At 33.2% G+C, this 57,671-nt stretch carries 43 protein-coding genes, 1 tRNA gene and 1 pseudogene (2 of these 45 cut by a window edge); 27 read left to right on the forward strand and 18 right to left on the reverse strand.

Annotated elements, in window-relative coordinates:
* From LXH21_RS13660 to LXH21_RS13775, 24 genes are all read left to right on the forward strand, one after another.
* Positions 1–619: the end of a glycosyltransferase family 4 protein gene (locus LXH21_RS13660; protein ID WP_239866887.1), read on the forward strand. The gene continues 644 nt to the left of window position 1, outside the view; 619 of the gene's 1,263 nt are visible here — the last part of the coding sequence; its start codon lies beyond the left edge, outside the window; the stop codon is at positions 617–619.
* Complete coding sequence (locus tag LXH21_RS13665; RefSeq protein ID WP_239866890.1) at positions 619–1,923, forward strand: hypothetical protein; 1,305 nt, start codon at positions 619–621, stop codon at positions 1,921–1,923. The genes LXH21_RS13660 and LXH21_RS13665 overlap by 1 nt, the downstream gene beginning before the upstream one ends.
* Before the next feature lie 79 nt (positions 1,924–2,002).
* A complete protein-coding gene (locus LXH21_RS13670; RefSeq protein ID WP_239866893.1) occupies positions 2,003–3,160 on the forward strand; it encodes a glycosyltransferase in 1,158 nt (385 codons plus the stop codon).
* A 69-nt stretch (positions 3,161–3,229) separates the two neighbouring features.
* A complete protein-coding gene (locus LXH21_RS13675) occupies positions 3,230–4,303 on the forward strand; it encodes a glycosyltransferase (RefSeq protein WP_239866896.1) in 1,074 nt (357 codons plus the stop codon).
* A gap of 4 nt (positions 4,304–4,307) precedes the next feature.
* Positions 4,308–5,420, forward strand: coding sequence for a glycosyltransferase family 4 protein (locus LXH21_RS13680; protein WP_239866899.1), 1,113 nt, complete (start codon positions 4,308–4,310; stop codon positions 5,418–5,420).
* Positions 5,421–5,425: 5 nt separating this feature from the next.
* Positions 5,426–5,977, forward strand: a complete 552-nt coding sequence (locus LXH21_RS13685; RefSeq protein ID WP_239866902.1) for a DapH/DapD/GlmU-related protein — start codon at positions 5,426–5,428, stop codon at positions 5,975–5,977.
* A complete protein-coding gene (locus LXH21_RS13690; protein WP_239866905.1) occupies positions 5,970–6,788 on the forward strand; it encodes a glycosyltransferase family 2 protein in 819 nt (272 codons plus the stop codon). Before LXH21_RS13685 ends, LXH21_RS13690 begins: the two co-directional genes overlap by 8 nt.
* Before the next feature lies 1 nt (position 6,789).
* Positions 6,790–7,752, forward strand: a complete 963-nt coding sequence (locus LXH21_RS13695) for a glycosyltransferase family 2 protein (protein ID WP_239866908.1) — start codon at positions 6,790–6,792, stop codon at positions 7,750–7,752.
* 25 nt (positions 7,753–7,777) lie between these two features.
* Entirely contained in the window at positions 7,778–8,719 is a 942-nt protein-coding gene (locus LXH21_RS13700; RefSeq protein ID WP_239866911.1) for a UDP-glucuronic acid decarboxylase family protein, read from the forward strand.
* Between the two features lie 79 nt (positions 8,720–8,798).
* Entirely contained in the window at positions 8,799–9,791 is a 993-nt protein-coding gene (locus tag LXH21_RS13705) for an acyltransferase family protein (protein ID WP_239866914.1), read from the forward strand.
* Positions 9,792–10,006: 215 nt separating this feature from the next.
* Complete coding sequence (locus tag LXH21_RS13710) at positions 10,007–10,753, forward strand: glycosyltransferase family 2 protein (RefSeq protein WP_239866917.1); 747 nt, start codon at positions 10,007–10,009, stop codon at positions 10,751–10,753.
* Between the two features lie 71 nt (positions 10,754–10,824).
* Complete coding sequence (locus LXH21_RS13715; protein WP_239866921.1) at positions 10,825–11,589, forward strand: polysaccharide biosynthesis/export family protein; 765 nt, start codon at positions 10,825–10,827, stop codon at positions 11,587–11,589.
* Positions 11,590–11,595: 6 nt separating this feature from the next.
* Positions 11,596–13,902 carry an exopolysaccharide transport family protein gene (locus tag LXH21_RS13720; RefSeq protein WP_239866923.1) on the forward strand — a complete coding sequence of 769 codons (2,307 nt, stop codon included), beginning with the start codon at positions 11,596–11,598 and terminating at the stop codon, positions 13,900–13,902.
* Positions 13,903–14,075: 173 nt separating this feature from the next.
* Positions 14,076–14,513: a VanZ family protein gene (locus LXH21_RS13725; RefSeq protein WP_239866926.1), complete on the forward strand. Its 438-nt coding sequence runs from the start codon at positions 14,076–14,078 to the stop codon at positions 14,511–14,513.
* Between the two features lie 3 nt (positions 14,514–14,516).
* Positions 14,517–15,917, forward strand: a complete 1,401-nt coding sequence (locus tag LXH21_RS13730; RefSeq protein ID WP_239866947.1) for an exopolysaccharide biosynthesis polyprenyl glycosylphosphotransferase — start codon at positions 14,517–14,519, stop codon at positions 15,915–15,917.
* Positions 15,918–15,933: 16 nt separating this feature from the next.
* Positions 15,934–16,128 (forward strand): hypothetical protein, encoded by a 195-nt coding sequence (locus tag LXH21_RS13735; RefSeq protein WP_239866979.1) that lies wholly within the window; start codon positions 15,934–15,936, stop codon positions 16,126–16,128.
* Between the two features lie 481 nt (positions 16,129–16,609).
* Positions 16,610–17,530: a FecR family protein gene (locus LXH21_RS13740; RefSeq protein ID WP_239866983.1), complete on the forward strand. Its 921-nt coding sequence runs from the start codon at positions 16,610–16,612 to the stop codon at positions 17,528–17,530.
* Entirely contained in the window at positions 17,523–18,131 is a 609-nt protein-coding gene (locus tag LXH21_RS13745; RefSeq protein WP_239866986.1) for an RNA polymerase sigma factor, read from the forward strand. Before LXH21_RS13740 ends, LXH21_RS13745 begins: the two co-directional genes overlap by 8 nt.
* Positions 18,132–18,204: 73 nt before the next feature.
* Entirely contained in the window at positions 18,205–21,594 is a 3,390-nt protein-coding gene (locus tag LXH21_RS13750) for a SusC/RagA family TonB-linked outer membrane protein (protein WP_239866989.1), read from the forward strand.
* A gap of 10 nt (positions 21,595–21,604) precedes the next feature.
* Positions 21,605–23,272: a RagB/SusD family nutrient uptake outer membrane protein gene (locus tag LXH21_RS13755; RefSeq protein ID WP_239866992.1), complete on the forward strand. Its 1,668-nt coding sequence runs from the start codon at positions 21,605–21,607 to the stop codon at positions 23,270–23,272.
* Positions 23,273–23,326: 54 nt separating this feature from the next.
* Complete coding sequence (locus tag LXH21_RS13760; RefSeq protein ID WP_239866995.1) at positions 23,327–24,589, forward strand: YdcF family protein; 1,263 nt, start codon at positions 23,327–23,329, stop codon at positions 24,587–24,589.
* Between the two features lie 3 nt (positions 24,590–24,592).
* Positions 24,593–26,671 carry a glycoside hydrolase domain-containing protein gene (locus LXH21_RS13765; RefSeq protein WP_239866998.1) on the forward strand — a complete coding sequence of 693 codons (2,079 nt, stop codon included), beginning with the start codon at positions 24,593–24,595 and terminating at the stop codon, positions 26,669–26,671.
* 492 nt (positions 26,672–27,163) lie between these two features.
* Positions 27,164–29,929 carry a TonB-dependent receptor gene (locus tag LXH21_RS13770; protein ID WP_239867001.1) on the forward strand — a complete coding sequence of 922 codons (2,766 nt, stop codon included), beginning with the start codon at positions 27,164–27,166 and terminating at the stop codon, positions 29,927–29,929.
* Between the two features lie 26 nt (positions 29,930–29,955).
* Positions 29,956–31,227: a right-handed parallel beta-helix repeat-containing protein gene (locus LXH21_RS13775; protein WP_239867004.1), complete on the forward strand. Its 1,272-nt coding sequence runs from the start codon at positions 29,956–29,958 to the stop codon at positions 31,225–31,227.
* Between the two features lie 320 nt (positions 31,228–31,547).
* Here the strand turns inward: LXH21_RS13775 and LXH21_RS13780 are convergent, their stop codons facing one another.
* Entirely contained in the window at positions 31,548–33,593 is a 2,046-nt protein-coding gene (locus LXH21_RS13780) for a YHYH protein (protein WP_239867007.1), read from the reverse strand.
* Between the two features lie 1,018 nt (positions 33,594–34,611).
* Between LXH21_RS13780 and LXH21_RS13785 the strand changes: the two genes are divergently transcribed.
* From LXH21_RS13785 to LXH21_RS13795, 3 genes are read left to right on the forward strand one after another with little or no spacing between them, the layout of a single operon-like run.
* Positions 34,612–34,812: a hypothetical protein gene (locus tag LXH21_RS13785; RefSeq protein WP_239867010.1), complete on the forward strand. Its 201-nt coding sequence runs from the start codon at positions 34,612–34,614 to the stop codon at positions 34,810–34,812.
* 25 nt (positions 34,813–34,837) lie between these two features.
* The gene (locus LXH21_RS13790; RefSeq protein WP_239867012.1) at positions 34,838–36,637 is read left to right on the forward strand and encodes a T9SS type A sorting domain-containing protein; all 1,800 of its coding nucleotides are present in this window, start codon (positions 34,838–34,840) and stop codon (positions 36,635–36,637) included.
* 36 nt (positions 36,638–36,673) lie between these two features.
* On the forward strand, positions 36,674–38,161 hold the full coding sequence (locus LXH21_RS13795) for a hypothetical protein (protein ID WP_239867015.1): 1,488 nt from the start codon (positions 36,674–36,676) through the stop codon (positions 38,159–38,161).
* A 351-nt stretch (positions 38,162–38,512) separates the two neighbouring features.
* Here the strand turns inward: LXH21_RS13795 and LXH21_RS13800 are convergent, their stop codons facing one another.
* The 17 genes and pseudogenes from LXH21_RS13800 to LXH21_RS13880 form a co-directional block, all read right to left on the reverse strand.
* Complete coding sequence (locus LXH21_RS13800; RefSeq protein ID WP_239867018.1) at positions 38,513–39,289, reverse strand: HNH endonuclease; 777 nt, start codon at positions 39,287–39,289, stop codon at positions 38,513–38,515.
* A gap of 3 nt (positions 39,290–39,292) precedes the next feature.
* Positions 39,293–41,014, reverse strand: a complete 1,722-nt coding sequence (locus LXH21_RS13805) for a response regulator receiver domain (protein WP_239867022.1) — start codon at positions 41,012–41,014, stop codon at positions 39,293–39,295.
* Complete coding sequence (locus LXH21_RS13810; RefSeq protein WP_239867025.1) at positions 41,004–41,498, reverse strand: ATP-binding protein; 495 nt, start codon at positions 41,496–41,498, stop codon at positions 41,004–41,006. The genes LXH21_RS13805 and LXH21_RS13810 overlap by 11 nt, the downstream gene beginning before the upstream one ends.
* Before the next feature lie 14 nt (positions 41,499–41,512).
* Entirely contained in the window at positions 41,513–43,903 is a 2,391-nt protein-coding gene (locus LXH21_RS13815) for an ATP-binding protein (RefSeq protein WP_239867028.1), read from the reverse strand.
* Positions 43,893–44,963: a DNA cytosine methyltransferase gene (locus tag LXH21_RS13820; protein WP_239867031.1), complete on the reverse strand. Its 1,071-nt coding sequence runs from the start codon at positions 44,961–44,963 to the stop codon at positions 43,893–43,895. The genes LXH21_RS13815 and LXH21_RS13820 overlap by 11 nt, the downstream gene beginning before the upstream one ends.
* A 293-nt stretch (positions 44,964–45,256) precedes the next feature.
* A tRNA-Ser gene (locus LXH21_RS13825) sits at positions 45,257–45,341 on the reverse strand.
* Positions 45,342–45,507: 166 nt separating this feature from the next.
* Positions 45,508–46,641 carry a 3,4-dihydroxy-2-butanone-4-phosphate synthase gene (gene ribB / locus LXH21_RS13830; RefSeq protein ID WP_239867035.1) on the reverse strand — a complete coding sequence of 378 codons (1,134 nt, stop codon included), beginning with the start codon at positions 46,639–46,641 and terminating at the stop codon, positions 45,508–45,510.
* Positions 46,642–47,213: 572 nt separating this feature from the next.
* Positions 47,214–48,647: pseudogene (locus LXH21_RS13835) on the reverse strand (LptF/LptG family permease); the annotation flags it as partial.
* Positions 48,648–48,656: 9 nt separating this feature from the next.
* A complete protein-coding gene (locus tag LXH21_RS13840; RefSeq protein ID WP_317208808.1) occupies positions 48,657–49,346 on the reverse strand; it encodes a LolA family protein in 690 nt (229 codons plus the stop codon).
* 3 nt (positions 49,347–49,349) lie between these two features.
* On the reverse strand, positions 49,350–51,782 hold the full coding sequence (locus LXH21_RS13845) for a DNA translocase FtsK (protein ID WP_239867038.1): 2,433 nt from the start codon (positions 51,780–51,782) through the stop codon (positions 49,350–49,352).
* Positions 51,783–51,800: 18 nt separating this feature from the next.
* Positions 51,801–52,175 (reverse strand): diacylglycerol kinase family protein, encoded by a 375-nt coding sequence (locus LXH21_RS13850; RefSeq protein WP_239867041.1) that lies wholly within the window; start codon positions 52,173–52,175, stop codon positions 51,801–51,803.
* An 11-nt stretch (positions 52,176–52,186) separates the two neighbouring features.
* On the reverse strand, positions 52,187–52,684 hold the full coding sequence (gene tpx, locus LXH21_RS13855; RefSeq protein WP_239867044.1) for a thiol peroxidase: 498 nt from the start codon (positions 52,682–52,684) through the stop codon (positions 52,187–52,189).
* Between the two features lie 276 nt (positions 52,685–52,960).
* A complete protein-coding gene (locus LXH21_RS13860) occupies positions 52,961–53,218 on the reverse strand; it encodes a DUF6952 family protein (RefSeq protein ID WP_239867047.1) in 258 nt (85 codons plus the stop codon).
* 246 nt (positions 53,219–53,464) lie between these two features.
* Positions 53,465–53,773 (reverse strand): thioredoxin family protein, encoded by a 309-nt coding sequence (locus tag LXH21_RS13865; RefSeq protein ID WP_239867050.1) that lies wholly within the window; start codon positions 53,771–53,773, stop codon positions 53,465–53,467.
* Positions 53,774–53,954: 181 nt separating this feature from the next.
* Positions 53,955–54,593 (reverse strand): peroxiredoxin, encoded by a 639-nt coding sequence (locus LXH21_RS13870; protein ID WP_239867053.1) that lies wholly within the window; start codon positions 54,591–54,593, stop codon positions 53,955–53,957.
* A 346-nt stretch (positions 54,594–54,939) separates the two neighbouring features.
* The gene (gene nhaC / locus LXH21_RS13875; RefSeq protein ID WP_239867057.1) at positions 54,940–56,403 is read right to left on the reverse strand and encodes a Na+/H+ antiporter NhaC; all 1,464 of its coding nucleotides are present in this window, start codon (positions 56,401–56,403) and stop codon (positions 54,940–54,942) included.
* Between the two features lie 34 nt (positions 56,404–56,437).
* Positions 56,438–57,671: the 3' portion of a glycoside hydrolase family 3 protein gene (locus LXH21_RS13880; RefSeq protein WP_239867060.1), read on the reverse strand. 365 nt of this gene lie beyond the right edge of the window; the window shows 1,234 of its 1,599 coding nt (coding positions 366–1,599); the start codon falls outside the window, past its right edge — the gene reads right to left on this strand; the stop codon is at positions 56,438–56,440.

Below are 57,671 nucleotides of genomic sequence, written 5' to 3' on the forward strand. Positions count from 1 at the left end.
TGGAACGCTTGCTGAAATCAAGGTTATTCCTTATGGATTTCCAGAAGTTACGGCTGGAAAAATATATGAACCATTAAACAACCGAAAATTAAAGGTTTTATTCGTGGGAGGTTTATCTCAAAGAAAAGGTTTGTCCTATTTGTTTGATGCTGTTTCACAATTAACTAATCAAGTTTCATTGACAGTAGTGGGTAATAAAGCAGTCGAAAATTGTATTGCACTTAATGATGCGCTTGAAATACACAATTGGATTCCTTCCCTACCTCATGATGAAGTATTATCTTGTATGAGAGATCATGACGTCTTTGTTTTTCCTTCACTTTTTGAAGGTTTTGGTTTGGTAATAACAGAAGCAATGTCACAAGGTGTTCCCGTGATCACAACGGATCGAACGGCGGGACCTGATATTATAACTCATGGAAAAGATGGATGGATAGTTGATGCAGCTTCTGCTACCTCAATCAAGAAAATTTTAGATGAAATTTTAAGAAAGCCAGAACAGTTAGAAATTATAGGAGCGGCAGCTCGAAAAAAAGCAGCTACAAGACCATGGTCTGTTTATGGTAAAGAAATGGTAGCCGCAATTTCTGCAGCTGAGCCTAAAACTAAGATAAAATAATGGCAGTATCAGTTACATCAGCAGAAGAAGTATCTTTTAAAGAGTTAAAAATTGCTATTTGGTTGTATTTTTTATTATGGATATTTGAAGGGGCTTTACGAAAGTGGATTTTGCCCAGTTTGGCTACACCACTTTTGATAGTTCGAGATCCAGTTGCCATCTATGCTATTATTAGAGCTATATACCTAGGAGTTAAATTTGTGAATGGTTATGTTATACTTGCACTTTTAAGTACGATATTAAGTGTGGCAATTACGCTTACTTTTGGACATGGAAATCTTTTTGTAGCCTTGTATGGAGCACGTATAATGTTATTGCATTTTACTTTAATATTTGTAATAGGAGCTGTCTTTACAAAGAATGATGTGATAAAATTGGGCCGACTACTTCTAGTTCTAAATATATTAATGACAATCGTTGTATACCTTCAATTTTCAAGTCCTCAAACGGCCTTAATAAATGTAGGTATAGGTGGAGAAGGTAGTGCAGGTTTTTCGGGTGCAATGGGATACAGCAGACCACCAGGAACTTTTTCCTTCACATCAGGCCTGACGGTATTTTATGCATTTGTATCCGTTTTCGTATTTTACTTTTGGTTATCAAAAGAATCGGTTTCAAGACCGTTGCTAATAAGTAGTACAATAGCTTTAGTTATTGCTTTGCCTTTAACAATTAGTCGGGGTGCAGTCGTGGCAGTAGCTATCGTTGGTCTTTTTGCTATTATTGCCTCAGTAACGAGTGCTAAGATGGTGCTGAAGTTAATTGGGATTAGTGTTATTCTTTGCATAACTATTATTGCCTTACAGCAATATTCGACTATATTTAGTATTGGAACAAGTGTTTTTATGGATCGTGTTGATACGGCTAATTCTCAATCAGCTGGTGGGGGGTTAACGGACTCAATATTTTTACGGATGGTAAATGATTTCATAGGTCCTATAGTGGAATTACTGGATCAACCACTTTTTGCGGGAAATTTAGGGATGGGTACAAATGCAGGTGCGCAAATGCTCACAGGTAAGACAACATACCTAATTTCAGAAAATGAATTTGGACGTTTAGGGGGTGAGCAAGGTATCATTTTAGGAGGTGTTTTGATTTTACTTCGCATTATTTTGGCATTTAGTATAGCGATACAAGCTTTTAAATTACCTAGAGAGCAAAAATTATTACCCTTTATTCTTTGCGGAACAGCCTGTGTTGCATTAGTTCAAGGCCAATGGGCGCAACCCACTGTATTAGGTTATGGTACATTAGTAACTGGTTTAGTGATGGTTTTTTTTAAGGATAAGAAATTTACATAGATTTAATAAAAAATCAGAAATTAATGTACAGTAAATTTATGTTTTTCAAAAGTTATTAAAATTTGTAGTTGAAAATAAAATGAATATAGTATTCTTTACACATCCTTCTTTTCTTTCACATCAAAGTATGCCAAGGTATGCAAGCATGCTTAAAACTGGTATGGAGGCTCGAGGACATCAAGTTATATTTTGGAGTCCTGCTGAACGATTTTATAAATTATCAAAAAGCAGTTCGATAAAAAAATGGCTGAGCTATGTTGATCAATACCTTATATTTCCCATTGAAGTAAGACTGAAACTACGAAAAGTAACTCCAAATACTTTATTTGTATTTGCCGATCAAGCGCTTGGCCCTTGGGTACCTTTAGTCTCAAATAGAAAGCATATTGTTCATTGTCATGATTTTTTAGCTTTGAAATCTGCCTTAGGACAAATTCCTGAGAATCCAACTTCGGCAACCGGTAAATTATATCAAGACTACATTCGAAAAGGATTTTCAAAAGGAAAAAATTTTATTTCCATCTCCCAAAAGACTGAGCAAGATTTAAAACAATTTCATCTTGGTAAAATTGAGTTTTCGCGTGTTTGTTACAACGGTTTAAGTAGAACTTTTAACTTACTTGATACTTTGGAATCTAGAGCATTACTTAGTGTTAAATTAAGTATAGATACGGCAAAGGGCTATATCATGCACATAGGAGGGAATCAGTATTACAAAAACCGAAAAGGAGTTATTGCTATCTATGATCAGTGGCGAATGAATAGTGTTCATACATTACCCTTATTGTTAATTGGAGAACGTCCTTCAACAGAACTAGAAATCAAGCAGCAACAGTCAGTTTTTCAAGAAGATATACATTTTATCAGTAATTTAGAAGACAACTATATTAATATTGCTTATTCTGGTGCAAGTTGCTTGTTATTTCCCTCATTGGATGAGGGATTTGGCTGGCCTATAATTGAAGCAATGGCTTCAGGAACACCAGTTATTACAGTAAATAAAGCTCCAATGAATGAGGTAGGAGGTGCCGTAGCAAATTATATTGAACCAATACCATCAAGTCTGGAGCGTATGCAAGCTTGGGCTACAGACTCCGCTACAGTTGTTGAAGCACTAATCAATCAATCTGAGGAGAATCGTATAAAAATGATTGAAAAAGGTGTTCAAAACATACAGCAGTTCACTATGGATTATGCTTTGGATCGTATTGAAGAAGTCTACATAGAACTGCAATAGAGAATGAGTAAAAATGCTTGCTTACAGGCAGCAATACAATAATCAAGCTAATTAGACTTAAATAAAAATATGAAAGTAATCCATTTTATTGCAGGTATTGATACAACAGGTGGCGGTACTACTGAATTCATGCGATTGTTATCGAATGCACTAAAAGGGGAGATTGAATTAATTATTGCTACAGGGGCATCACCGAATCCTATAAAATTGGACGATATAAAAGTATCTTTTTTTAAATTTGGTTTAAAACAATTGCCTTTTTTAAATAAACAGTTTACTGCTTTTATCCAACAGGAAAAGCCAGATCTTGTGCATATTAATGGCATATGGAGTCCTGAGAATTCAATTTTTCAGGCAGCTGCACAAAAGTTGGGTATTAAGGTGATTCTTTCGCCACATGGAATGTTAGAACCTTGGATTATGAACAATAATCCTTGGAAAAAGAAAGTAGCTATGGTTTTGTACCAAAGAAAAGCGATTCGAAATGCCGATTATTTGCATGCCACTGCTGCAATGGAGGAAAAGAGTATCAGAGGGCTAGGATTTATTAACCCTTTAGTAACTATTCCTAATTTTATAGATGCATCTGAAATAAAGGAAGTAAAAGTAAAGTATGGATCTAAAAAAATAATTTTTATATCCCGTATTCACCCTAAAAAAGGAATTGAATTACTGCTTGAAGCTTGGAGCACTTTAGATACTTTAGGTTGGAGTTTAGAAATTGCTGGTAATGGTGATCAATCCTATATAGACGATTTAAAAAAGTATTTAATTGATTTGGATAATGTCCATTTTGTCGGTCCACAGTACGGTGAAAAAAAATGGGAATTTATCAAGTCAGCTGATGTAATGGTACTGCCGACGCATAGCGAGAATTTTGGTATTGTGGTTGCAGAGTCTTTGGCTGTAGGAATACCTGTTCTTACTACAAAAGGAACACCGTGGGAAGATTTGGAAAAAAATAACTGCGGATGGTGGATTGAACTTTCAGTAGCAAACCTAAATAAAACATTGTTTGAAATAATAAATACTGAACCAAATATTTTGATGGAAAAAGGACGTAATGGAAGAAAACTTATAGCTGAAAAATATGATGTATCAGTTGTTGGTAGAGATTTGATTCAATTATACAATTCAATTTAAAGCGATGAAAATAACTATTGTACAAGGAGCTTTCTTTCCTATACCTCCCTTATTAGGAGGAGCTGTCGAAAAAATGTGGTTTAGTTTAGCACAAGAGTTTAATGCTGAAGGTCATGAGGTGTACTATATTTCAAAATCTTACAAAGGTTTGTCTAATGAAGATTATACTCAAGGAATTCATCATAAAAGAGTTAAGGGATACAAGGCACCAAAGTCTGGAATTTTACTTAAATTATTAGATCTATTTTATACTTTTCGGGCAGTTAGGCAAATCTCTAGTGATACAGATATAATTGTAAGCAATACATTTTGGCTTCCAATTTTATTATCTTCACAGCAAAAAAAGAAATGTTTGATTGATGTCGCTCGAATTCCAAAAGGACAAATGAAATATTATACTGGGAATGGTCGCCTGAGAGCAAACTCGACTCCTGTTGCTAAAGCTATAAAGGATGAAATCAAAAAGAAGTATTTTGATAAAGTAATTATAATTCCCAATACTTTACCTTTTAAAAATGATAAAGGTGTTGATTTTAATAGAAAGGAAAAAATTATTCTATACACTGGCAGAATACATCCAGAAAAGGGACTTGATATTTTAATTGATGCATTTAGCAAGTGCAAAGATCTGGGCTGGCAATTGCAGATTGTAGGTCCATATTCAACAGAAACAGGTGGAGGAGGTGTTTCCTATTTAAATATGCTTAAAGGCAAAGCAAATCGTAAAAATGTAATTTTTAAAGAGCCAATATTTGATATTGCTGAGCTAGGCGAAATATATGCTAGAGCTTCAATTTTTGTCTATCCGTCTGTAGCTGAGTTAGGCGAAACATTTGGAGTCTCACCGTTAGAGGCAATGAGCTGGGGTTGTGCCACTGTAGTTTCAAAATTAGAGTGTTTCAAGGATTTTTTAATAAATAATGAAAATGGTTTATGCTTTGATCACCGTTCTGAAAATAGAGTAGAGATTTTAACCGGTCTTCTAAATAGTTTGATGGAAAACGAATTACAATTAAAAACAATAGCAAATAGAGGATTAACTGTTAATGAAACCCATTCGAATGAAAAATTAGCAAAAGAATTTTTGAATGAATTTGATAAAATGAAAAATCAATAATTGTAATGGAAGAGAAATATGTACAAGTTACAGCCTATAGTTCTCCTTGGTCGATTTCCCAACGTATAAAAATGTTGATTTGGGAATATATATGGATGCTACTTTGTAGCTGGACGCCAAAACCTGCGAATGCTTGGCGTCTCTTTTGGCTCAAATTATTTGGTTGTATTATCTACGGAAAACCATTTGTACACCAGAGAGCCCGGATACAGATTCCATGGAATTTAATTCTGCACGATCGCGCCTGTCTAGGTGACCGTACAAATGCTTATACGCTAGGAGTCATAGAAATTTTTGAAGGAGCAACAATAGGCCAGGAAGTATATCTATGTACAGGAACACATGACTTTAGTAGTCCGGCATTAAATTTAATTACAAGTAAGGTTACCATTGAAAGAAATGTATTCATAGGAGCACGTGCCTTTATTATGCCAGGAGTTACTATTGCAGAAAATGCAATTGTTGGGGCGTGTAGTGTAGTTACCAAAAATGTTGAAAAAAATGCAGTTGTTGGAGGTAATCCAGCTAAATTTTTAAAAAATAGAACCATTGATTAAGATACCAGTAACTGTAATTGTGTCGGTAAAAAACGAAGAGTTAAATTTACCATCTTGTTTGGATAAATTAGTCCGTTTTGATCAAATAATTGTTGTAGATTCCGGCAGTACCGATAAAACTAAAGATATTGCTATCTCAAAAGGAGCAGAGGTCTTACAATTTGAGTGGAATGGAAGGTTTCCTAAAAAACGCAATTGGGCTTTGCAAAACGCAACAATCAAATACGACTGGGTGCTCTTTCTAGATGCAGACGAATTTGTGACCGATGCATTTGTAGATGAAATTGCTCTAAAAACTCTAGACCCAAGTTTTAATGGATATACTATCCAATTTGAAAATTTCTTCATGGGAAAACAATTGCGCTATGGTTACGGCTTTAAAAAATCAGCCTTATTCAAAAGGAGCAAAGGTGCGTATGAAAAGATTGATGAAGATTTGTGGAGTCATCTAGACATGGAGGTACACGAACATCCAATCATCGAAGGGAATGTGGGAGTAATTGAGGCAAAAGTAGCGCATAAAGATTTTAAAGATCTTGACCACTATATTGCTAAACATAATGCCTATTCGAGTTGGGAAGCACAACGTTTTTTACAATTAAAATCAGGCAGCAACCAGCAACTTTCTTTTAATCAAAAAATTAAATACGGCCTATTAACCACTGGATTGCTACCTGCTGTCTACTTTTTAGGCGCTTACTTCTTGAAATTGGGATTTTTAGATGGGAGGGAAGGCTTTTATTTGGCGCGATTTAAATCCCATTACTTTTTTCAAATTCAGACTAAAGTAGCATTATTAAAAAGGAAATAATATGGAAACAACAGTTATAATAGGGGTATATAATAATATAGATTATGTAGTTGAAACTATTGATTCTGTTAAATTGCAATCTTATGCTGATTGGCATTGTATAATAATTGACAATGATAGTCCTGACAATAGTTATGATTTAATTAAAGAAGTTGTAGATGGGGATAGTAGATTTAGTTATTTTAAGAAGAAAAATGAGGGCCCATCTGCATGTAGAAATTTTGGTATTTCAAAAATTGTAGACAGTCCTAAATATATACACTTTCTAGATGGAGACGATTTATTAGATGTTAATTTTTTGCAGATAATGTGTTCATATCTTGAAAATAATCTAGATGTCGGTTTAGTTGGGTGTCAATTTAACAGTATAGATGTAAAGTCTAATTTTTTACAAAAAGAATTTCGATCTCGCATTGCAAAAAATTGGTTAGGATTGCCGAAGTCGTTAAAATCAACTGAGTATAATACACCATTTATTTCTTTTTTTAGCGCAACAGGAATGGGGCCCTTCGCTGTATTTAGAGCTGATGTTTTTATGAAAACAACGGGGTATGAATTTGATTTTTGGTCTCATGAAGACGCTGATATTTTTTGCCAAATGGCATTGTTGGCAAAAATACATTACATTCCTTATCATTTATACAATAAGAGAATTCATTCACATAATCTAACATCTTCTTCGATGAAAAATTATGTTCAGTTTAGGGAGAAATGGGATGTATATTTTTCTTCTGAAATTGTGTTGAATAACAAAATCGAAGAAGCGGTAAAGTATTATTATTGCATTCATGCTCCCATTAGAGATTTAAAGGTGGCTTTAATTACATTTAAAATTTTATTGAAGAACGGACGAGACGATGGTCAAATCAAGTGGATGAGCGAATTGTTGAAATCTTGCGTAAATAATTTAATTTTTAGGCGCAATTACAAAGAAATAATAAAAAGAAGAAGACTAGCAGTATAAATAATTATAGTTTTAAAAAATAAACATGAAAAAAATATTAGTAACAGGAGGAGCGGGTTTCGTTGGATCACATTTGTGTAAACGTTTGTTAAAAGAAGGAAACGAAATCATTTGCTTGGACAATTATTTTACAGGAGCTAAATCAAATATTATTGAATTGTTGGACCATCCCTATTTTGAGATGGTACGTCATGATATCACAGAGCCTTTCTATGCAGAGGTAGACGAAATTTACAACTTAGCTTGTCCAGCTTCACCAGTGCACTACCAATACAACCCAATTAAAACGATCAAGACTTCGGTAATGGGAGCGATCAATGTATTGGGATTGGCAAAGAGAGTAAAAGCAAAGGTACTACAAGCGAGTACAAGTGAGGTATACGGGGATCCGTTGGTACACCCACAGCCGGAAAGCTATTGGGGGCATGTAAACCCAATTGGAATCCGTTCATGCTATGATGAAGGAAAGCGTTGCGCAGAGACTTTGTTCATGGACTACCACAATCAAAATGATGTAGCAATAAAAATTATTAGAATATTCAATACTTACGGGCCAAACATGAATCCTGCGGATGGTAGAGTAGTATCTAACTTTATCGTACAAGCCTTAAAAGGGAAAGACATTACTATTTTTGGTGATGGGCTACAAACCCGATCATTTCAATATGTAGATGACTTAGTAGAGGGAATGATTCGTATGATGGCATCAGAGCCTGCATTTTTAGGCCCAGTAAATCTGGGTAATCCTAATGAATTCACGATGTTGGAACTAGCACAAGCAATTATTGAATTGACTGGTTCTAAGTCGAAAATCATTCATATGGACTTACCACAAGATGATCCTAAACAAAGGCAACCAGATATTACCTTAGCAAAAGCCAAGTTGGAAGGTTGGGAACCAAAAATTCAATTGCGAGAAGGGTTAACAACAACAATTAACTATTTTGAAAAACTTTTAATTAAATAATTAAAGAGATCAGATAACCTTGTCATTTTGGTGATTACTCATAATAATTTTTCCCCAAACTTAAAAGCAGTTAAAAACCATGTCAAATACGATAAATAAAAACAGGAACTATTCAATTGATGTTTTCCGCGTAATTGCGATGTTCGGAGTTGTAGCTATTCATGTCCAAAATGGAAGTAAAGAAGCACAACTTATTGGAGATTTTTTCTCTCCATTAGCAGTTCCGTTTTTCTATATGATATCGCTATTCTATTTCATAATTGGTTTAAAAAGAAGCTCTAAAATTGAATTTAATGCAATAGTAAAAAAAACTTTTTACAGGCTTATTTTACCGTATTTGGTTTGGTCTTTGCTTTATATTGCATTACTTTCAGTTAAGGAAATTATATCTACTGGTCATTCGGAACTGATTTTTTGGCGATCTCTTTTGTTTGGGGAAAGTGCTGTTCAATTGTACTTTGTTCCCTATTTAGTTTGTATGCAATTTATTATTTTAGGGATTTATTTGTTGATAAAAGGAAAAGTGTATGATAAGGTAAAAAGTATTATTTTATTGTCTTTAATTGGTTTTTTTATATACAGTAGTTTAAGATTTAATTGTTTTGGAAACTCGATAGGCTTTTCAATTGTTGGTATTCCATTATTTGTTTTTTTTGCATATCTAAGTACTTTTATTGTACCATCTTCTCGAAATTTTAGTTTAGCTGTAAGTGGAGCAGTTATTTTGCTATTAGTTTTTTTATTCGATAAGAGTGGTTATATTTTAACAATTTTAAATTACTCATTGACAAGTCCATTAATTGCACTTGGTCTATTATTATTATCATTAGGTATGTTTGATTTGATAAAGTTCCCTTTATTCCTGACATCAAGTACGTATGGTATTTACTTATGCCATATTTTGTTTCTTGAAGGATTTGAATTCTTACTAAAATTAATTCATATAGAATTAAATTATTATTTTATAGATAAATTAGAATTTACATGTATTGTCTTCATATGTTCCTTAGTTTTTGTTTTGCTAGTGCGTAAAAATAAAATATTAAAGCTATTCGTTCTTGGTGAAAGGTAGATCGATCAATATAATAGTTCAATACTAATACACAAAATGTATGTTTATAGATACTTAATTTAACATTCAAGTTATTTAAAACATGCAAAACAAGCCGTTCATCGAGAATTGGCGTTCTATAAGGAAATAGTATGTTTTTATTAAAAGTTTTTGTTTCTTTTGCGGAGAATTCATCATGAAGTAAGTTGAAAAAATAATTCAAATAACAGGTATACATGCGAATAAGTGTCATTACAGTTTGTTACAATCGGAAAGCAACAATGGCAAAAGCCATTCAGAGTGTGCTTGACCAGGATTACGGAAACATTGAATACATTGTGATAGATGGCAATTCGACTGACGGCACCCAAGAAGTAATCCGTTCTTTTGTGAGTCAGATTACTACCTATGTGTCCGAACCAGACAAAGGGATGTACGATGCCATCAATAAAGGAATCGCTTTGGCGACTGGTGATGCAATTGGATTAATGCATTCTGATGATGAATTTTATGACTGCACTGCTATTAGTAAGATTGTAGCACAATTTGAAAAAGACATTACTATTGAAGGGGTATATGGTGATGGAGTTTATGTATCAAATGATGCAGAAGAACGTTTAATAAGAAATCGTATTGGTGGAGACTTCAGTATTGAGAGAGTGAAAGCAGGTTGGTTGCCTTTGCATCCAACTGTCTACTTAAAAAAAGCGATTATCGATAAGTATGGTTTGTACGATTTAAATTTCAAAATAGCCTCTGATACTGAATTTTTACTTCGTTACTTGTATAAGTATAAAATTAAAATGAGTTATGTAAATGCGTATATAGTGAAAATGCGCATGGGAGGGATGAGTACAAATGCTAAGCGTGCTGTTGAAGTATTAAAAGAAGATTATCAAATCTACAAATACCATGGATTATCAGCATTGCGTGTCGTGTTCCTTAAGAAAACTATCGCTTTAAAACAATACATAACACGCTAAAAGAGATAGACTGAAATAATTTCTTTAAAATATAAACCATATCAAATATTAAAATATAAATATCCCACATCATGAAAAAAATTTCGATTTCAATACTAATACTAATTATGGTTGTACTGCAATCATGCGGTAGTAAGAAGAAAATAATATATGTTCAAGATTTAGATGAGTATGACAATTCAGCTTTAGTATACACAAGTACTAAAATTCAGCCGAACGATATTTTAAAAGTGGAAGTTAGCGATTTAAATCCAGTGGTTGCGGCACCCTTTAATATGATGGTAAGCGGAGGTGGTCAAACTTCAGTAGATATGATGCGACTAAACGGATATTTAGTTACTCCTAAGGGAGCTATTATGCTACCAATTTTGAATGAAATGTCGGTAGGAGGTTTGACGCCGACTGAGGCAGAGATGAAAATCAAACAAACGTTAATAGATGAGGGTTACTTAGTAAATCCTACTGTACAAGTAAGAGTGTTAAATAATAAATTTACAGTTTTAGGTGAGGTGCGAGCTCCTGGCGTACTTAATTTTACTGAACAATCAATTAGTTTATTAAACGCGATCGGAATGGCCGGAGATTTAACTTATGCTGGTTTACGTAGAGATGTGCAGATCATACGTGAAATAGATGGAAAGCGTTTGGTTTATCACGTTGATTTGACAACTGCTAAATGGATGTCAAATCCAGATTATCGCATTAGACAAAATGATGTTATATATGTCAAACCAAACAAAGCAAAATCGAACAGCGAACGTGTAATCAAAGATCCTCTACAAATTTTAGGTATTTTAAGTACAATTGGAGCAATAATTTTATTAATAAGAAACTAGACTAAAATGGATTTCAAAAAAGAATTTTTCAGGTTTTTTAAATACTGGCCCGTTTTTATAATTTGCTTATTGGTAAGTATCGTCTCTGCCTATTATTATCTAGAGATAGTTCCTCCAACTTATGCAACTACAGCCTTGATCAATATTGATAAGAGCAAAGAAAAAGATTCGCAAATAGTTACTACGATTAATCTCCAGAATGACAAAGAAGTTGGTTTAGAAGAAGAAAAAATATTGATGACTTCGAATAATTTTTTGGCAAAAATTGTTAGAGATTTAAAGCTTAATATCAGTTATTTCGAAAAGGGTTACTTTCAGAACAGAGCGATAGATGATGCTCCTTTTATTGTAATGCCTTCTATAAGTAATGATTCATTACCTCAAAAATTGTATGATGTAAAAATCGTAAAAGAAGGATTTATGGTATATGATCAAGTAACAGAAAAACGTTACTTATTGCATGGGCACAGAAAAAGCCGTGTAATAAAGAACCTGCCTTTTACCATAGAATTAAAAGAGGAGGCTAAAAATCAGATAAGTTCTTTTGAAAATAAAGATTTTGTAGTAGGTATTGAATCAACTGAAATGGCCGTTAAAGAATTGAAGGCCACTATTGGAATTGAGGCTTTTGAAGCGCCTAATAATAATCTTTTTTTAAGTTATAAGGGTACAAATCCAGCACTTTCCACAAAAATATTGAAAACACTTATTAGTGAACTGGATAAAACTATCGTAATAAATAAACAAAAAACATTTAAAATGACGGTTGCCTTTTTAAACAAGCGTATTGGCGTGTTTGCTAAGGAGAAGGATTCCATTCAAAGTGTGAAAGAGAGTTATTTGAAAGATAACAACATCTACGTGATGGAAGATTATATCGCAAGCAAATCTAGCGAGAAAAGTTTAACTTCTGCAACTTCAGCACTTAATCAAAGACAAGTGGCCTTGACTAGGGCAGCGTTAAATGATGTAAAGAGAAGTGGAAATAATAAAGCACTAGGAACGGATTATAATATCGACGCTCCTTCTGTAAACCAACAGTTAGTTAATTATAATGCAAGCTTGGTGCAAAGTGAAATTTTATTGCAAAGAGCAGGTAAAAATAACCCCGCTTATGTTAGTTTGGCCGCTCAACTAAAAGTACAGAAAGAAGCAATTATAAATTCGCTGACAGATTATCTAAATTTTTTAAGTCAGAATAGCGCTGTTAGTAATGCAGAGCGAAATAGTGCGATTTCTGCCGCTAGAAGTATACCTACCAAAGACAAAGAATTGGGTAATATTAATAACAACCTTGACTTGAAAGAAGAGACTTACTTGTCTTTATTACAAAAGAAGGAAGAGACTTTGTTAAATGGCGCTGTATTAGAATCGAATCTAAGCATATTGGACTCTCCGCAAACCAACTATTCAGATACTTTTCCGAAAAGGAAAACGTTCTTGATGGGAGCAATACTTTTTGGACTTATACTTGCGTTTGGAATTGCTTACTTAAGTTTAATGATGGATTCAAAAATTCATACAGAAGAAGATATTACAGGTGACTCAAACGAAATTCCATTTTTGGGAACAATTCCAAAAATTGATGTTCAAGAGAAACTGGATAATTCTGCTACTTCTCGATCTGTTATTGCAGAAGCAACGCGAACGCTGTTTTCAAATATCAGCTATTTGTTGCCTAGCAAGGTAATGAATAACGGAAATGTAGTTTTGTTTTGTTCTTCTATTCAAGGAGAAGGTAAATCTTTTTGTGCTTTTCACAATGCCATTACAATTAGTAACCTTAATAAAAAAGTGTTATTAATCGGTGCCGATTTGAGAAATCCTCAGTTGCACGAATATTTTAATGTAGAGAAAGAAATTCCTGGATTAACTAATTTCTTGTCTAACAACAGTGCAAACTGGAAAAAATTTTTAATTAAAGAAGCGAAATTTTCAGAAAATTTAGATGTATTGTTTTCTGGTGAAATCCCACCTAATCCAACGCAGTTGTTAACCAATTCTAATTTTGAACTTCTATTGGAAGAGGCAAAACAGAACTATGATTTTATAATTATCGATTCTGCTCCTGTGCAGTTAGTTTCTGATACATTCAATTTTAGTGCTTTGGCTGACGTTACTGTATATGTTACAAGATCAAATTATTCAGATAAGAAAACGGTAGCTCAATTGGCTAATTTCATTAAGAAAGGTCAATTAAAGAATGTTGGAATTGTTATCAACGGAATGAAAAGAAATATGGGGTATGGATATGATTATGCATATACCTATAAAGATGATAGAGCTAAAAAGTCTTGGTTTAAAAGATCATAATTTAATTTATAAGTAGTGAATCTATTCATATTAAATAGTATAGTCATGATTGTCAAATAAATAAAAGGGAAGATTTGTTTTGTTATAACAGATGTTATTGCAGAACAAATCTTTTTAATTCGAAGTGATTACGACAGATATTATAATGATTACCAATTCATCTAATTGAATTTATGAATGCGAATAAAGAAGTAGACAGGTTAAAATTACAGCGAGTAGTACAAATTCTTTTACTACTTGTGGTTGTCTCCGTTTTTTATTATTCGTGGTTGCCCGATTCGAACATGAGGTCAGAACATTATTTGCCTCAGTGGTTATTGCGATGGAGTAACACCAACTTTAATATTAGAACAGCGGTCCCGTTTGTAGCTTTTGGTTTTTTACTCGGAGCTTATTCTTTTTACAAAAATGAGACAGTTTGGAAAGAAAATCTAATTTTGTTTCTTTTTCGAAATTTAGGAATCGCAACGATTGTAGTACTAATTGCAGAGGGTGGACAGTTTCTAATAGCCAACAGAAGTCCAGACATGATGGACGTTTTATATGGGATTTTAGGAAGTTTAATTGGCGGGCTGATGTATCAGTTATTTAATAAATTAATAAAAAGCTAAGAAATGCGTAATAGACATAAATTTACATTTATGATTTGCTGTCTTATTGTAGACATGCTCGCCATGATAGTTGGTACTTTGATCTTTTTGAATTTTGCCAGCAGTGTAGAAGTAGAGTGGGGTGGATTGGTAATTAATAGATTAATTCCAATAACGATCCTTACTTGGTTGTTTTCAATTACTTATTTCCGTTTGTACAAAGTAGAATCTCTTTTTAGTTTAGAGGAATTTTACGGTGATAGTTGGCGTGCATTTTTAACACAACGTATATTGTGGCATAGTTATATCTTCTTTTTTCATGATGATATACTTTATGTAATGTTGAGCAAAGCAAATTTATATCAGCTGTGCTTTTTAATGATTTACTTTTTATTATCTAGAGTCCTATTTACCTACGTTATCGTTCAAATTAAAAAGTGGGTGGACAGAAGGTACATGGTAGCCATCTGGGGGTTTAATAAAACCAGCATTGAATTGGCTGCGGAATTAGAAACGAATGCTTACTTTATTCACTTTAGAGGAATTTTAAATGAAGATTCTTCTATCGAATATAAAACTAAGAAAGAGTTTACTACTGCATTGACCGATGCCATTAACACTGCTGCAGAGCAGAAAATCGATGAACTGTATATTGTAACCAAATCTGATTTTATTGTCGACCTTAATCACTTTTTTGAGTTGGGAGACAAACATTGTATGAGACTGAAGTTTATTCCGGATTTCTCTGCAATATCTAAAGCGCATTTTAGTGCTAGCAATTTTAATAATTTTCACGTAATTAAACCTCGTTATGAACCATTGCAAGATGCGAATAATAGGTTGATAAAAAGAATATTTGATATCATTTTTAGTTTAGGAGTTATCATTTTCATTCTTTCCTGGTTGTATCCAATTATAGCCATTATAATTAAAAAACAAAGTAAAGGTCCTGTATTGTTCAAACAGTTGAGAACAGGTAAAAAGAACGAACCTTTCTACTGCTATAAATTTAGGAGTATGTATGTTAACTCTGGTGACGAAAGTCAGCAGGCTAAAAAAGGGGATGCAAGAACAACACCTATCGGGAAATTTATACGCAGAACCAGTCTCGATGAGATGCCACAATTCTTTAATGTATTGTTAGGAAGTATGAGTGTCGTAGGACCGCGTCCGCACATGATTAAGCATACAACAGATTACAACGATCATATCCACAACTTTATGGTACGTCACTTTGTAAAACCTGGAATTACAGGTTTAGCACAAGTTTCGGGATTAAGGGGGGAAACAAAGAAAGTTTCTGATATGAAAAGACGTGTTCGAACCGATATTGAATACGTTCAGCGTTGGAGTTTGGTTACCGACATTAAGATTTGTTTTTTGACAATTGTAGTAACATTAAAAGGGGATGAAAACGCCTTTTAAATAAAATATAAAACATATGAATATAACTTATTATTTAGTCGGCGTACTTACGGGAGCTTCTCTATCTACATTTTTTGTTGGTAAGGAACTGTATAAGTACTATATAAAATATAAAGTACAACGCAAGCAAATGGATCGTTTGATCAAATTGAATGACAAGATTGTAAAAGCAAACGAGGAAAAACGCATGAGCAGCAGAGATATTAATTAGGAATAATTATATAATTGCATTTAAGATTTAGGCCTAAACAGCTAGTCTGGTAATTAGATTTAAAATAAAAAGAGCAGCAATAAACATTTGTTTATTGCTGCTCTTTTTTGTTATAGTATTTTTCAAATTATGACAATTAGGTAATTATGTGGAGTCTATAAGTGGCAGCATCAATAATTACTTTGTGAATTTATTTGGTTGAACATTTAAGTTAATACTTATATAACGGTTTTTTTCTTAACTAATATTATCAAATCAAAGTAATCATTTTGATACTAATTTGATGTACTGAGTGAGAGTAATTTTTGGTTTGTTTGACGTTCCTATTTTTTTAATTATTTAATTGATATTTAATTCACTATTTGTTGACATACAAAACTAGTGGTATTTATTAAATTTTGACTCCTATAGATAAACCTTAACTATTGAGTTTATGATTAACCATAAGGAAAAAAAATGTATCAGATATTTAACTAATGAAATGTCAATAGCTGATAGATGTATGTTTGAGTTGGAATTGACATTAGATGATAGTTTGAAGGCGATCTATGATGACTATAGATATGTTTGGAATAGTTATCCTGTTGCAGGTACAGAGATTACAACACCTACTTTTAAAGAAGTTCAAGAAAAGCTTAACAATAATAAAATTCCGCTTAAATCTACCATTTTTTCGATCAGTCATACTCTCTTTGCTCTGACTGCTATCCTCATTTGCATGGTAGCTTTTTATACTAATATACCCACCTCTTCTCAATTTAATATTTTAAAAGTAGCTGATAAAGGACAGCGTTTGACTTTCACACTACCAGATAGTAGCATAGTTGTATTGAATTCTGAAAGTTCTGTCAAATACAGTAATAATTTTAAAGATCACAGAGATGTTTGGTTGGCGGGAGAAGCCTATTTTAACGTAATCAAAAATCCTAATGCTCCATTTACTGTGCACACTGAAGACTTAAATATTGAGGTTCTAGGAACTGAATTTACAGTAAATAGTGAAACTGTAAACAAAACAATTGCGCTAAAAAAAGGTAAAGTAAAAGTTTCTTTAAAAGAAAGTAATGATGAGATTTATTTACTGCCCAGTGAGGAATTAATATTTAATTCCAATACTAAAACGGTACTTAAAAGACGTTTTGACGTTGAAAAGGCAATGGCCTGGAAGGACAATATTTTACTGTTAGAGGATGAAGAGTTTCAAGAAGCGAAAGATAAGATGAATCGTTTTTATGGAGTGAATTTTATTATTAAAGATAAAGAAATCGCTTCTCAGCGAATAACGGGAATCTTTAAGGGGCAAGACTTAAATGAATTTATTAGCTCATTAGAGTTTATCACTAATTGTCAGATTATTAAGAATAATTCCAATAACTATTTAATATCTAAGTCTAATGAATAATAAATCAAAAAAAATATTTAGTGATGCTATTTCAGATGACTATTTATTGCAACAAATAAGAAATGATGACTATAAGTCCATGGAATTATTTTTTAAGAGATACTATGAGAAATTATGTCGTTTCGGTTTGAGTTATGAAACAAACTCCTGTTTAGTTGAAGAAAAGGTTGCCGATATTTTTATTGAATTATGGAAAAACCGAAAATCACTTGATAAAGTAAATAACCCTAAATCATATATATATGTAATAGCAAAAAACAGATTAAGGAAGGTCGATAAATTTGAATACTTCCATCAAACTTTAGATGAACATCAAATAGGTAGAACTGTTAGTTTTCCAAGTAGGGAAGATGAAATTATTGATGATGAGAAAAAGGAAAGTAGTAGTAAGTTAATCCGTGCTATATTAAATGATATTCCTAAAAAGTCTCGACAGGCTTTTGAGCTGAGTAGAATTGACGGATTGAAATACAAAGAAATAGCCGAAATTCTAAATATTAGTCCTAAGACTGTAGAAAATCACATTGCATTGACAATGAGACTGATCAGTGAAGCTTTGTCTCTATTAAAAATTAAAAAAATTTTAAATGAGCATAATTAAAGTTGCTAGTGCCTTGTCTTAAAAGGTTCTAGATTTATAAGAATTAAAACAATGAAACATAAGAAACTAAATAATGAGAAATAAAACATTACTCTTAGCCCTTTTTTTTATTCAGGTGGGTATTATACCACTTTATTCGAACGCAACAAATAAAAACGAACTTGTAGAACGGAAATTAAATTCGAAAGTTATCACCTTAGATTTAAAGGAAACTTCGATTAAGCAAATTTTTAGTGAAATTGAAAAACAGATAAAAAGTAAATTTATTTATAGGTCTGATCAATCTTTTTTACAAAGTAAAATTTCGATCTCTATTATTAACCAAGATTTAGACAAAGTTTTACATATTTTAGGAACCAAAGCAAATCTTGATTTCAAAATTACGAACAGCGGCATTTTAGTAAAAGAATTACAGACTCCTATTAAAAAGCAGCCTAGAAAAAACAAAAGAATTTCAGGTACTGTTACAGACGAAAAAAAGATTCCTATTCCAGGAGCTTCTGTAAACGTATTGAGCACTTCGCTACAGTCAATTACAGACACTGATGGTAAATTTATGTTGGATATACCATCTGATAGTAAATTATTAGCGATAAGCTATATGGGTTTTGAAACAAAAGAAGTTACTATAGAAAATGGAACTATTTTTAATATTGTCTTAAAAGAAACTACTTCACAACTAGAAGAAATTTTAGTGACTGGATATGGAAGTGAGAAAAGAAGAAATATTACAGGTTCTGTTGCCTCAGTAAAAATGAAAGAAATCAGTTCACAACCAAAATCGAATGTCGTAGAAATGCTCGAGGGCCGTTTGGCTGGTGTACAAATCATGAGTGATAATAGTCCTGGTGGAGGAACTTCGGTACGTATTCGTGGTTTTAGTACTATTAATAACAATGATCCTTTGGTGATCGTTGATGGAGTTCCTGCTTCCAATGGTTTGAATGGAATTAACCCATCGGATATAGAGTCACTGCAAGTTCTTAAAGACGCAGCTTCTTCCTCTATATATGGATCTCGTGCTGCAAATGGAGTTGTTTTGATCACCACAAAAAAGGGGTCTAAAAAGGAAAGTTTGCAAATGCAATTTGATGGATATTCTGGTGTACAGGTAGCATTTAATTTACCGGAAATGTTAAATGCGCAGCAATATGGAGATTTATTATGGCAAGCAACAAAAAATGACGGTAAAGTTCCTTCAAATGCTATTTACGGTAATGACCCGAACAATGCAGTGATCCCCGAGTATCTTAATGCAACAAATACAATTAAAAGTGGTAATGTAAATTGGTTAAAAGAAATACTGCATCCTGCGGTGATACATTCCTATAATTTATCGCTTTCTAAAGGTGATGATAAGGCACAACAGTTTTTTTCATTAGGATATTTCAATCAAGATGGAATAATACGACATACTAATTTTGACCGTTTTTCAGCTCGCTTTAATTCAAGCTATAAAATTAAAGATGTCTTCACTATCGGACAAAATTTATCAACTTCTTATACTACTCAAGTTGCTGCAGCTACCAATAGTTCATTGGGGAGTATTGTATATGATGCGCTACAATTTCCTTCTATTGTACCCGTTTATGATATTGATGGCAATTTTGCTGGTAATCCCATAAATGATATATCCAACCCTTTAGGTAAATTAACACGAGCAAAAGACAACCAGCAGAAGAGAATTCAAGCATTGGGAAATGTTTTTGCGACATTAGAGCTTGGCAACTTTACTTTTCATACGTCTCTAGGACTAGATTATCAAAGTTATAATTATAGAGGATTTTCACCAATCTACAACGAAATTCTCTCGCAAAGTGTAAAGAATGATTTGACAACTAGTAATAGTTTTAATTATCAGTTAACCGGTTCTAATACTATTAATTACAAAAAGCAATCTAACAATCATAACATTGATGCCTTAGTAGGACAAGAAGCTATTAAGTACTACTATGAAGATTTTTCAGCTTCAAGACAAAGCTTTTTATACGAGGATCTGAATTTTAGATACCTCTCGTATGGAACTGAAAATCAATTAAATTCAGGTACAGCAAACCAATGGGCTTTAAATTCTTATTTTGGGAGATTAAACTATAATTACAGTCAAAAATATTTATTTACAGCAACGGTAAGACGTGACGGAACTTCTAAACTTGCAAATAATAAATGGGGAACTTTTCCATCGTTTTCTGGTGGATGGAGAATTGATAAAGAAGATTTTTTTAGCAGCAACTCAAAATTTAGTTCCTTTTTACTAAGAGCGAGTTGGGGACAAACTGGAAATCAACAATTGCCTTCTTATTCTACGGTGGATAGTTATAGCAATAATAGTAATTATTCTAATTATGCTATTAGTGGACTTCAAAGTGAGGTCGCTGTTGGACTAACTCAAACTAGAGTTGCAAACGCAAACTTGGCTTGGGAAACAACTACTCAAAAAACTCTTGGTGTGGATATGGGGTTCTTTAAAGATAAATTAATGGTTACTGCTGAAGTTTATGATAAAGTTACCAATGATATTTTGGTCTATAATGTTGTTCCTATCACCTATGGAGGAACCAATGACGGACAATGGATAAATGATGGGCAAATGAGTAACCGTGGTTATGAGCTAAATATCAATTATAAAAATGCAGTAAAAGATTTTAGTTATGATCTGGCTTTAAATTTAACAGGAAATCAAAATAAACTGACTGCTTTATCTGTTCCATATCTCGGAATTCCCACTTCATCTCTGCATACTGTAAACTTTGATCAAGAAATCTCTAGAAGTGCGGTAGGACAACCGATCGGTTCTTTTTATGGATTTGTCGCAGATGGACTATTTAGAACAGAACAAGAAGTTGCAGATTATGGGTTGCAACCAAATGCTCAACCTGGTGATTTGAAGTTTAAGGATGTAAATGGCGATGGTGAATTAAATACTTTAGACAGAACTTTTATAGGTTCGCCTCACCCAAAATTAATGTTAGGTTTTAATGTTAATTTGAAATACAAGCAACTGGATTTGGGGATGTTTTTTAACGGCAACTTCGGTAATAAGCTTTATAATCTAACAAAATATAAAACACAATTTTTTAATCAATCGGCTTATAACAAAGATATAGCACTTTTAGATGCTTGGACTGTAGACAATCCTAATTCTAATATTCCAAGGTTATCGCTAGATGATAGTAATAATAATATTCGTCCTTCCTCATATTACGTCGAAGATGGTTCTTATTTCAAATTAAATAATTTGCAATTAGGATATACTTTTAAACCAGAAATAATCGGAGGGATAAAATTGAGATTATACGGACAAGCAAGTAATGTATTTACAATTACAAAATACAGTGGTATGACGCCGCAAATAGGGTTACAAAGTTACTCATCAAGTAATAGAAACCTTGATATTGGTGTGGATAGAGGTATTTATCCACCCTCTCGAACCTTTGTATTTGGATGTAATTTAAACTTTTAATTTTTTTAAAATGATACTAATAAAAAACATAATCAAATCATTATTTCTAATTGTTCTTTCTATACAGTTAAGTTCTTGTTCTAATGAGTTTTTAGAGGAGGAAACTTTTGGTGAAGTAAGTCCTTCAGAAATGACTAAACCCGAAAACGTTGAACGAGCTATTATTTCCGCTTACAGTGTTTTAAACGGACAAATTGATGGTGCCTCAAATGCGTATAATTCACCAGATTCCAATTGGAGTTTTGGTGATGTAACCTCAGACGACTGCTATAAGGGTGGGGGAGGAACGGGAGATCAAAATAATATTCATCAAATGGAGATTTTTAATACTAACTCAACTACTATTGATATTGTTCGAAAGTGGATGGCGCTATACGAAGGAGTTAAGCGTAGTAATGAAGCTATGCGTTTACTGAATGCCTCAACAGATTTTGATGCTGCTTTAAAGTTGCAACGTACTGCAGAGTTACGATTTTTGCGAGGACATTATTATTTTGAATTGAAAAAAATATACAAACAAATTCCTTACATAGATGAAACAGCAGTTACAGTTTCAGATTATGCCAAAGCAAATACCATTTTTACGTCAGATGAATTATGGACCAAAATTGAAGATGATTTTAAACTAGCCTATGCAGATTTACCGCTAACTCAGACTGAAAAAGGTAGACCGACAAAGATAGCTGCTCAATCTTATCTGGTAAAGTGTTACGTTTTCGAAAAAAAATGGCAATTAGCTTATGATGCTACTACAGAAGTAGTAACAAGTGAATATGGATTGTTAGATGATTTTCAAAATGTTTTCTTACCAGAAAATGATAACAGTAAAGAAATTATTTTTGCAGTGCAATATTCTATAAATGATGGTCAAGCAAGTAATTATAACGGAAGTATTGGTGATCGACTGACTGCCCCAGGCGGACCCTTTTATTCTCAATATGGTTTTCATAGGCCTTCTCAAAATCTGGTCAATGCTTTCAAAACAGATACTAATGGTTTACCTCTTGAAGATAATATTGATGTTAGCAGTAATGATAATGTTGATCCTAGATTAGACATAACAGTTGGGCGTCCGGGTATACCTTATAAAGATTTAGGAATTCTATATTCCGAAAGTTGGGCCAGGGATTTGGCAACTTATGGTGCTTTTTCACCTAAAAAACGAATCGTTTCTGCAAAATCGCCTTTTTACCTCACAGTTTGGCCATATGTAAATGCTTTAAATTATTACATCATTCGCTATGCCGAGGTAATTTTATGGAGGGCTGAAGCAGCAGTTGAATTGAGCAAATTAGAAGAAGCTAAGGGGTTGGTCAATCAAGTAAGACAACGTGCTGCTAATTCTGCATACGTAAAAACTTTAGATGGGTCTGCTGATGCTTCCAACTACAGAATTCAAACTTATAATTCACCGTGGACCAATCAAGAAGCAGCTAGAACTGCAGTACATTTAGAAACAAGATTAGAATTAGCTATGGAAGGCCACCGCTTTTTCAATTTGGTACGTTGGGGAGAAGCAGATGTCGTTATAAATAACTTTTTTGCTATTGAAAAAGCAAAAAGAAGTCACCTAACAAATGCTGTTTTTATAAAAAATAAAAATGAATACTACCCAATCCCTCAAAGTTATATTGACGGATTTACTCCGGGAACAATCTCTCAAAATAGTGGATATTAAATTTTAAACTTAAAAGGGCAATGTCAATTGCCCTTTTCCTATTTCAAATAATAAATGAAAAATATTATTCCAATACTAATATTCTTTATGACTTTGATCTTAAATGCTCAAGTCAAGAAACAGTTTGATGTTAATTATAAACTAGCTTCTTCGAAATCAATTGTTCAAGATAAAAATTTTTATCTGCTCACTGCTATTCAAAATAATGTTGAAGTAAAATCTTTATTAGAAAATGATTCTGAATTAAAAGGTTTTTATGACCGACAACATGAAAATATTGAACAAAATTTAAGGAGGAATAGCAATTCAGTAGAAAACTTAGTTACCTCTTATCAATTTGAAAAGGAAGATCTAACTTCTATTGCTAAGAGATTAGAGTTTTTGCTGCAAAAACATCAGTTTTTCAGAGATTTTGTAAACCATGATCTGCGAGTATCAGGCAAATATGAAAATTTCAATAAATATTCTGATGCAATATTTTTAAATAAAGCTTGGGATATTTGTGCCTCAAGTCTTAATAGAATTGTTAATATTTATGGTAATGGTGAAAAACCACAATATGCAGCAATAGATTCTGTATCCTACGATGTTCAATCCGATTACTACAAAGGAGCCGTTTTTATGTGGAGTGATTTTTTACTACATAAAAAAAGTAGAGAAAGTCATTTGTTTTTCGAAACAACATTAGATTTTAGTATGTCATTATTATACTTCAATCATAGAGATGAAGCAGCTCGTTATGAACCATTGGCTGAAAATGAGAATAAAAAGGCTATTACTTCTTTAAAAAATATTGACTTTAACCAATTTGACTATAGTGCGATTTTAGTTTTAGGTAATGGTCCCGAAAATTATAACGACCGGTTATCTGCTATTGGGAAACTGAATTTACAACTGGGAGTCTTAGAATATAAAACCCACAAAGCCCCTTTTATTATAGTTTCTGGTGGATATGCACATCCTTTTAGAGCTCCATTTTGTGAGGCGATTGAAATGAAAAAAGAATTGATGAATGTGTATCACATTCCGGAGGAAAATATTTTAATAGAACCTCATGCTAGGCATACTACTACCAATTTGAGAAATGCTAGTCGTTTATTAATTTTGAATCAAATTCCAATTACCAAACCAATTTTGGTAGTGACGAACAGTATACATAGTAGTTATTTAGGAAATGATTCGTTTGCAGCAAGATGCATGTCTGAGCTAGGGTATTTGCCAGCAGAAAAATTAAAAAGAATTTCCAATACAGCAGTTGAATTTTTGCCTAATATTTCCTCATTACATCAAAATCCTATTGATCCATTAGACCCTTAACCTATGAAAAAAGTAATTTTTTATGTGATTTTTATAATTACGATTGGAAATCAGACTGCTATCGCACAAAAGGAGAATAATAGTGCTACAGAATCTTATGATGATAAGGTAAATGTTTTTCTAGGAACCTCGGGGGATCATGGGCAAATGTCTCCATCTGCTTCTTCACCTTTTAATATGATGAGTATAGGACCGCAGACTTACCCTCACATACATGCTGGATATGAATATTTAGCAAAAGAGTTTCTGGGCTTTACGCACACTAGAATTGAGGGCGTAGGTTGCGTAGGAACAGGGGGGAATATTTTGGTCAAACCAATACTTAATGCTACTATCGGAACATTCCTGCTGAAGGAAACAGAAAAGGCGTCACCAGGGCAGTATAGTGTGACTTTTAAAAATGGCATAAAAGCTTCCTTGCAAGTAAAACATAATTTTGGCATACATCAATATTCATTTCCTACTGCAGCAGCTGGATTATATATTGATTTATCTTATGCTTTTGATAATCGATTTGTAGAGGAGCAGCATCAAATAGTTGGTAACATGATTTCTGGATGGGTAGATACAAAAACGACTTGTAGTAAAGGGGTTTACCGTATCTACTTTGCTATGGAAATAACAAATGTGCTTGCTATTAAAGAATTTTCGAATCATAAAGTAATGATAACAGGAGCTAAAAAAGCTAGTGATATGATCGTGAAAATAGGATTCTCATCTGTAAATGAAGAATATGCAAAAGCCAGAATAGAGCCTGTAACATCTGAAATTTTAGCGATGGAGGCTAGTTCGCAATGGAATAAATTGTTAGGAAGAATAAAAGTGGGAGGAGAAAAAGAACGTGAAGATTTATTTTATTCCCTACTATACCGAGGTTTACAAGCGCCTTTTTTAATTTCGGAACCAGACGGTAATTACGCTGCGATTGATGGAACCATACAAAAGTCAAAAGACTCTATCTATAATGGTTGGGCAATTTGGGATAATTATAGAGAACAATTGCCAATGTTATCATTAATTTATCCAGAGAAATATAGTTATATCTTAAAATCGATTGCCAATTTATATGTATACGGTAAAAAAAACTGGGCTACTGATCATGAGCCTTCACCAACGGTTAGAACAGAACATGCCATTGTCGTTTTATTGGATGGTTATAAAAAGGGTTATCCAGTAGATTTTAATGCTATAAAAGATTCTTTGATTGCAGAAGTCGACCGATTGGAATATAATACGCCCGATAAAGCATTAGAATCCTCCTATGATGCATGGGCTTTGTCTGAAATTTTAAAGAGTACCAATGATCAATTATTACATGAAAAGTATCTTAATAAAGCATTAGAGTATAGAAAGTACTGGAAAAAAGATTTTGCCGATTTGTCACAAAAAGATCTTGACATTATGCCCGCCAGAGGAATGTATCAAGGAACTGTTTGGCAATACCGCTGGTTCGTACCTTTTGATTTAAAAGGATTGATAGGATTGACAGGAGGTGATACAAGTTTTGTTTCACAACTGGATCAGTTTTTTGAAGGCGATTATTATAATCATGCCAATCAACCTGATTTACAAGTACCCGGAATGTACAATGCAAGTTCACAGCCATGGAAATCTCAAAAACTTTATCGTAATCTATTGTTAGATCCTGTTATTCAAAGTTACTTTAATGATAATAGTAAAGGTGTAGATAGTTATATCGGAAAAATCTATAAAAATGAACCCCAAGCTTATATTCGTACTATGGATGATGATGCTGGAACGATGTCATCCTGGTTCGTCATGCGCAGTATTGGATTGTCTCCAGCAAATATTGGTGATCCCATTTATTATTTGACAGCACCAATATTTGAAACCGTACAATTAAATTGGACCAATGGAAAATCATTTTTAATTGAAGTGGAGAACTACAATAAAGATAACTTCTATATTGAGTCAGTGAAGTTGAATGGAAAATCATTAGAAAGAAACTGGTTGACACAACAAGAAATTCAAGAAGGAGGGAAGCTTTTAATCAAAACTTCAACCGAACCTAATAAAAAATGGGGAATAAAAAATCAATGGATTTCGACTCTCAGAGAGTAAAAGAAAATAATTTATTGTATAAAATAGTATTTAAATTAATTGGATAAAAACTGTTTAAGAAGCACTTGTTTCATTAAGCAGTTTTTTTATATACAGATTTTTTGAATAGTTTCTATAACCAAAAATAAAGACCGAAATCTGTTCACAAATTTAGAGACGGAAGAATAAAAATTTCATTTTCTTTTGCGATACAAGTAAAAGTGAACTATGAAATAGTATTTCCAAGTGGCTATTAAAAACATATGAATGAGATCTAAGAATATTATAAAAAAGAATAGTAAGTGGTTCATAGTTAGAGGAGTATTTTTTAGACATTGCTAGGTTCAATCTTATAAAGTATGTTTCATCACGTGGGCCTTATCATATGGTTTCTCTTATTCAACTTATTTAATATTGTAGCTACAAATAAATTAATTTGTAGATCAATTTATTTAAACATTCAGTCATATTAGCTTAACATTCTGCTTATACATTTGCGCAAAAATTACATATATGAAAAAATTTATACTTCTTATTACACTCTCATTTATTATGACAGTGTCTGCGCAAACAGCAGCTATTAAAGGTAATGTTTATGATGCGGCGACAGGAGAGCCATTGGTTGGAGCTTTGGTTTCGTTATCGAATAGTAATCAAACCGCCCTTACTGGGTTGGATGGTTCTTTTAAACTAAATGAATTATCCTCTGGAAATTATTCTTTAAAAATTAGTTATGATACTTTTCTAAGCATTTCAAAAGAAGTTACAACTGATAAAAATTCTCAAGATTTAAAATTTTACTTGCAGTCTGAAAATAAATTATTAAATGAAGTAGTTGTAAACGGTAAAGGAAAATCCAGTGATGAATATACTGCTCGAAAATTAGAAAGGGAAAATATGCAAGTGGTCAATGTCGTTTCTGGCAAGGCAATAGAAATATCTCCAGATCTTACGGTAGCAAATGTGATTCAGCGCGTTTCGGGTGTGTCTATAGAAAGAAATAGCAATGGAGATGGCCAATACGCCATTATTAGAGGAATGGACAAACGATACAATTACACGCTTATAAATGGTGTTAAAATTCCTAGTCCTGATAATAAATATCGTTACGTTCCTTTGGATATTTTTCCTTCTGATTTACTAGACCGATTAGAAGTGTATAAAACATTAACTCCAAATATGGAGGGTGACGCTATAGGAGGTGTCGTAAATATGGTAATGAAAGATGCGCCAGCTTCTAAGCCACTATTCAGTGTTAATTTTTCTCAGGGTTATAACCAGATTTTTTTCGACAGGAAATTTATGGGTTATGGTTACAGTGATATTAACAAAAAATCTCCTTATGAGTTAAATGGTAAAAGCTATCAAGCTACTTCTCAAGATTTCCCAAAAGGAACATTAGCATATACTTATAAGAATCCAGCGCCCAATTTAATAGCAAACGTTTCATTGGGAAAACGATTTTTTGACAACAAATTTGGTGCGCTGCTTGCGGGAAGTTTTCAAAATTCTTATAGAGGAAGCAACTCTACACTTTACAACACCCAGCTCGTTGGTACAGATGAATACGCTAGTATTGTTAACAAAAGTTACCGCGAATATTCAGAGCAGCAAAAAAGATATGGTGTACAGGGAAAAGTCGATTACCAATTCAATCCCTCTAACAAAATCAGTTTGTACAGTGTATTCTTAAATCTTGATAATATTCAGACGAGAAATACTCTTACTACCGATTATAGTTCTGAATATCACCCAGAAACTGGCGATGCAAAACTGGTTTACGCCACACGTACACGTTTTACAAAGCAGCAAATTTATAACAACACTTTACAGGGAAATAATGCTTTACTGAATGATAAATTTAAAATTCATTGGTCGACAGCATATTCTTTTGCCAGCAATGAAGTGCCAGACAATACCAATATTAATGTGAATGGTGAGATGAACAATTATGTAAGCACCCGTACAAAACTAGCAATTAACCCAATTACTCATCGTTGGGAACGTAATACCGATGAGGATTTAGCGGGCTATTTGGATCTAACATATACCTTACCTTTATTAGGCAGTAAAATTGATATTTCGGCAGGAGGTTTGTACAGAGATAAGCAACGAAGCAGCTTTTACAATAATTATACATTGGCACCAACAAATCCGAATGCAGTTTATGGCGTCGATTTTACCGATTACTCTCAACTAGACTTAGTCGTAAGTAACCCAACAGGGGCAGTAAGTAATTCTTTGACTTACGACGCAACTGAAAAAACAGCTGCGGGTTATGGAATGTTTAATTTTAAAACAGAAAAATGGCAAGTTATAGGAGGTGTTCGCATAGAAAACACAAACCAAGGATATAATCTCCTTTTTCCAGCTGGTGAACTTCGTCCAACAGGAAACCAAATTTATACTTACACCTTACCTAGCTTAACTTTTAAATATTTTCTAAATAATAAACAGCAATTGCATGCTTCGTATTTCCGCTCGATAAATCGACCAGGTTTTTACGAAATTGTTCCAAGTAAAGTGGTTAATGAAGAATATCAAGAAAGAGGTAATCCAGATTTAAAACCTGCAGTTGCTGATAATTTCGACTTTAGATATGAGTTTTTTCCAAAAGCGGGTTCTCAACTATTTTTAGGTACTTTTTATAAAAACATAAAAGACCCTATTGAATATACTTTTCTGGCCGATGCCACTCGTGGACAAGATACCTACTATAGCCCCGGCAATTTTGGTACAGCAAAAAACTTTGGAATAGAACTGGATTACATCACTTTTTTTAACAAGATTGGTTTTAAAGTGAACTATACTTATACTGACTCTAAGATTACCACACCTAAGGACAAGAAAATTTTAGATACGGACGGAAATCTGCAAAAAATATCAGTAATGCAAACTAGAGCACTGTATGGTCAAAGTGCTCATATAGGAAATCTCTCTGTGTTGTTTAAAGATAGTAAAAAAGGCTGGGATGCTCAACTCTCTGGAGCTTATACCGGTCCTCGCATCAATACGGTTTCCCAATTTGTAAATAATGATTTATGGCAAAAAGGATTTATACAAATGGATGCTTCGATTGAAAAACAATTTAAAACGCACTTTAGCATTTATGTAAAAGCAAACAATCTCTTGAATACTCCAAACAGATTATTTATAAAAGGCACAAATGTAGCAAATTCTAATATTGCCGAGAATAATTTAGAAAACAACGGAAGAACATTGATAAGAGACGATTATTATGGTCAAAGTTATCTTATAGGTTTACGTTACAAATATTAGTTTATAAATATAAAAAAATTATACAGATGAAAACAATCTTTAAAAATCTTAGCGTTGCTCTTATATTAGGAATAGTTGTAATGAGTGCTGGAGGCTGCGAAAGCGCTAATAGTAATGTGGATACTAGTGTAGATGCTGGAGCATCTTCAGGTGAAATCTCAGGAGTTTGGGAAAAAGGAACTACACACAATATTACGGGTGATGTGATCATTCCAGAAGGAAAATCGCTAACCATTGAAGAAGGAGTTACCGTAATTATGGATCCTTTGGCAAAAACCGAATTTATTGTAAAAGGGAATCTATACTCGTTAGGAACAGTCGATAATCCTGTAAAATTTACAATACAAGAAATAGACAGAACAGAAGAGAATAAATTTGGTAAAAAATGGGGTGGAATTTTAGCCGCTAAAACTTGTGCCGAACTCATTTTGGATCACACTATTTTAGAATATGGAGGAAGTACAACTTCAGACGCCTCTTCGTCGGTAAAATTAGGATTATACAAGGCTGTAGCTGGCGAAAATTTACCTGCTTTATGGTTTTCTAACGTAAATGGAAAGCTGGTCGTAACCAACTCTATTATTAGAAATTTTCAGGAAGACTGTACATATATTGAAGGAGGAAATATTATTTTTTCAAATAATATGTTCTATACTACTGGAGTTTCGGGTGGTGAAGCGATGAATTTCAAATCAGGTTGTTTAGTTGACGCAGCTTATAATCTGGTCTATAGTGCTAATACAAATGCGTTTAAATTATCTAATGCAGGTGTTAGAACTCCACAAGCCGATATTGTGGCTTACAATAATACATTTGTTAACACAGGATGGCGTAGACCAACTGCTAAAGGGGGATCTGTTTGGGTCGAAAATGCTGTAATAGCACACATACATAATAATTTATTTGCCAATACCCGCTTTGGTATTAAGAGAGATACGAAACTCTTAGAAGATGCTCGCTCTTCTTATAGTCATAATTATTATTATGGATATGATCAGACAACAGTAAATCAATTTCAACCCTCTACCGATGTTATTGGCGGAACAAGCGAGATAAGAGGTACAACTGCTGGCCAAAATGACCCAAGTTTTGTTAATTACCCACTTAACAATCCTGTAAGTAGCTCTGATTTTAATACCTCTTGGGATTTTCATTTAAAATCAAATTCTACTGCACTTGGTAAAGGAACAACCACATTTACGAGACATTTCAATGATCCCATTACTTTTAGTAATGGGTTGGCATATTCGTCACCAGCTCCAAGTACTTTTATAGGTGCTTATGACGTAATCAAATAAAAACAATTTAATTCTCATTATAAAGTGATTAAAAAAATTATTTCTAACTATAGGCTTCTTTATATTTTCACTATATAAAATATAAAGTACAACGCAAGCAAATGGATCGTTTGATCAAACTGAATGACAAGATTGTAAAAGCAAACGAGGAAAAACGCATGAGCAGCAGAGATATTAATTAGAAATAATTATATAATTGCATTCAAGAGTTAGGTTTACACAGCTAGTCTGGTAGTTAGATTTATAATAAAAAGAGCAGCAGTAAACATTTGTTTATTGCTGCTCTTTTTATTTTATCTAGACTGTTTTGGAACAATTCCTTATCTTCTACCTTTGCTCATTTCATCCGCAGAGATGTAACCATCTTTGTTACTATCTCTTTTTTCAAAATTTTCCTTCAGATTGCCTTTAGCTTCCGATTTTGAGATTTTGCCATCCTTATCAGTATCCATTTTTTCAAGTATCGATGAATAATTTGGCGGTGTGGTAGTAGAATTTGCTGGTTCTGCTTTCTTTGCTTGTGGTTGCTGTGGTTGTTTTTTTCCTCCTCCGATTTTAAAATCATCGCTTGGTGTTCCCACAAAGCATCTGCTGGCCGAAGGAAATTCATCAGAAACAACATAGTAATAAGTTCCATTTGGGAATTCAGGAGTGACACCTGTTCTTCCGTTACAAGCATCTAAATCGCCGAAGTTGTTCTGATACTCGTAATCGCGCACGTACTTACCAGAATAGCTACCATTCGGCGCCGTAATTCCATCTCCTGGTCGCTCTCCCTTTTTCAATGTGTAGCTTGATTTTAATTGAACCACACCACTCTTTGGATTCATTGGGTCTTTGTAGCCCATTTTGTAGTACATTGGGAATCCGTCTGCAGCCCAACCTACCAAAGTCATTTTATTTTTATCGAAATCGGCGACTAATCCCGTTGGTGTTCCGTGATAATGATACTCACCGTTGGGTTGTACGTGTGCATTGTTGTAATCTTCTCCTAAGTTTACTTCGTCACTCAATGGTTCCAAGGTCCATTCATAATTGGGCTGATTGGTTTTGGTGTTTTTAAAAAATTCGTTAGCAGAAGGTTCGAACTTTACCCCATTTATAGCAACACCAAAGACATAATTTGGTTTTCCGCTATCAATTCCTTGATCGTACACAAAGGTTTTGTCTGCCGCCAATTCTGGAGTTAAATCAATGGCATATACTTTATCCTGCTCTGAAATTTTATTTGGGTTTCCTTTTGTTGGAAATTGTCCAACGGTGTGATTCGGTATTGCATTTGACTTAATAATACGTAAATCATTTTTTTTGTCTTCCGTTATAGAAACTTTGTTTTGAAGAGCTAGTTTTGCTTTACTAGAATTCGAAATTTCAGGAAGATTTTCATTATTGTGAGAATGCGTTACCCCATCATGGCTATGTTCTTGTTTAGTAGTTTGAAGTGGTAAAACCATTAAGTCTTTAGCATACAAAATAGTACCAATGTAGTTTTCTCTTAATCCAGCAGTTGTTGCTTCTTCGTCGATATTAGTAAAATTAAAATGAGTCAAGACTAAATTTTTTACATTTGCTTCTTTAGCCATTAATGAACTTTCGGACAAATTAACGTGTGCTTTTTCAGGAGTCTGATTTTTACCTTTTTGGGAGCCTGCGTTACCTTTATTTTTGGATGCATTTCTGTTTTTGCCCAACTCAATGGTTCCACCGGAGTCCATTATTAAATAATCTGCACCTTGAGCCAAAATAGGTAATGATTTAGAATAGGTCAAATCTCCAGAAACTACGATTGACTGTCCTTCAACTTCAAAGCGATATGCTAAGGTAGCGATGGCATGATTTACAGCTGCATAAGTAATTTTGATTTTTCCAATGTAAAAGGGAGTGTTTCCCGTTAAGTTGTTTACAGTATAGTTTGATTGGATAGTTTTTAAACTTCTTCCCGATTTTGATAGTCTGTAGTCAATATCTTCTTGATAGCTTTCTAGAATATTCTCTGTTATTAAGGTAGTTTGCTTTGGCCCTGCAATCGTAAATTTATTCCCGCCAAGGAGCGACTGAATAAAAATTGGAGCGAACTCTTCGTTGTGATCCAAATGATGGTGTGTAAATAGTAAACCATCAATATCTTTAATCTTAGTATGATTTTTATCTAAATTGGTTTGTGTGCCATTTCCCATATCGACCAGTATTTGAGTGTCTTGGTACGAAATCAATACAGAAGGCCCTGATCGATCCGCATTCAGTTTTGGCGATCCCGATCCGATTATGGTCGCAGTTAAATGATCATTATCCTCCTGGGCAAGTCCGTTTGTTGTGAATCCTGCAACTGTTATAAGTGCTAGGGTTAACTTTAATATATTTTTCATACTGTTCTGTTAGCTTATTGAAGTAGTTCTTTGACTGCTGAATCCTATCAAGGTTTAATCAACGAGTCGAGCAACTTTTTATAAATGTACAGTTATCTCTAGTACTTTCAAATTATAATGATTAGATTTTAATCTGATTTCAGGCTGGTGTCGTCTTGGGTTCACTATTCTTTGATAGATTTTTATCGAAATGTAATTCCATTATTAATTTTATAAATTCAACTTCTCTAGCCCTGACTGAAATGGAATTCCTTATGCAAGAGGCTGCTGGTTTTCTAGGTATAAAAGAGCGACTAAAAGAAGCTCCTTTTATACCATAGAAAAGCAAAGTCTATAAATAAGAATGTAATAAAAGGCAGGAATAGCTTCTAAAAAAGATCTGTCATTATATAAAAATTTAAGAAGTTCAATACTCCCGTGTATGCAAATCTTACTTTCGAAATAAACAAGAAAAGGGACGATTGTGTTCATCATAAGTTCGAGTTCTATAATTACTTCCAAAATAGTATCTGGTAAAATCTAATATATCGCTCTATAAATTGCATGTCTGTTTTGTGATTTGATATCTTGAAAATAAGAAAAAGTTGCATTTTCAAACAATAATATATATTTTGAAAGAATAGAGGTGCTAATTTTTAATTTAATAGCTTTTCAGCACTCTATTTTGTATTTAAACGTGTTTTTAAGAATAAATTAGGATTTTATTTTAAAGTATTTGTGATTAGGGCGTCTGAGTGAATATTTTTTCATAACTTAACATGTCTAAAATAATTATCGATTTAAAGTGCTGATTTTCAATATTAAAAAGAGTAATTATTGTAGCGAAGTTGTATAAACTAGGGATGCTTTTACTATTTTATACGTTTTTAATGTATTTATGATTTATAATAATTATAGAGTTTAAAAGTAGCTCGCTAAAGTATTTATAGCTACAATAGAATTAGGACTATCACAAATTTATGGTGGTGTCGCTCCAGCTAGGTTTCGAATAAATAAAGGAATGTGTAAACTGACTATTATGAAACTTCTTAAACTGTTTTCATTAATTCTCTTCATTAATTTAAATATTGATGCTGTTTACGCTGGGCCCACGCTTCCGCCTCCGGTGGGTAACCCGCCCAAAGCATTACCTATTGATGCAGAGCTGCCTTGGCTATTTGGATGTGGAATTCTACTGGGAGTATTTTTTATGTATAAAACAAAAGCTGAAAAAAATTAGTATAAAAGATGTAAAATATTTCGAAATGAAAAGAGCAATATTTATAATTATTCTGCTTGCAACAACGAAGTGCTTGTCGCAAATTTACTTTAGTCCCAACGCGTCTATGTATGTGAAAGACGAAGTCATCTTTGTCAATCAGTATGTAAATCTAGATAGTAATTCTAATTTTTATTTAAGAAATAATGCTCAGTTGGTACAAGGAAGTACGGGATCTTCTTCTAATACTGGTATAGGCAAATTGTCTGTTTATCAAGAGGGAAATTCTGATAACTTTGATTATAATTATTGGTGTTCACCTGTAGGTTTACCTGCCCTGAGTGTAGGGAACGGAAACTTTGGAATCACACTTTTAAATCAGCCTACTAGTGCAATAGCTTCTTCACCAGCAGTGGCATTGGCTTCAATTATTGATGATGGGTTCTCTAATCCTCTTTCTATCGCTACAAGATGGATTTATAAGTTGAGTAGCGACCAAGGTTACTCAGGATGGAATTTTGTTGGAGACGCTAACTCTATTATTACAGGCGAAGGTTTTACTATGAAGGGAACTAGCGGAACAGATCTCATCGATCCTGAAGGGAACGGAATACCGAACAATTCTGGAAGTGCACAACGTTACGATTTTAGAGGCAAGCCTAATGATGGTACTATTACATTAAATATAGATGCTAACAGTGTTTTATTGACAGGAAATCCTTATCCCTCAGCATTGCATCTTAATGCTTTTCTGCTAGATGCTGACAATAATTTAACTGGAGGTGTTGCTTATTTCTGGGAGCAAGATAGAACGGCAGATTCCCATTACTTAGAGGACTATCGTGGGGGATATGGAGCATATTCTCCGGTAAATTTAGCGTCGAATGGAGTATATGTTCCTGCAACTTTCGATTCCTATAATTCTGATGGTTCATTAAATATGGTTGGCTTGTCTTCTGGACTTATTATAGAAAGGAAATATACACCTATTGGTCAGGGATTTATTGTTACTTCTTTGACAACGGGAACGGTAAAATTTAAAAATTCACATCGTAGCTATTACAAAGAATATGGCTCATTATCACAGTTTCAAAAGCAGGTCAAAGCCATATCCAAAACCAGTAAGAGCAGCAGTTCGCTACAAGAATCAACTGAGGTATCGCATATTAAAATTAATGCAATCATTAATAATCAGGTTACAAGACAGCTTGCTCTCGTTTTTAGTCCAGAGGCTACCGACGGAATTGATTTTGGAATTGATGCTCCCAACTACAATTTAAAAGTACCAAATGATGTACATTTTTATATAGGAAACGAAAACTACGTTATTGAAGGAATCAATTTTGATGTTGCAAAGTCTGTACCTCTTATCATTACAGCGGACGCGCCAGCAAGCTTTAATTTTTATATACCCGAGGTGGTTAATTTTGATACAAACCAACAAATTTATTTATATGATGCAGTAGAAAAATCATATCATAATATAAAAAATGGCAATTACCAATTAAATCTGGATGCAGGAGTTTACCAAGATCGTTTTAAAATCACCTTTGACGACCAAGCAACTTTAGGAACTGAAAATTCCATTTCTCAAGGGTTAGTCATTATACAAGATAATAAGAATAATAATTTAGTTGTGCACAACCCGCAAGAAGCCGATTTGCAGTTATTAAAAATATATGATTTATCAGGCAAAGCAGTATTAGCCAAGAAAAGCTTGGGTACAGCTACACATTATTCTTTATCTACTTCGACGCTTAATAGTGGAATGTATATGGTAAAAATAACTTCTGTGGATAATAACACAAGTACGCAAAAAATTATCATATCAAGATTTAACAATTAGCACCAAAAATATAAACGCAAACTAACAGTAGAAATCATGAACATTAAAACTACTCACTTAAAATCCAAAATCTATTTCACACTATTGTTAACTTTTACCTTTTTCGCGGGTCATGCGCAGATAGGAATTGGAACAATAACTCCTAATTCGAGTTCAATTCTAGATATTACCTCTACAGATAAAGGTATGCTTGCGCCAAGGATGACAACTGCGCAAAGAAACGCAATTTCTTCTCCGGCAGATGGACTATTGGTATACGATACTGATTTGAAATTATTTTACTATTATTTATTTTCTACCACAAAATGGACGCCAGTGAATAGTGGGGTAACCGCTCGTGAAAATTTTAAAAGAATTAAAGCGGCAGATGACCTTTCTGTGGTTCTTGCTGCAGAGTTAGCAGCTGGAGGTGGATCGAAATACGAACTAGATCCCAGTACACTGTATGAAATAAATGGACTCATTTCTTTTAACTATCCAATTGAACTTAATAACGCTTACATTCAGGGTTTGGATACGAATGAAGATATCATTTCAAGAGCGTCTGGAAATCTTTTTGACGGAGCTACCGGGGGAAGCATTAAATCAGTAACTCTCAATGCGACGGGGGGGAAGGTATTTAATCTATCTGGTACTGCTACTCAGAATTTAATTCTCCGTGACTGTATTGTAGCAAATTCCAATACTGTGGGGTCTGTTTCAGGTTTTGGTTTGGTGTTTTGCAGCATTGTGCAATTTTCAAATAATACAAATGGAATAACCTATAATAATATTTCGCAACTTTTATTAAGTAATATGGGGTGGTTTGGAAATAATAGCGGAACATACGAAAAATTAACTGGAACTTTTTCATTAGTTGAAAAACAAGGAGGATTTAGTAAGGTTGACGCAACTTCAATAGGATTTGATGTGTCAGCCTCAGGATTGACTGTTGGGGATGGTGTTTTGGAATCTGTAGTTTTTACAGGGACAAATAGTGCAGGCTACGTAAACCCATATACGACGGGTACCTATCCAGGATATAACTTTAATAATAATTGGAATGTTAATTCACCAGGTATCCCAGAGGAGGGAGACGCTAATGCCACCGGTGGATTTGCTGTAGATTTCGAGGTTGGAACTGGTGACGGTGTTACTTTTACAGATAATACTACCAGAAAAAAAGTAGGTTCTATGAATACCAGTACTACTTATTCCAATTTATTTCGTTTTGCCAGCAATTCTACGATAGCAAACAGACTAATTTACAAAGGGAAAAATCAACGCATATTTCAAGTTTCAGGATCTATATCTTTTCAGGTTTCCGCGGCAGGAACGTACATCATTTATATTGCTAAAAATGGTTCGGTTTTAAGCGAATATAAAGTGTATGGTAGAGGTTTAGTAGCAAATGACATCGTAGTACTTCCTCTAAATGCTTCAGTTTTATTAGCTCCTGATGATTATGTAGAAGTATATGCGCAGCGCTATTCAGTGTCTATTGGTGATATAATTGTTCCTAATATGACATTGACTTTGAAATAATTAAATTTAACTACGTTTTAGTTTTAGAGCTGTTTCAATTTTAGCTCATTTTTAATGCTTTGTGATGACAGTATATTTGAAGTTTAAATATTCAACTGCAACGCGTTAGTGCTCAATCTATCTTAGAACTGTGACAACTTCGGTGATTTGATATACTGATTTATGTGAAATCGACTCGTGGGTGAACCGATTTTTAGTATTTTCTATTCTAAAATAAACTTCACCGTACTATTTTAGGAATTCCTTAAAATTCGAAAATTGTGATTAACTCATATTACTTGATTTGGGAATCAAAACGTCTATGAGCTATACTGTTGTGAATGTAGTCAAGTGAATGATTAGCTTGAGATATTATCTTTTATCGAAAATAGTATCCATATGAAATTCTAAAAACTCTAGTCTAGGTAAATACTTAATTGGCTCTGTAATTTTTAAGTTTTCAATTGCGCCAAAATGAGTTTGATAAAAACTAGATTTAGTTTTCTTTTTTAAACCAGTTGATAAAACGACATGATAATTTTTATTGATACCAAATAATCCTTTATCAAACGCTTTATCATAAAGAGCCGAAAGACAAATTCCATTCTCAGGATTTAGCCTTTCATTTTCATTTACTGACCAGGGTACTATATGACTTGCTAATAATAACTCTGGGATATCAATCCCTGTTATAGCACATTTTGTACTATAATTAGCTAAAATCATTTGTCTAAATACCGATTGATTGACTCTAGCTTTGACTTCTCGTATTTTTGTTTCTCCTTTTACATCTTTTAATCCTAAAAAGAGATCGTTGTACTTTTCCTCAATCGAGATATTTTCTTTTTGTGCTAATATGATTTCACTCTGAAAAATTAACTCCTCTTGATTGTGGAAATACTCGTCCCAAATAGGTTGTACAACTTTAGTCCCACCATTCATGCCTTTAATTCCTCTTGCTTGAAGTGCAGGATCTACGCTAGCAAAGTTTACTAAACGCAAAGCAATAGAACTAGGAGTACGACCAATTAAACTAGCAAGATGAATAATGTCTTTATTTGTACTATGCATTTTCCCAAAAGGAATTTTTAAGTACAAATTAAAAGCAAGAATAAGTTCTTCTTTTGTCCAGAGGTTACGAGTTGCCATGAATTATTTCTTTACAAAATCTACACCAACTCTAACAGGGTGCGCAAATGCATGGTTAGCAATTCTTTGGACATAGTTGGGCCTTAAAGTTGTAATATATGTAATTTCACTAAACGCAATATCTCCATTATCTTTTATAACTTCCTCAACCTTGATTGATTCAATTCGTCTTATTTCAATCATTGAATTAGTGATTTTTGGATCTTTTACATTAAAAGAATGTGGTTTTACATAAACAGGAAGATATTTGTATTTACTAAGTATCTTATTCTCTATTACTAGTTTCTCTAATAAAATTTCTTGCTCGCTTTTATCTACATCGTCGATTATTATAACTTTTTCAGGCTCCAATCCAATCCAACTTATTGCTTCATGTTCACTAACATAACTAATAAAGGCAGAGTCACCTAGTGTATTTGCAATAACAACAGATAATCTTTCTCCCTTTACAAAATAATAATTATTTTTAATTTTGTCTGGTCTAAGACAATCACACAGAGCTGTTATACATAAATAATAGTCACCGTTTTTATCTTTAAAAATATCTCCGAAATTTAAATTTGGCTGACTATTTTCATTTAAGCCTTTTATACTAACTGAATTATAAAAAGTATTAATTAATGCTACTTGATTGTCCTCTAAAATAGAAGATAAATCATTCGCAGTTGCTAAAAAGTCTTCATCTAATAATGATAATTTTGCTGTTCGTAACTTTAAATATGCATGTTCTAGTAAAACTTGTTTTATTAAAGTTTTGAAAGGAATATCGTTACCATCATTTGTACTTTGAATATGTTTTCTATGTGCAAATAAAGCCTCTTTCGAAATTTTTAAAAGATTTTCATCTATGAATGAGCCTTCGGAATTGAATATATTCTGCATTTCAATACCTAATAACTGTGTAAAACTATTTTTTGAATTCTCGATTTTATCAGATAAGTTTTTAATAATTTCAATTGGAGTTTCCTCCAAAGCATTTTCTTTATTTAGAATACAAATAATTGTATTATTAATAATTAGAGATTTGCTTTCAACTGAAATTAATGAAGGCTTATGATTTGCCTTAGAGCTTTTATGATAGTTTTCAGATGCAAGCATTAGTAAAAATAACGCTTCTTTTTTATCAATTCTACCTCCACATAATTCTATTAAATCTTCAATAATTATACCTTCGCGATGTAGCTTTCCTAAATGTTTGCCGTTAATTGAGTTGTTAAAATCAATGAAATTATATGTTTTTTTTATTTCATCTATTATCTCTTCATTCTCAGAAACATAGTCGCTATTTAAAGTTTCAAAAATCACTTGATTGATGCCTGAAAAATAAGACAAAACATTAAGTAAAATATTGTCAATATTTGGTTCTGTTGTGTAAATGCAACAAAAATTAATATGATTAGAATCGACAATACGTTCTAATAGTTCTAATGAATATTCTTCACCGTGTTCTCCTTCTAATTTCCAATCTAGCAATACTAAATCTCTATCTTCTAAAAGATATTTTAGAAGATTTTCATTTGTTCTATCAGATTGTTTAAACTTATGAATAGCTAAAGATATCCCATCTTCTTTAAATTTCTCATATACTTTCATTGACAATCGTTCTTCTAGTACAGAGTCATTTAAATTGTCATATTCATAAATTCCTCTTGCTTTTTCATCAATAAAAACTGCAGATTTAATCGATGCTTTTACTATTTCTAAAGTCTTTTCACTATATGTCATTTTCAATAGTATTAATCACGAAGCAAGCTCCATTCAAAGAATTATATTTTTTTTCGTTTGTCACATAAATATCCAAGCCAGCCTCATTTAGACTTTGTTTTGATAAATATAAACCGATACCTCTACCATTTGGACGTTGTGAATAAAATAAGTCAAAAATTTTATCTTTTCTGTACTCTGGTATCTTTTCGCCTGAATTAGCTATTATTATCTCTTTAGTATCAACAAAATAATCAAGTTTAATAATACGTTCTTCCTTATTACGCATCCAATAAATAGCATTGTTTATTATATTTATAAAAACAGTATGAATAACAGGCTCTCTAATTGTTAATAAATGATTTTTGAAATTGTCTGAAACATTAAACTTGATATTATAATCAGTTATTTGATTCTCAAAAAATTCTAATAAATATTTATAAATAACATCACAAGAGACATTTTTGATTAATGCTCCAGAAATTCTATACAGAGGTGATAACAAAGCATATTTATCTTCTAATTGCTTAAAGTTTTTTTCAAGAAATCCAAACTCTCTAATTGAATTAATATTGTCATTTTACTTAATACGCTTATTTGATTATTGATTTTTGCGTATAATTGATTAAATTCGTGATCAATTATTTCTACTGCAATACCCAATTGAGCCGTATCTCGAGTTTGTTCCCATTGATATTTCATTTGATCATACTGTGCTTTGTAAGCACCTTCTACTTCTTCCTGATTAATGTCAAAAGTCAATCTTTTTATGTGATCTACTAAAGGAAATAGTGTTTTTTCTGTTTCTTCAAACAAGCTATAGTAATGCTTTTCAATTTCATTAGTATATAGACTCACTTGTTCTTTTGAGATAATCTCACTGATTCTCTTTTCTTTATTTGCAGAAAGGGAAATAATTAATCGCTTAGCTCGTTCTCTGTAATCTTTTGACAAAAAGCTAAACCTATCATCAAGCTGCTGTCTATTTTCGTTCAGTGCCCTTTCTAATGAAGAAATATAGCCATTATATTTTTTCGTGAAATCAATTTTTAAATCTCTAATCTCTAGTTTGCCCTGCGCTTTCTTATTTAGATCCTCTCTTTTGGGTGTAATTACTTCTATGTAATTATTCAATTTATTTTCAAAATTGAGCAGCCGCTCCTTCTGCGGGTCCGTCGGCTTATAGTGCTTGGGTATTTTGGGTATTAGTGATTTAAATTCTAAATCCATTTTTTGAATTTCATCTAATATACCCTCAACTTCTGAATAAGTAACGTGTATGCCGTTAAGTTTTTCGTCTAAAACTGATAGTAGATTTTCATATTTTTTCTGGTATTCCTCTAATTGCTGAGGATAAGAATTCAAGGATTTTGTAAAGGTTGTTTTATCTTTTTTTTCTCTAGCTTTATCTGCTTTTAATGCTTGATTTTGATCATTAATTTCTTTCTTTTTATTAAGAAATAAAGATTCTTTTGCTTCTGTTGAGAAATAATCCTGTGCTAATGTCACAAAAAAACCAATGATGTCATTTGTAAAAGCTTGATATTGAGTGTTTGATATTAATCCTTCACGGCTAGATTTGTCTATAAGTTTAGGGTTTCTATTTCTCTCTAAACCAAGATAGCCAAACATTCTTCTGTATGAAAAGTAATAGGTACCAGCTCTTAAATTTCTTCTTTGCTCAAAATTTAAAAAATCTGCATTATGCCTCCCATATGGCAAAACTCTAAATTCATCACGATAAATATATAAGCCACCATATAATTTAGATTTTGCTTTTAGACTTGTAAATTGTTGTTCTGTAAGAAGGGATGACTTTTCTTCACCTTGTGAGTATCCTAATTCAATTGGGACTTCACCATAAAAAGAAGCTGATCTTCTCTTTCTTGGGTTAAGATATTCATAATCAATTACTTGATCGTAAATTCTAATTTGACCTTTGAAGCCTCCATTCCCATCAAATTTTCCACTTATAAGTACATCAGCTAAATCAAAATCTTTTATCGTAAAAAAATTACCAGATGAGGTTAGTAAATCATATTGTTCGGATTTAGTATAAATATTCACAACTGTAGTAATATCTATAGTTTTCTCCTTAAACGGATTTGTAAAACCTGACAAACTGGTTATTACAAACATATTTTCATCTCGATTATCATCATCAATTTCTGATAATTCTATAATTTGATTAATAGGGTTAAAAGTTAAAAAGAATGTACCATGGGAATCGTCAGAATTAAAAAAACTAGAAATATTTTCTAATACTGGAGCTTCTAATATTGCTTGGTTGGTATCAGCTATGATTTCAGATTTTAACATAATCTGTTTTCCTTCCCAAATGTCTTTATCATTCAAGTCAGTCTCTTTGTCAAAATTGGATAAAAATTCTTTCTTCAAAACTGTGAAAAGGAAATCTAGATTATCTAGATTATCTACTGATTTTAGTGGAATATTAATATCATCAAGAAACAAGTTATAATTCTCTAACAAACGCCAGTCAAAATACAGAGCTTGTAATGGATAACCAATTTTCTTTGTTAGCATCAGCATAGGATTCCCTAAATATGCTACGGATAATCGACCAATACCTTTTTCGCCAGCTTTTATTCGAGGACGTTTCCATAATGTGTCTTCGGATTCAATTTCTAGTTCTGCTCTTGACTTTGAGTCTGTTCCTAAAACTAACCACTTGTCTAAAATATCTGAGCTAGACATACCTTTTCCGTCATCAGAAATAGTGAAATAAGAGTTCGAAAGACCATTATATCCTTTTTTATATAATTCAGCCTTTAAGTTATCAGCATAGGCATCGTAGCCATTTTTCCATAACTCTGTAATGGCTGTTGGTAAATCGGCAATTTGGCCTTTACCTAATAAATCGACCGCTCTAGCTTTAGTTCTAAATTGCATTTAGATGATTGTTAATTATTGCTTTTCCTATGGATTCAGCATATTTAGGAGGTACTGCATTTCCTATCATTCGTGCAGTATTTGCAACGCTCGTTGCTTTGAAAACGTAATCTTTTGGAAAAGTCTGTAGAGTAGCTCCTTCACGTATTGAAATCGCCCTATTTTCCTCAGGATGTGCAAACCTACCATTAGACATACTAAAAAATTTAGTGGTGATTGTAGGAGATTGTCTGTGCCACCACATTCTACCATAGGTGTCTTTGAAATTTTTTGTGTCCAAATGATGGCATTTAGGCGCTAAATTTTTATCATTAACATAACTATCTCGTGAACCGCCATCTTTATCTGTTAAATTTAATCTGTCAATATTTATTTGTTTTAATCCTGCAACAGTATGATTAAAGTCTGTGTAATCTTTATGACCCGCTGGAACTTTAGGAAAACCATTATGTTCTCCAATAACATCGTAAACTGTTAGTCTTTTACCATCAAATTTTAATGGTTGTAACTCCTTATCAGTAATTCTGTTAGCAATTAGAGTTAACCTTCTTCTGCTTTGTGGTACACCGTAGTCATTTACGTTGTGTACTTGGCAGTGTACTTTATAACCTTTTTCTTTTAACCATATTTGAAAATCATCAAGGCCACTTTCTTCTTTTCTTCGCAGCACACCAGGAACATTTTCAACCACTACATATCCTGGGTTGAAATATTCAACAAATCTTCTAAATTCTACTAATAAACTTTTTGATTGAGTTGATTTGGTTCTGTCTGTATTTATAATGCTCCAATATTGACAAGGACTACAACCAATTAAAATTAAGTTATCGTCATTTTTTTTCAAATTTAATTCCTTTTGCAAATCTACTTCTTTGTAATCAAAAGCATCTTCGTGAAGAAACTTAGCCCCTTTAATATTTCTTTCATATGTATCTTTACATGTAATATCGTAATCAATTCCAGCCAAAATTTTAACCCCTGCTTTTTGCATGCCAGAGCTCATTCCACCACCAGAACAGAAAAAATCTACTGCTTTTAATATGTTAGGCTTTTGCCTCATAGTTAAATAAATATTGTATTGTTGTTTTTTCAGCTTTACTTCGAAATCTAAGATTGTTCTTGTAAGAGTAATATTTTTATCATCTAAGTATCATTGTATGCAAATATAATTAAATTGTAATAATATACATTGTTTTAAGAACGAATGCTATAGTTTTAACTGCAATTGTACATTTTTTTTTGAAAAGGTTTAAAAATGTTTTTGTTTGGATTTCAAAATTCTTAAAAGACTAAGAAGAGTAGGGGGTGCTAAAAAACAAAAAACCCGAAACTTTCGTTTCGGGTTTTTTTCCGCGGAGAAAGAGGGATTCGAACCCCCGGACCTGTTACAGTCAACAGTTTTCAAGACTGCCGCATTCGACCGCTCTGCCATTTCTCCAGTCTATCGCTATCATTGTGTGATTGCGAGTGCAAATATAAGGACCTTTTTCGGTTTACAAAAACAATTTTGATAAAAATTTAAACTCTTTTTGAAAGTTTTTTATAACTGTTTCATTTCCTTTTATTTAGCAACTAAAATATTTTTATAAATATTTCGCTAAAACTTAATAATTCACGTATTCGGTGATTTCAAGACCATATCCAACCATTCCAACACGTTTGCCTTGCTCTGAATTTGACACCAAACGAATCTTTGAAATGTCAATATCATGTAAAATTTGAGCGCCAATTCCGTAATCTTTGCTGTCAATGATAATTTTTGGAGCTTTCATTTCACCGTTTGCCTGAATTTCTTTCAATTCAGAGATACGATTAAGCACGTTTACCGATTGCATGTCTTGATTAATAAAGATCACAGCACCCTTGCCATTATCATTTATTGTCTTAAACATGTCATCCAGTTGCTGGTCAACATTGTTTGTCAGCGTGCCTAATAAGTCATTATTGACCTGCGAAGAGTGAATTCTTGTCAAGATAGGATCTCCAAGATTCCAAGTTCCTTTGGTAAGCGCGATATGTATCTGCTTGTTTGTAATTTGTTCGTATGCTCTCATACGAAAAGTTCCAAAACGAGTATTGATATCAAAATCTTCTTTTTTCACGACAAGACTATCGTGTTGCATTCTATAAGCTACCAAAGCTTCGATAGAAACAATTTTGATATCAAATTTTTCGGCTATCTTAATCAATTGTGGTAAACGAGCCATACTACCATCTTCATTCATCACTTCTACAATGACACCAGCAGGTTTAAACCCGGCTAATCTTGCGAAATCAATTGCAGCTTCAGTATGCCCAGTTCTTCTCAATACACCACCTTCTTTTGCAATTAGTGGAAAGATATGTCCAGGGCGCGCTAAATCATGCGGCTTGATAGTAGAGTCAGTCAATGCTAAAACAGTTTGTGCTCTATCATAAGCAGAGATGCCCGTAGTTACGCCACGACCTTTTAAATCTACAGAAACTGTAAAGGCGGTTTCCATTGGGTCAGTGTTGTTGGTAACCATAGCATGAAGACCAAGTTCTTTACAACGGCTTTCTGTAAGTGGTGCACAAATTAATCCGCGCCCATGTGTAGCCATGAAGTTGATCATTTCTGTAGTTACCTTTTCAGCAGCAGCAAGGAAGTCACCTTCATTTTCTCTATTTTCATCGTCAACTACTAAGATTACTTTTCCTTGACGTATGTCTTCTATTGCTTCTTCAATTGTATTAAGTACTATTTTATTTGAGTCCATTTTGGTAATAATTGTTATTTGTTAAATTCAGACAGAGCTTCTTTTATTTGAGTTTTGTTATGAAAATAAAAAACGATATATAAAGGAAATCCTAGGATTAATGTTAGGTAAGGATTGCTGAAATTTGGTTTATCAGTTAGCTTACTTATTTCAGATAATGTTGAAAATGTGGTGTAGATTATTAGATAGAATGATAGGTTGCTAACTATAATTAATATTATTAAAAATATATTAAATACGTGTGCTGTTGTAAGAGCAATATTTATACAATAAAATACAAAAATTACAATAGATTGCTTCTGGTACAATTTAAAATAATGTTTTAATTTATAATAACTTACATTGTATAAACAGTCATCAGCTAATAAATCATTCTGCGAAATACCTCTGTTTTCGAGAATCTTTAAAACTTGAAGACGCTGATCAAATGAATATCCAAATTGTTCACTATTTTTTACAATTCCTTTCAAAACATCAGTAGATTTTTTTGTGAAGTTTTGATATTCTGTGTTTTCTACATTAATTGAAACGGAATCAAGAGGAAATATTTCTTGTGTAAACTCAAATTCCTTTACGAATTTCGCATATAACTTTTGGAAAGGCGATAGAATAACATCCAAATTAATCAATCCTATATCGTTAGTTGCTCTGTAAGTAAGGAGTACTGCTAGTGGTGTTAGTACGAATGAAGACATCCACGCACCGAAGAAAGGAGATAATCCATCCTCTTGCGAGATTCTTTTTCCAAATGTATTTATAAAGTGAAAGGAGATGAATATAAACACAGCGAAGACAATAGGCAAACCTAGTCCTCCTTTTCTAATAATTGCTCCTAAAGGTGCGCCTATAAAAAACATTAAAAAGCAAGCATAAGCAATTACAAATTTATCATAGAATGCTAAATAGTGATTGTTGATGGCCTTTTGTTTGTTGGTCAAATTAAGCTTTGTAGCATCAATATTATAACCGGTACTTACCAAGTTACTAATTGCTGTTGTCAAAATTATCTTTTTTTCGACATTGGTAAACAATGTTAGAAGATTCTTCGGAATCTCCTTCAATTTTACAACAGTGTCTTTTTCTACTGCGATATTGTTTCCAAATGAGGTAAAACCAGTTTGCGTATTAATATTGTCCGAGAAAGAGATAATCTCAGTATTGATGTTCTTATGTAATGAGTCTAAAGTGTAACTTAGTTCATTAACGGTTAGCATGGTATTGCTATTCGAAATGTTTTCTTCGTCGACATCAACTTTATTAAGTTCTGCTAAGTCAATATTAATGGTGTATTTTTTGAACGAACTCTTAGCGAAAGGTAGTTTCTCTCTGTCTTGGTATTTTTTTGGTACAACATCTTCGTAATAATTCCCATTGTTTAGGACGAGTTGCAGAATACTCGATTGTTCACTACTAATTAGTTTACCGTTATTGGCTTTAATAACGACTTTGCTTCCGTCTCCAGTAGTCGATTTTTTATGAATGGTAACTCCAGTTAATACATTACCATTATCTCCTGATTTTTTATTTACCTTAATATTATAAAATCCTACATCACTAAATTGTCCTTCGGTGATGGCGAGTGCAGGTTTTACTTGCGCAATGTTTTTACGAAAGTTGATGAATTTGTATTCTGCATACGGAATTACATTATTGGCAAATAAGAAGGCTACAATACTTAAAACAGTGATAAAGATGGTCAAAGGCACAATGGCTCTTTGCAAAGAAATCCCTGCTGATTTCATGGCTGCAAACTCATAATTTTCGGCAAGATTACCAAAAGTCATGATCGAAGCTAATAAAATCGACAGGGGAAGTACCAAGGGTACAATTCTAGGCATCGAGAATAGTAAAAATTTAATTACCATTGCGAAATCTAAATCTTTACCTGCTAATTCTGCTATAAATAACCAGATGGTTTGCAGAATGAATATGAAAAATAAGATTACAAATACCGTAGTAAACGTAACCAAAAATGTTTTTAATAAGTATCTGTCAAGTATTTTCACTTACTTTGTTTAATCTAATTTGTTTATGTAGTAATTTGGATATTTACTCTGTGCAAAGGTAAATTGATTTTTTGATAAAGGTTGGTTGGTTTTAAAAGAATTAACTGTTAATGTCGTTTTTGTTCCTTTTTTACCAATTTCAATAAGGTTGTAAATATGTTTTGTTTTTACATCAATTCCCAAAAGAATTTCTTTACGTTGGTCACGTGTGTTAGTTGGAACTAGTTTAATATATTGAATTTTTCTACCTCTTACATCTTGCAAAACATCCATTGTGTAGCGGTATCCACTGTTAAAGAAGGTCAACATTTTTGAAGGAGTGATAGCACTATCATCTTTTTCATTATAGCTAGAAATAGCAACCTCTTCGTCTTCCGGTACAATTGTATAAGTCTTTTTACCATCAAAAATTTTGGTGATTCCCATGAAATTAAGCACATATTGATCGCCTTTCATAGTAACATTTCCTTTGCTATCTTGATTGATATTTTCTTTCGAATTATTCAATGTATATTTAAAATCGATCGCAATATTAGAATAACTTTTTACTTTACTCGTAACTTGATCTAATAATGCTTTAGCCTTCGCATCTTGTGCATGAGTGGTAAAACTGATAAATAGAGTAAATAATATTGGAATGATTTTCTTGGTCATAGAGCTAATAGAATTACTTTTTTGATTTTCAATCTTGGTTTGCATGATTTAACTGTTTTTATCGTTGTTTAATAACTGTTCAAGAGAGGTTAAATCTTGGACATTCACCATACGCGCTTTACTACCTTCAAATGGGCCAACAATACCTGCAGCTTCCAATTGATCGATCAAACGACCCGCACGATTATATCCTAATTTTAGTTTTCTTTGTAACAAGGAAGCAGAGCCTTGTTGGGCAGTCACAATGACTTCGGCAGCTTCTCTGAACAGAGTATCTCTTTCGGATATATCCATATCAAGATTAATGCCACTTTCTTCTCCTACAAATTCAGGAAGCAAATAAGCAGTTGAATAAGCTTTTTGAGAACCAATAAAATCAGTAATCTTTTCGACCTCGGGAGTATCAATAAATGCACATTGTACACGTACCACATCGTTACCATTTGTGTAAAGTAAATCTCCTCTACCAATAAGTTGATCCGCTCCTTGTGTATCCAAAATAGTTCTAGAGTCAATTTTTGAAGTTACTCTAAAGGCGATACGAGCTGGAAAGTTGGCCTTTATTAAACCAGTAATAACATTTACAGATGGTCGTTGTGTTGCTATAATTAAGTGAATACCAATCGCACGTGCTAGCTGCGCCAAACGAGCAATCGGAATTTCGACTTCTTTACCTGCTGTCATAATCAAATCGGCAAACTCATCGACAACTAATATTATGTAAGGCAGAAAACGGTGACCATTTTCAGGATTTAATTTACGTGCTTTGAATTTATCGTTGTACTCTTTAATATTACGGACCATCGCATCTTTTAGTAAAGAATAGCGGTTGTCCATTTCTACACATAAAGAGTTCAACGTATTTACTACTTTGGCATTGTCTGTAATAATTGCATCTTCGGTATCCGGAAGTTTGGCTAGATAATGTCTCTCTATTTTATTAAAAAGGGTAAGCTCTACCTTTTTAGGATCGACTAATACAAATTTTACTTCGGCTGGATGTTTTTTGTACAGTAAGGAAGTCAAAACAGCATTCAATCCAACAGATTTACCTTGTCCTGTAGCTCCTGCCATCAATAAATGGGGCATTTTGGCCAAATCGACAACAAAAGTTTCGTTAGAAATCGTTTTACCCAATGCAATAGGTAATTCCATTTCTGCTTCTTGAAACTTAGCTGAACCAATTACAGATTTCATAGAAACCATCGTAGGAGTTTTGTTTGGTACCTCGATACCAATCGTACCTTTTCCTGGGATAGGAGCGATGATCCTAATTCCTAATGCTGATAATGATAAGGCAATATCGTCTTCTAAGCTTTTAATTTTTGAAATTCGAATACCTGCTTCAGGAACGATTTCGTATAAAGTTACAGAAGGACCAACAGTAGCTTTAATTTGAGCAATTTCGATTTTATAATTACGAAGTGTATCAACAATTCTGTTTTTGTTGTCTTCTAATTCCTCTTGGTTAATGGTAATTCCACCAGTAGAGTATTCCTTTAATAAATCAATTGTTGGGAATTTATAATTGGATAAATCTAACGTAGGATCAAATTGTCCAAAATCAGAAACTAATTTGGAGGCTAAATTTTCTTCAATTATATCTTCCTCTGGAGCAGATTCGATAACAAAAGAGTCTGTTGAAGCAATAGGCTCTGCGGCAACTTTTTTCTCAAAAGGTGGTGGAGCATTTGTTTCTAATTTAATTTCAGATGAATTTTGAATAGTAGGTTTTAAATCTTCTTTCTTAATTTCAAACTGTGTCGATTTGACTTTTGGAACGATTTCGGGTTCAACCTCTTCTTTTATAGCAAATTCTTCTAAGTTGTATGCTTCCTGATTTTTTATAGCTTCTGCCGACGCTAAGTTGGCTTTCAAATCATTTTTCTGATTTTCGAAAAAAGTTTGAATCTTCTCTGGCGATATTTTTAATTTGAAAATGAGGTAAACTACGAGTCCGAAAATTAAGGTTAGTAAAGTTCCTGTTTTTCCGATGTAGTCTTGAAGGAACAAGTTCAATTCGAATCCTACAACACCGCCTAATTCAGGTAGTGATGTGGCAATAAAACTAAATAGTATTGATAGAATGATAAGAGCGAACAAATCCCAAAACCAAGTATTTTTTAATTTACTCACCTTTAGTCCAAGGACCAAATAAGCTCCCGTTAAAAAAAACAGGCGCACAAAAATAAAGGAAGCGATTCCAAATCCTTGATACACTATTAAATTGGATAAGAAAGCACCAAATTTACCCAACCAGTTCTGAACAGTTTCAGATCGATCGGCAAGTTCACTTACTGCACTTTGGTCTTCTTGACCATAGATGTAAAAGGAGATAAAAGCCACTGCCAATGCAATTGCAAATAATATAAAAAGACAGCCCAAAACAAATTTGTGCTGTCTAGTTAGTTTCCATGATTTATTCTCTTTAGTCGTTGTATTCGTCTTTTTGTCTAAAGTTTCTTTTCTTAATTTTGCCATTAGGGATTTTACGATTTTCTATAAAAATAGGGGCAGATATATGATTAAGCCAATGATTATTGCGGTAACAGCAGCAAAAAAGACAGAGCCAGCGGCAATGTCTTTAATGAAACCTATTCTTTCATGGTAATCGGGATGGATAAAGTCGGCAATTTTTTCAACTGCAGTGTTCAAACCTTCGATACTAAGGACCAATCCGATCGCTAATGTTTGAAAAAGCCATTCGGTCGCAGTGATCCCAAAATAGAATCCTGCTATGGTTAATATAACGGCTGTGGTGAATTGAACCATCACACTATGTTCAGTAGTGATCAGTTTTATAGCACCCTTTACAGCATAGGTAACACTTTTTAATCTTCCTGTAAAGAAAGTATTATCTTTTTTAAACTCCATCAAAATGTAAGTTAAAGTACGGCTAAAGCAGCTTCGTAATTCGGTTCGTCTACAATATCACCTACTTGTTCTGTATATAGAATTGTTCCGTCTACATCTGCAACAATAAGCACTCTTGAAAGCAAACCTGCAAGTGGTCCGTCAACGATTTGTAAACCATTTGTTTTACCAAAGCTTCCGTCAACAAAATCAGATAAATTAACCACATCAGTTAATCCTTCAGCACCACAAAAACGTTGTTGTGCAAATGGTAAATCTCTAGAGATACACAATACTGTTGTATTGTTCAAGTCAGATGCTTTTTCGTTAAATTTTCTAACAGATGCAGCACAAGTTCCTGTATCAACACTTGGGAAAATATTTAAAACTAATTTTTTACCAGCAAAATTACTCAAAGTAGCAATCGAAAGATCGTTTTGAACTAATTTGAAATCAGCTAATTTTGAACCCACTTTTGGTAATTCACCTATAGTGTTTATTTTATTCCCTTTTAATGTTATTGCAGCCATAATTTTTATATTTATTGAGGTTCAAAAGTATGAAAATTATTTAAGAAACCCGTTGAGTGAATTTATTTTCATTACTAAATTTTTGTTATTTGTATGATTGCGCTTGTCAAAAAGTAACTTAGAACCATCTTTGCCGAAAATGAACAGCATTACATAAAAATTGGATTGCTATTGTTTTGACGATTATACAAAATTTAGGAATTGGCTTAAATGCAAAAAAAAAAACGCATCCAAATAGAGTATGCGTTTCTTTGTAAAAGTAAATTCTTAAAGGGATTATTTATCGATCGATCCCATAACGCGTTTCATGAAGGTATTCAAAGCTTCTTTTTTATCCGTTCCGCTTTTGATTAACTTTTGCACTTCTAGCGCACCATACATGTTTGAAATTAATTCACCAATCACATCTAATTCTTCGTCTTTCAAAGAACTAATTTCGGTCATAGCTTCTAACACTTCAATGGTTTCAATGACGTAATCTTGATCGTTTTCTTCGATAAATTGCGTAAGATGTTTTATTACAGGTAGTTTCATTTTTATGTATATTAAGTAGGGAATAAGGGAAAATAGAAAGGGTATTACTGAAATTTTTAAAACTAAATTTTTTTGGAGCACTAACTTTTGCTTTTTCAGTACAAGAGCAGTCCCGCTATTCGCTATATCTCTTGTATTTGTTGCATCCCGATTCTTCGGGATTTGCAACATACAAGAGGATGCCGCTGCTATCGGGGCTATAGAGTAAAAGTTGTTGATTGCAACAACTCATTTATAATCAAATTATTAAACGATTTCGTTTACTAGCTCGATTAATACTTCTTGCTTGTTAGTTTGTGTTTCATTGACCAATTTACCATCTACAAATGTAGCAAAGGTTGGAAGGTTGCTTACATTTGCCAATTTTCTTGATTCAGGAAAGTTTTCTGCATCAACCATAGCAAATGTGATTGCTTCATTCTCTGCAGCTAATTTTTTGAATTTTGGTTTCATTATACGACAGTTACCGCACCATGATGCCGAAAATTGTACAACAACTTTATTGTTTTCTGCCACTAAGTTGGCTAGTGTATCTTCAGTTAATTCGATAAACATAATTATATATATTTAGATCAATATCAATGCAGGAATCAAATCATAAGAATGCGTTTAAGCTACATTCAGATAGATTAGTGCAATTGAGATTAGAGTGATGTTTGATTTAATTTTTAAAATTATCAATGACAAGGTCAAATGTGAAAAGTGACATTGCCATTGATATGATAATTATTGCTAATTAGTTAGCACTTAAGTAAGCAGCAGTACTATTTCTATCAGCAGACATTGCATCTTTACCAGCTTCCCAGTTTGCAGGACAAACTTCTCCTTTTTCTTGGATATGTGTGTAAGCATCAATCATACGGATGTACTCGTTTACGTTACGACCCAATGGCATATCGTTAACACTTTCGTGGAAGATTTTTCCAGTTTCGTCAATTAAATATGTAGCTCTGAAAGTTACATTTGAACCTTCGATAATCAAAGAATCTGTATCTTCATTGTATTCTGAAGATTCGATATCTAAAATTCCTAAAATCGAAGATAAGTTACGGTTGGTATCTGCTAGGATAGGGTAAGTTACTCCTTCAATTCCACCATTGTTTTTTGCTGTGTTCAACCAAGCAAAGTGTACTTCATTTGTATCACAAGAAGCACCGATAACGATTGTATTTCTTTTTTCAAATTCTGGTAATGCAGCTTGAAAAGCGTGTAATTCTGTTGGACAAACAAAAGTAAAATCTTTTGGGTACCAAAACAAAACGATCTTTTTGTTGTTGTTTGTAGCTTCTTCAAAGATGTTGATTTTTAAGTTGTCACCCATTTCTGAAATAGCGTCTACTGCAATACTTGGAAATTTTTTACCTACTAAAGACATAATATTATTTTTTTTATTGTTTTTCTAATTGCAAAAATACTAGATATTTCGAGTAATTTTAATCAATTGCAATTATTAAAATTTATATTATGATAGGTTTTGACTATTATGTATTTACGGTCAATTGTTAAGGTTTGATAATCAAATTATTACCGTAAAACTTGCAGATTTTATGTTCTAAGTTTTTGTGTATTTTCCTAATTGTGTTATTTTCCGCTTTGCGTGAGGGGGAGGAATAAGCTACCGAAGTAGCATGGATCACCCGACACTAACTCAAGAAAAGGGCCTGTAGCCGTATGCTACAATAGCCCTTTTTTTGAGTTAGTGGCACGCCCAAAATATTATTTTAAATTTCGGTTGGTTTCGGTTCTAGTAACATCTTGATTTTAATTTGGAAAGCGGCAAATAATAATGTTGTAAAAGGACTTAAAATATTGAAAATTGCATAGGGAATATAGTCTACAGTGGCCACTCCTAAAGTACTTGATTGGTAAGCTCCGCAAGTATTCCAAGGTATTAGTACCGAAGTTACCGTACCTGCATCTTCAAGTGTTCGGCTTAAATTTTCGGGTGCCAGTCCTTTCTCTTTATACGCTTTTGCAAACATTTTACCAGGTACGACAATTGATAAATATTGGTCTGATGCTGTAAGGTTGATTGCCAAACAACTCCCCACCGTTGAAGCGAAAAGCCCAAATGTGCTGTTTGCCATTCTCAACAAAGACTGACTTATACGTGCTAGCGCACCAATTGCATCCATAATACCTCCAAAAACCATTGCACAAAGAATCAACCATATAGTGCCAAGCATTTTTTGCATACCGCCAGAGGTGAATAAATCTGCTAATGTTTTATTGTTTGTAGGGATGACTACATCACGTGTAATTGCATTCATGACTCCTTTGTAACCTGATTCAAATGTCATTTCTTGAACTCCCGCTATTTGATTTATGATGTGCGGTTGAAATACAATGGCAAATGCAGCGGCTAGTAAAGTTCCGGCTAGAAGTGCCACTAATGGTTCTGTTTTCTTGATGATTAATCCAATTACAAGTACCGGAACGGCAAATAGCCATATCGAAACCGTAAATGTTGACTCAATATCGTGTAAAAGTGCATCGATATTCACATCTCCTTTACTCTCTACAGTAAGTCCCATTATTATAAAAACTATTAGCGTCACTATATAAGTAGGAGTAGTAGTCAATGCCATATAACGGATGTGCGTAAATAAATCGGTCCCGGCCATAGCAGGAGCGAGGTTGGTTGTATCGGACATAGGGGATAATTTGTCTCCAAAATAAGCTCCAGAGATTACTGCTCCTGCAACCATTCCTAAATTGAAACCCAATGCACCACCAACACCTATAAGCGCTATACCTACGGTAGCGCTGGTTGTCCAAGAACTTCCTGTTGCAATAGAAATAATAGAACAGATGATTAAAGTTGCTGGTAAAAATATAGAGGGACTTAAAATTTGCAAGCCGTAGTAAATCATAGTTGGAATGATTCCGCTAACGAGCCATGTACCTGCAAGGGCTCCGACCATCAATAAAATTAGGATAGCACCAACAGTTGATTTGATGTTATTGGCGACTTCCTCCATCATTCTCTCATAAGTTACCTTATTGAAAAAACCAACTATAGCTGCCACAGCACCACCAATAATTAGGATGAATTGATTACTACCGCTTAATGCTTCGTCTCCGAATACAAAAACATTGTATCCTAATAAAATAACAATGGCGAGTACAGGAATTAAAGCTTCTCCTATTGATAACTCTTTGTTGCGGTGTATTTTTGTATCCATAAATTTTATTGGTAATTGTAAGGTGGTATTTGTATTATAAATTATTTATTGTGACAGGCAAACGTCCTAATGTAGGCGTATTGGTAATTAATAAGTTTGCTGCCGTTTCTTGAAATTCGTCAAAATCTTGATAAACTTGCACAATTCCGCTGGCAGCTTTAAGATTAGGAATAACTTGTAAAGCGTAAGGATTACCAAAAAGATACAATATGCATTTTTTACTTTCGAATAATTCCGCAATCATAATAAGAACAGATTCTTCTATTTCAAATTTCTGCATTGGTTTGGCTTTGGGCACAAACAATGCTATAATTACAGTGTCTAAAGTACCACTTTTTTTTATAAAGTCGGATTCTTCTATGGCATCTCCATTTTCTATAGCAAAAGATGTTGCTTTTACTGAATGCGACAGGGTTTTTGAGAAAGCGTTTTCAGCATTTTTATAGATACTTAAAATTCCGAGCCTGTCATCTTTGGAAGCTTCAGTAATTAAATGATAATTTTGATTGTCTCGTAGGGTAGTGATAGCACTTTCCGCTATCTTTTTATTTAGCACACTTGCGGCTTCGAAGTCAGGAGAATCTTCGATTGATACTTCTGATTCGAAAAGGCCTACTTTTTCTTTGCATGCCAAAATTCGTTGGTAACTTTCTTCGATGCGTTCTGGAGTTGCTTTTGACAAAATAGCTTTTATTCCCTCTTCAACATTTTCTGCAAAACACAATACATCGTTCCCAGCATTAAAAGCTTCCCATTCTAATTCCCCTTTTACTTCATATAAATTTGACACACTGTGCATGTTCAAAGCATCTGAAATGACCAAACCTTTGTATTGCAATTTAGTTCGCAATAAATCTTCAATAATAGCTTTTGATAAAGTGGCAGAGGTGTTTTTACCATTATTAAGTGCTGGTACCGCAAGATGACCAATCATTATTGAGTCAACTCCGTTTTTAATTCCTTCAATAAAAGGGATAAGTTCATTCTCCAACAACTCTTCTAAATTCTCTTTTAAAATAGGCAAGCCTAAATGAGAGTCAACATTGGTATTACCATGACCAGGAAAATGCTTGAGACAACCTAGTACATTTACGTCATTCATTCCGCGTAAATATTCGAGAGCAAAATGAGCTACTTTATTTTTATCGTCACCAAAAGAGCGATAACCAATCACGGGGTTATTAGGATTGTTATTAATGTCGGCTAAGGGAGCCAAATTATATTGAATTCCGACTGCTTTTAGGTCCAAACCAATTTGCTTACCGACT

Source organism: Flavobacterium algicola (genome assembly GCF_022399565.1).
GTDB lineage: Bacteria > Bacteroidota > Bacteroidia > Flavobacteriales > Flavobacteriaceae > Flavobacterium > Flavobacterium algicola.

What these genes read in the sequence shown, in the direction of transcription:
- LXH21_RS13790 (WP_239867012.1), top strand. Translation starts at nt 34,838, where the DNA reads ATGAAAAGAGCAATATTTATAATTATTCTGCTTGCAACAACGAAGTGC.
- tpx (WP_239867044.1), bottom strand. Translation starts at nt 52,684, where the DNA reads ATGGCTGCAATAACATTAAAAGGGAATAAAATAAACACTATAGGTGAA.
- LXH21_RS13765 (WP_239866998.1), top strand. Translation starts at nt 24,593, where the DNA reads ATGAAAAAAGTAATTTTTTATGTGATTTTTATAATTACGATTGGAAAT.
- ribB (WP_239867035.1), bottom strand. Translation starts at nt 46,641, where the DNA reads ATGGACTCAAATAAAATAGTACTTAATACAATTGAAGAAGCAATAGAA.
- LXH21_RS13680 (WP_239866899.1), top strand. Translation starts at nt 4,308, where the DNA reads ATGAAAATAACTATTGTACAAGGAGCTTTCTTTCCTATACCTCCCTTA.
- LXH21_RS13665 (WP_239866890.1), top strand. Translation starts at nt 619, where the DNA reads ATGGCAGTATCAGTTACATCAGCAGAAGAAGTATCTTTTAAAGAGTTA.
- LXH21_RS13800 (WP_239867018.1), bottom strand. Translation starts at nt 39,289, where the DNA reads ATGGCAACTCGTAACCTCTGGACAAAAGAAGAACTTATTCTTGCTTTT.
- LXH21_RS13700 (WP_239866911.1), top strand. Translation starts at nt 7,778, where the DNA reads ATGAAAAAAATATTAGTAACAGGAGGAGCGGGTTTCGTTGGATCACAT.
- LXH21_RS13840 (WP_317208808.1), bottom strand. Translation starts at nt 49,346, where the DNA reads ATGCAAACCAAGATTGAAAATCAAAAAAGTAATTCTATTAGCTCTATG.
- LXH21_RS13805 (WP_239867022.1), bottom strand. Translation starts at nt 41,014, where the DNA reads ATGACATATAGTGAAAAGACTTTAGAAATAGTAAAAGCATCGATTAAA.
- LXH21_RS13845 (WP_239867038.1), bottom strand. Translation starts at nt 51,782, where the DNA reads ATGGCAAAATTAAGAAAAGAAACTTTAGACAAAAAGACGAATACAACG.
- LXH21_RS13735 (WP_239866979.1), top strand. Translation starts at nt 15,934, where the DNA reads ATGAATATAACTTATTATTTAGTCGGCGTACTTACGGGAGCTTCTCTA.
- LXH21_RS13785 (WP_239867010.1), top strand. Translation starts at nt 34,612, where the DNA reads ATGAAACTTCTTAAACTGTTTTCATTAATTCTCTTCATTAATTTAAAT.
- LXH21_RS13695 (WP_239866908.1), top strand. Translation starts at nt 6,790, where the DNA reads ATGGAAACAACAGTTATAATAGGGGTATATAATAATATAGATTATGTA.
- LXH21_RS13725 (WP_239866926.1), top strand. Translation starts at nt 14,076, where the DNA reads ATGAATGCGAATAAAGAAGTAGACAGGTTAAAATTACAGCGAGTAGTA.
- LXH21_RS13715 (WP_239866921.1), top strand. Translation starts at nt 10,825, where the DNA reads ATGAAAAAAATTTCGATTTCAATACTAATACTAATTATGGTTGTACTG.
- LXH21_RS13815 (WP_239867028.1), bottom strand. Translation starts at nt 43,903, where the DNA reads ATGCAATTTAGAACTAAAGCTAGAGCGGTCGATTTATTAGGTAAAGGC.
- LXH21_RS13870 (WP_239867053.1), bottom strand. Translation starts at nt 54,593, where the DNA reads ATGTCTTTAGTAGGTAAAAAATTTCCAAGTATTGCAGTAGACGCTATT.
- LXH21_RS13865 (WP_239867050.1), bottom strand. Translation starts at nt 53,773, where the DNA reads ATGTTTATCGAATTAACTGAAGATACACTAGCCAACTTAGTGGCAGAA.
- nhaC (WP_239867057.1), bottom strand. Translation starts at nt 56,403, where the DNA reads ATGGATACAAAAATACACCGCAACAAAGAGTTATCAATAGGAGAAGCT.
- LXH21_RS13775 (WP_239867004.1), top strand. Translation starts at nt 29,956, where the DNA reads ATGAAAACAATCTTTAAAAATCTTAGCGTTGCTCTTATATTAGGAATA.
- LXH21_RS13755 (WP_239866992.1), top strand. Translation starts at nt 21,605, where the DNA reads ATGATACTAATAAAAAACATAATCAAATCATTATTTCTAATTGTTCTT.
- LXH21_RS13675 (WP_239866896.1), top strand. Translation starts at nt 3,230, where the DNA reads ATGAAAGTAATCCATTTTATTGCAGGTATTGATACAACAGGTGGCGGT.
- LXH21_RS13760 (WP_239866995.1), top strand. Translation starts at nt 23,327, where the DNA reads ATGAAAAATATTATTCCAATACTAATATTCTTTATGACTTTGATCTTA.
- LXH21_RS13820 (WP_239867031.1), bottom strand. Translation starts at nt 44,963, where the DNA reads ATGAGGCAAAAGCCTAACATATTAAAAGCAGTAGATTTTTTCTGTTCT.
- LXH21_RS13670 (WP_239866893.1), top strand. Translation starts at nt 2,003, where the DNA reads ATGAATATAGTATTCTTTACACATCCTTCTTTTCTTTCACATCAAAGT.
- LXH21_RS13770 (WP_239867001.1), top strand. Translation starts at nt 27,164, where the DNA reads ATGAAAAAATTTATACTTCTTATTACACTCTCATTTATTATGACAGTG.
- LXH21_RS13720 (WP_239866923.1), top strand. Translation starts at nt 11,596, where the DNA reads ATGGATTTCAAAAAAGAATTTTTCAGGTTTTTTAAATACTGGCCCGTT.
- LXH21_RS13705 (WP_239866914.1), top strand. Translation starts at nt 8,799, where the DNA reads ATGTCAAATACGATAAATAAAAACAGGAACTATTCAATTGATGTTTTC.
- LXH21_RS13710 (WP_239866917.1), top strand. Translation starts at nt 10,007, where the DNA reads ATGCGAATAAGTGTCATTACAGTTTGTTACAATCGGAAAGCAACAATG.
- LXH21_RS13745 (WP_239866986.1), top strand. Translation starts at nt 17,523, where the DNA reads ATGAATAATAAATCAAAAAAAATATTTAGTGATGCTATTTCAGATGAC.
- LXH21_RS13740 (WP_239866983.1), top strand. Translation starts at nt 16,610, where the DNA reads ATGTCAATAGCTGATAGATGTATGTTTGAGTTGGAATTGACATTAGAT.
- LXH21_RS13860 (WP_239867047.1), bottom strand. Translation starts at nt 53,218, where the DNA reads ATGAAACTACCTGTAATAAAACATCTTACGCAATTTATCGAAGAAAAC.
- LXH21_RS13780 (WP_239867007.1), bottom strand. Translation starts at nt 33,593, where the DNA reads ATGAAAAATATATTAAAGTTAACCCTAGCACTTATAACAGTTGCAGGA.
- LXH21_RS13795 (WP_239867015.1), top strand. Translation starts at nt 36,674, where the DNA reads ATGAACATTAAAACTACTCACTTAAAATCCAAAATCTATTTCACACTA.
- LXH21_RS13730 (WP_239866947.1), top strand. Translation starts at nt 14,517, where the DNA reads ATGCGTAATAGACATAAATTTACATTTATGATTTGCTGTCTTATTGTA.
- LXH21_RS13685 (WP_239866902.1), top strand. Translation starts at nt 5,426, where the DNA reads ATGGAAGAGAAATATGTACAAGTTACAGCCTATAGTTCTCCTTGGTCG.
- LXH21_RS13850 (WP_239867041.1), bottom strand. Translation starts at nt 52,175, where the DNA reads ATGGAGTTTAAAAAAGATAATACTTTCTTTACAGGAAGATTAAAAAGT.
- LXH21_RS13750 (WP_239866989.1), top strand. Translation starts at nt 18,205, where the DNA reads ATGAGAAATAAAACATTACTCTTAGCCCTTTTTTTTATTCAGGTGGGT.